This is a genomic window from Streptomyces sp. NBC_00045, from assembly GCF_045041095.1.
GTDB lineage: Bacteria > Actinomycetota > Actinomycetes > Streptomycetales > Streptomycetaceae > Streptomyces.
Genome location: NZ_CP108271.1, coordinates 2,918,032 through 2,974,183 on the forward strand (window position 1 = coordinate 2,918,032; position 56,152 = coordinate 2,974,183).

At 70.5% G+C, this 56,152-nt stretch carries 49 protein-coding genes, 2 tRNA genes and 3 pseudogenes (2 of these 54 running past the window's edge); 19 read left to right on the forward strand and 35 right to left on the reverse strand.

The features are described from left to right. From OHA65_RS13705 to OHA65_RS13745, 9 genes are all read right to left on the reverse strand, one after another. Positions 1-612 carry the 5' portion of a CYTH and CHAD domain-containing protein gene (locus OHA65_RS13705; protein ID WP_327283407.1) on the reverse strand. The gene continues 912 nt to the left of window position 1, outside the view, so only the first 612 of its 1,524 coding nucleotides appear in the window; its start codon is at positions 610-612; the stop codon falls past the left edge of the window. Between the two features lie 82 nt (positions 613-694). Next, a complete protein-coding gene (gene rodA / locus OHA65_RS13710) occupies positions 695-1,894 on the reverse strand; it encodes a rod shape-determining protein RodA (RefSeq protein WP_327283408.1) in 1,200 nt (399 codons plus the stop codon). 7 nt (positions 1,895-1,901) lie between these two features. Continuing rightward, entirely contained in the window at positions 1,902-4,079 is a 2,178-nt protein-coding gene (mrdA, locus tag OHA65_RS13715) for a penicillin-binding protein 2 (RefSeq protein ID WP_327283409.1), read from the reverse strand. A 13-nt stretch (positions 4,080-4,092) separates the two neighbouring features. Next, positions 4,093-4,797 carry a rod shape-determining protein MreD gene (mreD, locus tag OHA65_RS13720; protein WP_327283410.1) on the reverse strand — a complete coding sequence of 235 codons (705 nt, stop codon included), beginning with the start codon at positions 4,795-4,797 and terminating at the stop codon, positions 4,093-4,095. Positions 4,798-4,808: 11 nt separating this feature from the next. Further along, on the reverse strand, positions 4,809-5,753 hold the full coding sequence (gene mreC / locus OHA65_RS13725; RefSeq protein ID WP_327283411.1) for a rod shape-determining protein MreC: 945 nt from the start codon (positions 5,751-5,753) through the stop codon (positions 4,809-4,811). 127 nt (positions 5,754-5,880) lie between these two features. Continuing rightward, entirely contained in the window at positions 5,881-6,900 is a 1,020-nt protein-coding gene (locus OHA65_RS13730) for a rod shape-determining protein (protein ID WP_008738981.1), read from the reverse strand. 293 nt (positions 6,901-7,193) lie between these two features. Beyond that, positions 7,194-7,607, reverse strand: coding sequence for a nucleoside-diphosphate kinase (gene ndk, locus OHA65_RS13735; protein ID WP_327283412.1), 414 nt, complete (start codon positions 7,605-7,607; stop codon positions 7,194-7,196). 78 nt (positions 7,608-7,685) lie between these two features. Then, complete coding sequence (locus OHA65_RS13740; RefSeq protein ID WP_327283413.1) at positions 7,686-8,030, reverse strand: DUF4233 domain-containing protein; 345 nt, start codon at positions 8,028-8,030, stop codon at positions 7,686-7,688. Between the two features lie 3 nt (positions 8,031-8,033). Beyond that, on the reverse strand, positions 8,034-9,563 hold the full coding sequence (locus tag OHA65_RS13745; RefSeq protein ID WP_327283414.1) for a folylpolyglutamate synthase/dihydrofolate synthase family protein: 1,530 nt from the start codon (positions 9,561-9,563) through the stop codon (positions 8,034-8,036). A gap of 117 nt (positions 9,564-9,680) precedes the next feature. Here OHA65_RS13745 and OHA65_RS13750 point away from each other — a divergent pair, with 117 nt between their 5' ends. Then, positions 9,681-10,730, forward strand: coding sequence for a rod shape-determining protein (locus tag OHA65_RS13750; protein WP_327283415.1), 1,050 nt, complete (start codon positions 9,681-9,683; stop codon positions 10,728-10,730). 7 nt (positions 10,731-10,737) lie between these two features. Here OHA65_RS13750 and OHA65_RS13755 read toward each other — a convergent pair whose 3' ends face one another. From OHA65_RS13755 to OHA65_RS13780, 6 genes are all read right to left on the reverse strand, one after another. After that, positions 10,738-11,886: a sensor histidine kinase gene (locus tag OHA65_RS13755; RefSeq protein WP_405761930.1), complete on the reverse strand. Its 1,149-nt coding sequence runs from the start codon at positions 11,884-11,886 to the stop codon at positions 10,738-10,740. A 94-nt stretch (positions 11,887-11,980) separates the two neighbouring features. Then, on the reverse strand, positions 11,981-13,318 hold the full coding sequence (locus tag OHA65_RS13760; RefSeq protein ID WP_327283417.1) for a glycoside hydrolase family 113: 1,338 nt from the start codon (positions 13,316-13,318) through the stop codon (positions 11,981-11,983). Positions 13,319-13,326: 8 nt separating this feature from the next. Then, positions 13,327-14,775: a glycosyltransferase family 2 protein gene (locus OHA65_RS13765; RefSeq protein WP_327283418.1), complete on the reverse strand. Its 1,449-nt coding sequence runs from the start codon at positions 14,773-14,775 to the stop codon at positions 13,327-13,329. 21 nt (positions 14,776-14,796) lie between these two features. Beyond that, positions 14,797-15,624, reverse strand: coding sequence for a hypothetical protein (locus OHA65_RS13770; RefSeq protein ID WP_327283419.1), 828 nt, complete (start codon positions 15,622-15,624; stop codon positions 14,797-14,799). A gap of 2 nt (positions 15,625-15,626) precedes the next feature. Further along, positions 15,627-17,072 (reverse strand): glycosyl hydrolase, encoded by a 1,446-nt coding sequence (locus OHA65_RS13775; RefSeq protein WP_328762746.1) that lies wholly within the window; start codon positions 17,070-17,072, stop codon positions 15,627-15,629. A gap of 151 nt (positions 17,073-17,223) precedes the next feature. After that, entirely contained in the window at positions 17,224-19,845 is a 2,622-nt protein-coding gene (locus OHA65_RS13780; protein WP_327283421.1) for a valine--tRNA ligase, read from the reverse strand. Positions 19,846-19,974: 129 nt separating this feature from the next. Between OHA65_RS13780 and OHA65_RS13785 the strand changes: the two genes are divergently transcribed. Then, the gene (locus tag OHA65_RS13785) at positions 19,975-20,919 is read left to right on the forward strand and encodes a hypothetical protein (protein ID WP_327283422.1); all 945 of its coding nucleotides are present in this window, start codon (positions 19,975-19,977) and stop codon (positions 20,917-20,919) included. A 112-nt stretch (positions 20,920-21,031) separates the two neighbouring features. Here OHA65_RS13785 and clpX read toward each other — a convergent pair whose 3' ends face one another. From clpX to OHA65_RS13810, 5 genes are all read right to left on the reverse strand, one after another. Next, positions 21,032-22,318: an ATP-dependent Clp protease ATP-binding subunit ClpX gene (gene clpX, locus OHA65_RS13790; protein WP_030297265.1), complete on the reverse strand. Its 1,287-nt coding sequence runs from the start codon at positions 22,316-22,318 to the stop codon at positions 21,032-21,034. A gap of 153 nt (positions 22,319-22,471) precedes the next feature. Next, complete coding sequence (locus OHA65_RS13795; protein WP_323179072.1) at positions 22,472-23,143, reverse strand: ATP-dependent Clp protease proteolytic subunit; 672 nt, start codon at positions 23,141-23,143, stop codon at positions 22,472-22,474. 86 nt (positions 23,144-23,229) lie between these two features. Then, positions 23,230-23,847, reverse strand: coding sequence for an ATP-dependent Clp protease proteolytic subunit (locus OHA65_RS13800; protein ID WP_327283423.1), 618 nt, complete (start codon positions 23,845-23,847; stop codon positions 23,230-23,232). Between the two features lie 332 nt (positions 23,848-24,179). After that, positions 24,180-25,562: a trigger factor gene (tig, locus tag OHA65_RS13805; protein ID WP_327283424.1), complete on the reverse strand. Its 1,383-nt coding sequence runs from the start codon at positions 25,560-25,562 to the stop codon at positions 24,180-24,182. Between the two features lie 163 nt (positions 25,563-25,725). Beyond that, positions 25,726-25,802 (reverse strand) — tRNA-Pro (locus OHA65_RS13810). Between the two features lie 168 nt (positions 25,803-25,970). Between OHA65_RS13810 and OHA65_RS13815 the strand changes: the two genes are divergently transcribed. The 5 genes and pseudogenes from OHA65_RS13815 to OHA65_RS13835 all read left to right on the forward strand — a co-directional run. Continuing rightward, positions 25,971-26,041, forward strand: a tRNA-Gly gene (locus OHA65_RS13815). Between the two features lie 114 nt (positions 26,042-26,155). Beyond that, positions 26,156-26,655 (forward strand): annotated as a pseudogene (locus OHA65_RS13820) (replication initiator); the annotation flags it as partial. Next, entirely contained in the window at positions 26,648-26,848 is a 201-nt protein-coding gene (locus OHA65_RS13825; protein ID WP_327283425.1) for an excisionase family DNA-binding protein, read from the forward strand. The pseudogene OHA65_RS13820 and the gene OHA65_RS13825, both read left to right, overlap by 8 nt. A 240-nt stretch (positions 26,849-27,088) precedes the next feature. Continuing rightward, entirely contained in the window at positions 27,089-27,418 is a 330-nt protein-coding gene (locus OHA65_RS13830; RefSeq protein WP_328762749.1) for a tyrosine-type recombinase/integrase, read from the forward strand. Between the two features lie 87 nt (positions 27,419-27,505). Next, positions 27,506-27,866, forward strand: a pseudogene (locus OHA65_RS13835) (NUDIX hydrolase); the annotation flags it as partial. A gap of 161 nt (positions 27,867-28,027) precedes the next feature. On the opposite strand, the gene OHA65_RS13840 reads toward OHA65_RS13835, so the two are convergent. Beyond that, the gene (locus tag OHA65_RS13840) at positions 28,028-28,252 is read right to left on the reverse strand and encodes an e9imm peptide (protein WP_328762750.1); all 225 of its coding nucleotides are present in this window, start codon (positions 28,250-28,252) and stop codon (positions 28,028-28,030) included. A gap of 9 nt (positions 28,253-28,261) precedes the next feature. Next, complete coding sequence (locus tag OHA65_RS13845) at positions 28,262-28,768, reverse strand: hypothetical protein (protein WP_328762751.1); 507 nt, start codon at positions 28,766-28,768, stop codon at positions 28,262-28,264. A 480-nt stretch (positions 28,769-29,248) separates the two neighbouring features. On the opposite strand from OHA65_RS13845, the gene OHA65_RS13850 reads away from it, so the two are divergent. From OHA65_RS13850 to OHA65_RS13860, 3 genes and pseudogenes are all read left to right on the forward strand, one after another. Beyond that, positions 29,249-30,076, forward strand: a complete 828-nt coding sequence (locus OHA65_RS13850) for a hypothetical protein (protein ID WP_327283427.1) — start codon at positions 29,249-29,251, stop codon at positions 30,074-30,076. Positions 30,077-30,312: 236 nt separating this feature from the next. After that, a pseudogene (locus OHA65_RS13855) lies at positions 30,313-30,866 on the forward strand (UTRA domain-containing protein); the annotation flags it as partial. 73 nt (positions 30,867-30,939) lie between these two features. Then, entirely contained in the window at positions 30,940-31,497 is a 558-nt protein-coding gene (locus OHA65_RS13860) for a hypothetical protein (protein ID WP_327283428.1), read from the forward strand. A 222-nt stretch (positions 31,498-31,719) separates the two neighbouring features. Here the strand turns inward: OHA65_RS13860 and OHA65_RS13865 are convergent, their stop codons facing one another. Further along, positions 31,720-31,989: a hypothetical protein gene (locus OHA65_RS13865; protein ID WP_405761932.1), complete on the reverse strand. Its 270-nt coding sequence runs from the start codon at positions 31,987-31,989 to the stop codon at positions 31,720-31,722. Positions 31,990-32,254: 265 nt separating this feature from the next. Here OHA65_RS13865 and OHA65_RS13870 point away from each other — a divergent pair, with 265 nt between their 5' ends. After that, positions 32,255-32,728 (forward strand): DUF4231 domain-containing protein, encoded by a 474-nt coding sequence (locus tag OHA65_RS13870; protein ID WP_327283430.1) that lies wholly within the window; start codon positions 32,255-32,257, stop codon positions 32,726-32,728. Between the two features lie 37 nt (positions 32,729-32,765). On the opposite strand, the gene OHA65_RS13875 is transcribed toward OHA65_RS13870, so the two are convergent. The 3 genes from OHA65_RS13875 to OHA65_RS13885 all read right to left on the reverse strand — a co-directional run bounded on the left by OHA65_RS13875 (position 32,766) and on the right by OHA65_RS13885 (position 35,037). Beyond that, a complete protein-coding gene (locus tag OHA65_RS13875; protein ID WP_030297273.1) occupies positions 32,766-32,960 on the reverse strand; it encodes a hypothetical protein in 195 nt (64 codons plus the stop codon). 176 nt (positions 32,961-33,136) lie between these two features. Further along, the gene (locus OHA65_RS13880; RefSeq protein WP_327283431.1) at positions 33,137-33,595 is read right to left on the reverse strand and encodes an HD domain-containing protein; all 459 of its coding nucleotides are present in this window, start codon (positions 33,593-33,595) and stop codon (positions 33,137-33,139) included. After that, on the reverse strand, positions 33,592-35,037 hold the full coding sequence (locus OHA65_RS13885) for a pyridoxal-dependent decarboxylase (RefSeq protein WP_327283432.1): 1,446 nt from the start codon (positions 35,035-35,037) through the stop codon (positions 33,592-33,594). Before OHA65_RS13885 ends, OHA65_RS13880 begins: the two co-directional genes overlap by 4 nt. Before the next feature lie 193 nt (positions 35,038-35,230). On the opposite strand from OHA65_RS13885, the gene OHA65_RS13890 reads away from it, so the two are divergent. Further along, the gene (locus tag OHA65_RS13890) at positions 35,231-35,848 is read left to right on the forward strand and encodes a DUF4232 domain-containing protein (protein WP_405761935.1); all 618 of its coding nucleotides are present in this window, start codon (positions 35,231-35,233) and stop codon (positions 35,846-35,848) included. Positions 35,849-36,050: 202 nt separating this feature from the next. On the opposite strand, the gene OHA65_RS13895 is transcribed toward OHA65_RS13890, so the two are convergent. The 3 genes from OHA65_RS13895 to OHA65_RS13905 form a co-directional block, all read right to left on the reverse strand. Further along, entirely contained in the window at positions 36,051-38,495 is a 2,445-nt protein-coding gene (locus tag OHA65_RS13895) for an FtsX-like permease family protein (RefSeq protein ID WP_405761936.1), read from the reverse strand. Continuing rightward, entirely contained in the window at positions 38,495-39,298 is an 804-nt protein-coding gene (locus tag OHA65_RS13900; protein ID WP_328762755.1) for an ABC transporter ATP-binding protein, read from the reverse strand. The genes OHA65_RS13895 and OHA65_RS13900 overlap by 1 nt, the downstream gene beginning before the upstream one ends. Positions 39,299-39,455: 157 nt before the next feature. Beyond that, on the reverse strand, positions 39,456-40,571 hold the full coding sequence (locus tag OHA65_RS13905) for a PP2C family protein-serine/threonine phosphatase (RefSeq protein ID WP_371643545.1): 1,116 nt from the start codon (positions 40,569-40,571) through the stop codon (positions 39,456-39,458). A gap of 144 nt (positions 40,572-40,715) precedes the next feature. Between OHA65_RS13905 and OHA65_RS13910 the strand changes: the two genes are divergently transcribed. Next, positions 40,716-41,951, forward strand: a complete 1,236-nt coding sequence (locus OHA65_RS13910; protein ID WP_328762756.1) for a GNAT family N-acetyltransferase — start codon at positions 40,716-40,718, stop codon at positions 41,949-41,951. Positions 41,952-42,092: 141 nt separating this feature from the next. Here the strand turns inward: OHA65_RS13910 and OHA65_RS13915 are convergent, their stop codons facing one another. Both OHA65_RS13915 and OHA65_RS13920 read right to left on the reverse strand, forming a co-directional pair. After that, positions 42,093-42,899, reverse strand: coding sequence for a DNA-formamidopyrimidine glycosylase family protein (locus OHA65_RS13915; protein WP_327283439.1), 807 nt, complete (start codon positions 42,897-42,899; stop codon positions 42,093-42,095). Positions 42,900-42,966: 67 nt separating this feature from the next. Further along, positions 42,967-43,452: a ribose-5-phosphate isomerase gene (locus OHA65_RS13920; protein WP_327283440.1), complete on the reverse strand. Its 486-nt coding sequence runs from the start codon at positions 43,450-43,452 to the stop codon at positions 42,967-42,969. Positions 43,453-43,672: 220 nt separating this feature from the next. Between OHA65_RS13920 and OHA65_RS13925 the strand changes: the two genes are divergently transcribed. Next, positions 43,673-45,106: an amino acid permease gene (locus OHA65_RS13925; RefSeq protein WP_327283441.1), complete on the forward strand. Its 1,434-nt coding sequence runs from the start codon at positions 43,673-43,675 to the stop codon at positions 45,104-45,106. An 81-nt stretch (positions 45,107-45,187) separates the two neighbouring features. Here the strand turns inward: OHA65_RS13925 and OHA65_RS13930 are convergent, their stop codons facing one another. After that, positions 45,188-45,769, reverse strand: coding sequence for a biotin transporter BioY (locus OHA65_RS13930; RefSeq protein WP_327283442.1), 582 nt, complete (start codon positions 45,767-45,769; stop codon positions 45,188-45,190). A 285-nt stretch (positions 45,770-46,054) separates the two neighbouring features. Between OHA65_RS13930 and OHA65_RS13935 the strand changes: the two genes are divergently transcribed. Further along, a complete protein-coding gene (locus OHA65_RS13935; RefSeq protein ID WP_327283443.1) occupies positions 46,055-47,461 on the forward strand; it encodes an amino acid permease in 1,407 nt (468 codons plus the stop codon). 71 nt (positions 47,462-47,532) lie between these two features. Here OHA65_RS13935 and OHA65_RS13940 read toward each other — a convergent pair whose 3' ends face one another. Continuing rightward, a complete protein-coding gene (locus OHA65_RS13940; protein ID WP_405761937.1) occupies positions 47,533-48,315 on the reverse strand; it encodes an SDR family NAD(P)-dependent oxidoreductase in 783 nt (260 codons plus the stop codon). 166 nt (positions 48,316-48,481) lie between these two features. Between OHA65_RS13940 and OHA65_RS13945 the strand changes: the two genes are divergently transcribed. Then, positions 48,482-49,903: an amino acid permease gene (locus OHA65_RS13945; protein WP_405761939.1), complete on the forward strand. Its 1,422-nt coding sequence runs from the start codon at positions 48,482-48,484 to the stop codon at positions 49,901-49,903. A gap of 171 nt (positions 49,904-50,074) precedes the next feature. Then, the gene (locus OHA65_RS13950) at positions 50,075-50,731 is read left to right on the forward strand and encodes a superoxide dismutase (protein ID WP_327283446.1); all 657 of its coding nucleotides are present in this window, start codon (positions 50,075-50,077) and stop codon (positions 50,729-50,731) included. Between the two features lie 140 nt (positions 50,732-50,871). Here OHA65_RS13950 and OHA65_RS13955 read toward each other — a convergent pair whose 3' ends face one another. Next, positions 50,872-51,519 (reverse strand): DsbA family protein, encoded by a 648-nt coding sequence (locus tag OHA65_RS13955; RefSeq protein WP_327283447.1) that lies wholly within the window; start codon positions 51,517-51,519, stop codon positions 50,872-50,874. 125 nt (positions 51,520-51,644) lie between these two features. Between OHA65_RS13955 and pepN the strand changes: the two genes are divergently transcribed. Beyond that, positions 51,645-54,215 (forward strand): aminopeptidase N, encoded by a 2,571-nt coding sequence (gene pepN, locus OHA65_RS13960; RefSeq protein WP_371643552.1) that lies wholly within the window; start codon positions 51,645-51,647, stop codon positions 54,213-54,215. 158 nt (positions 54,216-54,373) lie between these two features. Continuing rightward, positions 54,374-55,336, forward strand: a complete 963-nt coding sequence (locus tag OHA65_RS13965; RefSeq protein ID WP_328762760.1) for a hypothetical protein — start codon at positions 54,374-54,376, stop codon at positions 55,334-55,336. Here OHA65_RS13965 and OHA65_RS13970 read toward each other — a convergent pair. Next, positions 55,312-56,152, reverse strand: the 3' portion of a protein-coding gene (locus OHA65_RS13970) for a pyridoxamine 5'-phosphate oxidase family protein (RefSeq protein ID WP_328762761.1). The gene runs 62 nt beyond the window's last position; only the last 841 of its 903 coding nucleotides appear in the window; the start codon falls outside the window, past its right edge — the gene reads right to left on this strand; its stop codon occupies positions 55,312-55,314. The two genes, OHA65_RS13965 and OHA65_RS13970, sit on opposite strands and share 25 nt — an antisense overlap.

Below are 56,152 nucleotides of genomic sequence, written 5' to 3' on the forward strand. Positions count from 1 at the left end.
CGGCGGCTCGCCACCGGTTTCGGTGAGGGCTCGGGCGAGTTTGGAGGGGGCGTCGCTGACCTGGAGCCCGGCTTTGCGGAACTTCTTCTCGACGGCGTCGAGGAGGGCGGGGTCGATGCCGTCGGCGAGTTCGACCTCGACCTCGGTCCAGGACGCGGAGGCCTCGTCGCGCTCGGCGCGGACGGCGTCGGTGGAGAGTTCCGCGAGGAGGACGCCGTCGGCGTCGAGGAGGTGGCTGATGCGGCGGGAGGACAGCAGCCGGACCTGCGGTTCCAGGGCGGCGTCGCGGACACGGGAGCGGACGAGGGCCGCGAGGGCGCGGGGGACGGTGTCGCCGAGGGGGGCGGCGATCTCGTCACGGACGCCCGGGGAGACGGGCAGTTTGAGGTGCCAGCCCGCGTCGGCGCCGCCGGTGCGGCGCCTGAGGGTGAGGCCGTCGGCGGCGAGCCGCTGGTCGGGGGTGTCGTAGTAGACGGCGTCGAGGTCGACGGTGCCCTGGTCGGCGACGACCGCGATCGCGGCCGTGCCGGTCAGGTCCGGGACTCCGCGGCGCGCGGCCTTGCTCGTCGTGAACTCGAATTTGCGCTCGATCTCGCGTTTCGTGTCCGCCATGGATCGAACTTAGTCCTGAACGGACGGCGACGTCAGGGTGAACGGGCGATCGCTGGTGGAACCGGCCGAAGATCGGCCCCCGCTAGGCCGACATCGGCCGTTGCACCCTGATCGACTGGAGCAGTCCGACCGCCACCCACACGGCGAACATCGATGATCCTCCGTAGGAGACGAACGGCAGCGGGAGCCCCGCCACCGGCATGATCCCAAGGGTCATGCCGATGTTCTCGAACGCCTGGAAGGCGAACCAGGCGATGATCCCGGCGCACACGATCGTCCCGTACAGCTCGGTGGTCTCGCGGGCGATCATGCAGGCCCGCCAGAGCACGATGCCGAGCAGGACCAGGATCAGCCCGGCGCCGACGAAGCCCAGCTCCTCCCCCGCCACCGTGAAGACGAAGTCGGTCTGCTGCTCGGGCACGAACTGACCGGTGGTCTGCGAACCCTTGAAGAGTCCGGAGCCGGTGAGGCCGCCGGAGCCGATCGCGATGCGCGCCTGGTTGGTGTTGTAGCCGACGCCGGCGGGGTCGAGGTCGGGGTTGGCGAAGGCCGCGAAGCGGTTGATCTGGTACTCGTCGAGCACGCCGAGCTGCCAGATCAGGACGGCGCCGGCCGCGCCGGAGCCGAGCAGGCCGAGCACCCAGCGGTTGGAGGCGCCGGAGGCGAGCAGCACGCCGAGCACGATGATGACCATGACCATGACGGAGCCGAGGTCGGGCATCAGCATGACGATGCCCATCGGCGCGGCGGCCAGGCACAGCGCCTTGACCACGGTCCGGTGGTCCGGATGGGTGAGGTCGCCCGCGTCCACCCGGGTGGCCAGCAGCATCGCCATGACCAGGATGATCGTGATCTTCACGAACTCGGAGGGCTGGAGCGAGAAGCCGCCGCCGATCACGATCCACGCGTGGGCGCCGTTGATGGTGGCGCCGAGCGGGGTGAGCACGGCGAGGATGAGCACCAGGGACAGCCCGTACAGGATCGGCACGGCGCCGCGCAGGGTGCGGTGGCCGAGCCAGATGGTGCCGATCATCAGCACGAGGCCGATGCCGGTGTTCATGGCGTGCCGCACCAGGAAGTAGTACGGGTCGCCCTGGTTGAGCTGGGTGCGGTTGCGGGTCGCCGACCACACCAGCAGCGCGCCGATGAAGGACAGGGCGAGCGCGGAGAGGAGTATCGGCCAGTCGAGCCGGCGCAGCACCGAGTCGCGCGAGGTCAACTTGGCCATCGCGCCGCGCTCGGGCGCGTACCGGGATACGGAGAACTTGTTCGCGGTCTGCATCGGGGTCTCAGTCCTGCCGCGCGGCGGGCGGGGCGGGGGGACCGGCGAGCGCGGGCGGCGCCAGTTCCTCCGGGGACGGGGGTACGTACGGCTTGATGTCGGGGGCGTCGATCGAGCCGTCGGGCTGGATGGCGGGCAGCTTGCTCTCCGGCTTGAGCAGGAAGGCCTTGTTGACGTCCTGCTTGCCGGCCATGTCGAGGCCGTAGATGGCGTTGTAGATGTTGCGGACGGCGGGGCCGGAGGCACCCGAACCCGTACCGCCCTGGGAGATCGTCATCACGATCGTGAAGTCCTCGGTGTACGTGGCGAACCAGGAGGTGGTCTGCTTGCCGTAGACCTCGGCGGTGCCGGTCTTGGCGTGCATGGGGATCTGCTTCTGCGGCCAGCCGCCGAAGCGCCAGGCGGCGGTGCCGCGGGTGGCGACACCCTCCAGGGCCTCGCCGATCTGGCGGCGGGTGGTCTCGGTCATCGGGAGCCGGCCGTGGGCCTGCGGCTTGATCTCCTCGATCTGCTTGCCGTCGGCGCTGACGATGGCCTTGCCGATGGTCGGGTTCCACAGGGTGCCGCCGTTGCAGATGGCAGCGTAGATGGTGGCCATCTGGATCGGGGTGACCAGGGTGTCGCCCTGGCCGATGGAGTAGTTGATGGCGTCGCCGGCGCGCATGAGGTTGCCTTCGAGGCAGTTCTCGTAGGACAGCAGCTCGACGTAGGTGCCGCCCTTCTTGCCGACCTTGCACCACATGTCCTTGTTGGCCTTCCAGAACGCCTGCTTCCAGCGGCGGTCCGGGACCCGGCCCTTCTCCTCGCCCGGCAGGTCCACGTGGGTCTCGGCGCCGAGCCCGAACTGGTGGGCGGTCTTGTAGAAGATCTCGGCCGGGGGCTTCTTCGGCTTGAGCCCGCCGTCCTTGAGCCACTCCTTGTGGCCGAGGGCGTAGAAGACGGTGTCGCAGGAGACTTCGAGGGCCCGGCCGAGGGTGATCGAGCCGTGGCCCTGGGACTCGAAGTTCTTGAAGACCTGGCCGCCGATCGAGTACGAGCTCGGGCAGGGGTACTCGCCGTCGAACTTGTACCCGGCGTTGACCGCGGCCGCGGTCGGGATGACCTTGAAGATGGAGCCCGGGGCCGCCTGGCCCTGGATCGCCCGGTTCATCAGCGGGACGTTGGACTCCTTGGCGGTGAGCTTGGCGTAGTCCTTGCCGGAGATCCCGCCGACCCAGACGTTCGGGTCGTACGTCGGGGCGGAGGCCATGGCCACGACCCGGCCCGTCTTGGATTCCAGGACGACGACGGCGCCGGCGTCGGCCTTGTACGGGACGCCTGTGTTGCGGTCGATCTGCTTGCGCGCCTCGACCATGGCCGCGTTCAGCTCGAATTCGGCGACGCCCTGGACGCGGGCGTCGATGCTGGTCACGAGGTGGGCGCCGGGGATCGCCGGGTCGTTCTTGGCCTGGCCCATGACCCGGCCGAGGTTGTCGACCTCGTAGCGGGTGACGCCGGACTTGCCGCGCAGGGTCCTGTCGTACGTTCGCTCCAGGCCGAAGCGGCCGACCTGGTCGGAGCGCAGCAGCGGCGAGTTGGTGTTCTTGGCCTTCTGGATCTCGTCGTCGGTGACCGGGGAGAGGTAGCCGAGCACCTGGCCGGTGTTGGCGCCGCCGGGCGCGGGGTAGCGGCGTACGGCGGTCGGCTCGGCGGTGATGCCGGGGAACTCCTCGGGGCGCTCGCGGATCTGCAGGGCCTGCTGGGTGGTGGCCTCGGTGGTGACCGGGATCGGCTGGTAGGGGGAGCCGTTCCAGCAGGGCTTGGGGGTCTGGGAGTCGCAGATGCGGACCTTGTTCATGACGTCCTGCGGCTTCATGTCCAGCACGTCGGAGAGCCGGCCCAGGACGTCCTTGCCCTTGTCCTTCATCTTCATCAGCGCCGTGCGGCTGGCGGAGACGACCAGACGGGTCTCGTTGTCGGCGATCGGGACACCACGGGCGTCCAGGATCGAGCCGCGGACGGCCGGTTGGACGACCTGCTGGACGTGGTTGCTCTTGGCCTCGTGGTAGTACTCCGCGCCGTTGCGGATCTGTAGGTACCACAGGCGCCCGCCGAGGGTGAACAGGAAGGAGAAGACGAGCACCTGGAGGATCACGAGCCGGATCTGCACCCGAGAGGTGCGGCCGGTCTCGGGAACGTTGGTCACGGGAACTCCCCCCTCACAGCTTCTTGACGCTCTTCACACTCTTGATTCCCTTGACGCCCTTTATCCGGACGGCCTTGTTGGCTCGGCTGCGGGCGATCCCCCGCCGCAGGCCGCCGCGCTGGCTGCCGATGCGCAGGCCGGTTCCGCCGGAGAGCCATCCGGAGGACACGTCAGCGGCCTTGGCGGGGCCGCCGTTCGCCTCGACGGCCATCGGGTCGTTCTCGGCGCGCCGGGCCAGCGCCATGATGAACGGCACGGTGAACGGGGCGAGCAGCAGGTCGTAGAGGGTCGCGGTGAACAGCAGCCCGGTGAGCCCGACGTGGCGGGCGGCGGTGTCGCCGACAAGGGCGCCCACGCCCGCGTACAGGAGGGTGGAGCCGATCGCCGCGCCGACGACGGTCAGCAACGGGCCCCAGGCGGACCGGAACCGCCCGGAGTCGGGCCGGACCAGGCCGGCGGCGTACCCGATGACGCACAGCACGAGCGCGTACCGCCCGGCGGCGTGGTCGGCGGGCGGGGCCAGGTCGGCGAGGAGTCCGGCGGCGAAGCCGATGAGCGCGCCGCTGAGGTGCCCGTACACGAGGGCGAGGGCCACGACGGTGAGCAGGACCAGGTCGGGTACGGCTCCGGGCAGTTGCAGCCGGCCCAGTACGGAGACCTGGATGACGAGGGCGACCACGACCAGCGTGGCCGAGAGCAGGATCCGGTTGAAGCGCATGGGGTCAGCTCCTACTCGTCGGCCGGCTTGCCGGGCACACTGGCGGACGGTGACGGGGTGACCGTGACGGTGACCGTCGGGGTGGGCTTCACCTCGGGCTTGGGGGGCAGAACGGCGTCGCGCGGGTCCTCGCGCGGCGGCATGACGACGACGCCGACGATGTCGAGGCGCGAGAAGCCGACGAACGGGCGGACCCAGATCGTGCGGGTCAGGTCGCCGCGCGAGGGGTCGACCTTGACCACCTCGCCGATCGGAACGCCGGGCACGAACGGCTTGTTGCCGCGGGAGCCGAAGGTGACGAGCCGGTCGCCGGGGCTGACCTTGGCCTTGCCGTTGAGCATCTGGACGGACAGCGCGCGGTCGCCCTGGCCGGTGGCGAAGCCGAGCTCGCCGGTCTTCTCCAGGCGGGTTCCCACCGTGAAGTCGGGGTCGTTGGCGAGGACGACGGTGGCGGTGTCGGGGCCGACGGTGGCGACCCGGCCGACGAGTCCGTCCCCGTTGATGACGGTCATGTCGCGCTCGATGCCGTCCTTGGTCCCGGCGTCGATCGTCACGGTCCAGGAGAAGCCCTGGGCCGCTCCTATGGCGATGACCTCGGCGCCCTTGATGCCGTACTGTCCGGCGCCGGCCCGCTTGAGCATTTCGTCGAGCTCGTGGATGCGGCTGCGGGTCTGGTCGTCACTGCCCAGCTTGGCCTTCAGGGCCGCGTTCTCGCGCTCCAGCGTGGCGATGCGGTTGTGGCGCTCGCCGGAGTCCCGTACGGCCCCTATCGCGTTGGCGACCGGGTCGACCGCGGTCGCCACGCCCTCCTCGACCGGGCCGAAGACCGCTGCGGCGGCCTGCCGGGCGCCGTCGACCGGTGACTCCTCGCCTGCCCTGATGTCCACCGTGATCAATGCGAACGCGATGGCGATCAGGAGCACCAGGAGCAGCCGGCTTTCTCGTGTGTCCCTCACGTGCGGCGGCCGTGCCTTCCTCGTCGAAATGTTCTTGGTCTGTATATCAACGATCCGCCGCACGGGCGCGGCAGCACCCGTACGGCGGATCCTTGTGTTCCGCATGGCCCCCGGACGGGGGTCTTTATCAGCGCCGGGGCTGGGCGTCCAGGACCTGCTGGAGCGCTTCGAACTCCTCCACGCACTTGCCGGAGCCGAGGGCTACGGAGTCGAGCGGGTCCTCGGCGATGTGGATCGGCATGCCCGTCTCGCGGCGCAGCCGCTCGTCGAGGCCGCGCAGCAGGGCGCCGCCGCCGGTCAGGACGATGCCGCGGTCCATGATGTCGCCGGAGAGCTCCGGCGGGCACTTGTCGAGGGTCGTCTTGACGGCGTCGACGATGGCGTTGACCGGCTCCTCGATGGCCTTGCGGACCTCGGCGGCGGAGATCACGACCGTCTTCGGGAGGCCGGAGACCAGGTCCCGGCCGCGGATCTCGGTGTGCTCGTCCTTGTCGAGGTCGTACGCCGACCCGATGGTGATCTTGATCTGCTCGGCGGTCCGCTCACCGAGGAGGAGCGAGTACTCCTTCTTGATGTGCTGGATGATCGCGTTGTCGAGCTCGTCGCCGGCCACCCGGATGGACTGCGCCGTGACGATTCCGCCGAGGGAGATGACGGCGACCTCGGTGGTGCCGCCGCCGATGTCCACGACCATGTTGCCGGTGGCCTCGTGGACGGGCAGGCCCGAGCCGATGGCGGCGGCCATGGGCTCCTCGATGATGTGCACCTGGCGCGCGCCGGCCTGCGTGGACGCCTCGATGACGGCGCGGCGCTCCACTCCGGTGATGCCCGAGGGGACGCAGACCACGACGCGCGGACGGGCCAGGTAGCGGCGCTTGTGGATCTTGAGGATGAAGTACCGGAGCATGCGCTCGGTGATCTCGAAGTCGGCGATCACGCCGTCCTTGAGGGGCCTGACGGCGACGATGTTGCCGGGCGTCCGGCCGATCATCTTCTTCGCCTCGGAGCCGACCGCCAGGATGCCGCCGGTGTTCGTGTTGATGGCGACCACGGACGGCTCGTTCAGGACGATCCCCCGGCCCCTCACGTACACCAGCGTGTTGGCGGTCCCGAGGTCGATCGCCATGTCACGGCCGATGAACGACATGTTGTTCCCCTTGTTCCCCATGAGGAGCGTCTGGCCTTCCAGTTGATAGCGGCTGCTGTCAGGTCGGCGAGGTGGGTGTGTGGGTGGAGGCCCCATCGTAGTGCCGTAAGTACGAACACCGCGCGACGGGACTCCGGCAATCCCGCCGGAACGGAAACCCGCCCCCTTAGTGGTGACGACGTGTCCTGCACATGCGTTCCCGCAAGCGCCCGGCTATACCGAAGGGCGACCGAAATTACTTCGGTCGCCCCAGGTCATGAGCGCTATTCGGCTGATGTTACGTCAGAAAGGACTCATCCCAGGGTGGGGAAGAACAGCTTCAGCTCGCGCTCGGCGGACTCCTCCGAGTCCGAGGCGTGGATCAGGTTCTCGCGGGTGACGGTGCCGAAGTCCCCCCGGATGGAGCCGGGTGCCGCGGCAATCGGGTCAGTGGGACCGGCCAGCTGGCGGACACCCTCGATCACGCGTTCCCCTTCGGCCACGAGGACGACGACGGGACCACTGGCCATGAAGCCCATGAGGGGCTCGTAGAACGGCTTGCCCTTGTGCTCGCCGTAGTGGGCCTCCAGGGTCTCCTGGTCCAGCGTGCGCAGCTCCAGAGCGGCGATGGTCCAGCCGGCCTTCCGCTCGATGCGGCCGATGATCTCGCCCACCAGGCCGCGACGGACGGCGTCCGGCTTGAGGATGACGAGAGTGCGCTGGGTCATTTTCCAACTCCTTGCGGCAAACGGGTGCGGTTCCCCGAGGCTACAGGGGCCCCGGGTAGGGCCCTCGCACGGACCCGGTCAGGCCTGGGCCTCGCTCTGCGCCGCCCAGCGGGCCTTGATCGCGTCGATCTTGGCGCCGTAGTGCACCGAGCACCACCACAGCCCAGCGAACACCGCACCGAGGAAGAACATCATCGGGACGACGAAGCCGCTCAGGATCAGCCCGATCTGCAGCGCCCAGCCGATCTGGACCGCGCCCGGGCGCGACAGCATCCCGCACAGCAGCACCGACAGCAGCATGGCGATCCCGCAGACCGTCCACACCGTGGCCTGGGTCAGGTCCGGGTTCTTCATGGCCACCAGCCCCGCGAAGCCGATCACGAAGAACTCGCCGATCAGCGTCGAAGCACACAGCGTGCGCATCCCTCAGCCCCTCTTCAGCAGCAGGCGGGCCTCGCCCACCGTGATCACGGAACCGGTCACCAGGACCCCGGCCCCTCCGTACTCGGCCTCTTCCTCCGCGAGGGTGATCGCCGCCTCCAGGGCGTCGTCCAGCCGCGGCTCCACCTGTACCCGGTCCGGTCCGAAGACCTCGACCGCGACCGCCGCCAGCTCGTCCGCGGACATCGCCCGGTGGCTGGAGTTCTCCGTGACGACGACCTCCGCGAAGATCGGCTCGAAGGCCTCCAGGACCCCCTTCACGTCCTTGCCCTCGCTCGCGGCCATGACCCCGATCAGCCGGCTGAAGCCGAAGGCCTCGGTCACCGCTTCCGCCGTGACCTGCGCGCCCGCCGGATTGTGCGCCGCGTCCAGGACCACCGTCGGGCTGCGCCGCACGACCTCCATCCGGCCCGGCGAGGTCACCGAGGCGAAGGCCCTGCGCACGGTCTCCACGTCCAGCTCGCGCGACTGCTCCGCGCCGACACCGAAGAAGGCCTCGACCGCAGCCAGCGCCACCGCCGCGTTGTGCGCCATGTGGGCCCCGTACAGCGGCAGGAAGATGCCGTCGTACTCGCCGCCCACGCCGCGCAGCGTCAGCATCTGCCCGCCGACCGCCACCTCGCGCGAGACGACGCCGAACTCCATGCCCTCGCGGGCGACCGTCGCGTCGACCTCGACGGCCTTCTTCAGCAGCACCTGCGCCGCGTCCACCGGCTGCTGCGCCAGGATCACGGTGGCGTCCTGCTTGATGACGCCGCCCTTCTCCAGGGCGATCTCGCCGGGCGTGGCGCCGAGGCGGTCCGTGTGGTCCAGGCTGATCGGAGTGATGACCGCGACCGAGCCGTCGATCACGTTCGTGGCGTCCCAGGTGCCGCCCATGCCGACCTCGATGACGGCCGCGTCGACGGGGGCGTCCGCGAACGCCGCGTACGCCATGCCGGTGAGCACCTCGAAGAAGGACAGCCGGAACTCCTCGGAGGCGTCGACCATCTCCACGTACGGCTTGATGTCGTAGTACGTCTCGACGAAGCGCTCGGCGCTGATCGGCGCCCCGTCGAGGCTGATCCGCTCGGTGACCGACTGCACGTGCGGGCTGGTGTAGCGGCCGGTGCGCAGCTCGAAGGCGCCCAGCAGGGCCTCGATCATGCGGGCGGTGCTGGTCTTGCCGTTGGTGCCGGTGACGTGGATGGAGGGGTACGCGTGCTGCGGTTCGCCCAGCACGTCCATCAGGGAGGCGATCCGCGTGACGGACGGCTCCAGCTTGGTCTCGCCCCAGCGGGTGGAGAGCTCCTGCTCCACCTCCTGGAGCGCCCGTGCCACCTCCGGGTCGAGGGGCCGCGCGGATACCGGCTCACCCCGGGGCGGGCCTGCCTGGGCGCGCAGGGTGCGGCTGCCGGCCTCGATCACCGCCAGGTCGGGGTCGCGGTCGGACTCTTCGGCCACGATCCGGTCGAAGACCTCGGTGGTCTCGTCGCGGTCGTCGGGTCCGTTGCTCTCGGGCTGCTGCTCACTCACGGGGCCAGTCTACGGACGGGGGACCCGGGGACTTTCGACCCGGCCGTTTCGGGACGTTCGGCGCCCGTTGCGACCGGATCGTTATGCAAGCCTTGCGGGCAGGAGATAGGGGAACAAATGCCGCAGGCCAGCAGTAACAAGTCCGCTTCCAGCCGCGACATAGGGATCGATCTGGGGACCGCGAACACCCTGGTCTACGCCCGGGGCCACGGGATCGTCCTCAATGAGCCGTCCGTGGTGGCCGTCAAGGCGGGCACCACCACCGCGCTGGCCGTCGGGGCCGAGGCCAAGGAGACCATCGGCCGCACCCCCGGCTCCATCACCGCGATCCGCCCCCTGAAGGACGGGGTGATCTGCGACTACGAGGCCGCCGAGGAGATGATCCGGCATTTCGTCCGCAAAGCCGTGCCCGGCCGGCGGCCCCGCACCCGGATGGTGATCTGCGTGCCCTCCGGGGTCACCCCGGTCGAACGGCGGGCCATCGTCCACGCCTCGACCCGGGCCGGAGCCAGGGCCGTCCACCTGATCGAGGAGCCGATGGCGGCGGCGATCGGCGCCGGCCTGCCGGTGGCCGAGGCGCGCGGCTCGATGGTGGTGGACATCGGCGGCGGCACCACCGAGGTCGCCGTCATCTCGCTCGGCGGAATCGTCACCGCCCGCTCGCTGCGGGTCGGCGGGGACCGGCTGGACGCCGCGATCACGGACTACGTGCGCAAGGAGCACGGGCTGCTCATCGGGGAGCGCACCGCCGAGGACGTCAAGGTCGCCGTCGGGTCGGCCTGGCCGGTGCCGGACCGGCCGGAACTGGAGGAGCGGACCTTCACGGTGCGCGGACGGGAGCGGGTCGGCGGCATGCCGAGGACGCTCCCGCTGGGCGCGGCGGACGTACGGGCCGCGCTTGACGAGCCGGTCGAGGCGATCATCGCTGCGGTGCGCGCCACCCTGGAGGAGTGCCCGCCGGAGCTGTCGGGCGATGTGATGGAGCACGGCATCACCTTGACCGGTGGCGGCGCGCTGCTGCCGGGCCTGGACCTGCGGCTGGCCTCCGCGACGGGCATCCCCGTCTTCGTCGCCGACGCCCCGCTGGACTGCGTGGCGCTGGGCTCCGGCAGGTGCGTGGAAGACCTGGACACCCTGGGCAGCCTGCTGGTGCCGGCGAAGGCCTGAGCAGCCGTCACCCGCGCGGGAGGGTGGCCACCACCGTGTACGCGTCCTGCGTGCGCGTCGCCGTCAGGGTTCCCCCCAGGCTGCGCACGCGCTCGGACATGCTCGCCGTCCCCGAGCCCGCGGAGACGGGTGCGCGGGCCGGCGCACGGGCGGCCAGGCCGTTCCTGACGGCGATCCGTAGCTGCGGGCCGTCCGCCTCGATCGACACGTCGACGGTCTCCCCGCAGGCGTGCTTGGCCGCGTTGGTTAGGCACTCCTGCACCACCCGGTAGACCGCGGCCTGGCGCAGCGGCGACAGCCCGTGCACGTGCGGGTCAAGGGTCAGCCGTACGGGAGAGCCGGCCCGACCGCTCTCCTCGGCAAGGGCCGGCAGCCCGTCCACCCCCGGGGTCGCGGCCCGTTCCCCGCGGTGCACGATGATCTCGTTGAGCACCAGATGGGCCCGGCGGGCGGTGTCGGCCAGCTCTTCGAAGTCCTTCGCGTGCGCCGTCTCGCGCGCCCGCACCGAGAGCACTTCGGAGCGCACCGTCAGCAGCGTCAGTTCCCGGCCGACGAAGTCGTGGACGTCGCGGGCGACCGAGGTGCGCTCCTGCTGGACCGCCTGCAGGACGGCCGACTCGGCGCGCCGGGCGGCCACCTCGCGCACGAGGTCGTGCCGGTAGGCGGCGACGCCGACGGCCGAGGCGAGCACCCCGATCGGCACGACCAGGCTGAGGAAGGCGCTGAGGGTCGCGGCATGCGGTTCGGGCCAGCCGGGGACGCTGAAGACGATGAGCGCGAAGGCCACGTACCCCAGGGTGGCCAGGACCGCGGGGCGTCGCCCCCGGTAGCGGCCGACCGAGTAGAGCGCGAACTGGATCAGTGTCAGTTCGTGCAGCCAGCCGATGAAGAGCAGCGCGGTGAGGTACGAGACCCAGGGCGCCCGGCGGCGCACCACGAGACCGGTGCACCCGGCGGCGAGCACGACGGCGGCCGTCGGTCCGGTGAGCGAGTTGTCCGCCGCGGCCAGGCCGGGCAGGTCCAGCGCCATCAGGGCCAGGCAGCTCAGTGCGGTGAGCACGTCAAGCGCCCGGGGTGATCCGGCCCAGCTCTCGCCGAGCCGGCGGCCGGCGGCCGCGGCCCGGTGGAGCGCCGAGGCGACGGGCGGGACGTACATGCCTTCCATCATCCGTGCTCGCCGAGGGGGATCGGATCGGCCAACCCGGCTGAAAACGTGATGTCCGACACTCCGGACAACTCGGGGCATCCGGTCAGGACGCGGGTTCGGTGCCCGGACCCGCGTAGTCGGAGCCGAAGCAGGAGCGGATCTCCCGCTCGGTGTCCGGGCGGCCGGTGAAGTTGAGCCGGGACTCCTCCTCCTTCGGAGCGGCCTTGGGGTCGGAGTCGAAGTAGACCGACCACCAGTAGACGCCCGCCATCTTGCGCTCCCGGACGACCTGGCAGACCGCCTTGTACCAGTTGGCCTGCACCGCGGGATTCAGCCCGCGCTTCGCGTAGAAGTCGCCGGGTGCGTGGTACGCCCCGTCCATGGCACTGATGCCCGCCTCGGCCAGCACGATCCGCGGCAGTGCGCCCTTGCTCTTCTTGTCGAGCCAGCCGTTCCAGCCGGCGACGAGCTGGTCCACGGGAGCGTCGTCGGCGACCTTCACGGGGAAGTAGGCGTCGACGCCGAGCCGGCTGACGGGCACGTCAATGCGGCCGCCCACGTAGTTGTCCCAGTTCGCGTCGTAGGACACCTCGCCCTTGAACCGCTTCTCGGCCGCCGCGATCAGTGACTTCCAGGCCGGGTGGCCCTCCATCGAGTTCAGTTCCGTCCCGATCACGAACGTCGCCGCCTGCTGCCGCCGCGCCACGTCGAGGTACGGGCCGAGCAGGGCTTCGTACGACTCGAACCAGGCCTCCTTGTCGGCCGGCTTGATGTTGCCGCGCCAGCCCTCCGGCGGCACGAGCGCCGCCTCGTCCAGGGTCGGTCGGACGGTGGTGCGCAGTCCCGCCTCGTGGAAGACGCGCAGGACCGTGTCGAGGTGCTCGGGCGTCGGGGTGCTCTTGCCCGCCGCGAGCTTCGTCGAGGTGCGGCCCTCCGTGTAGAACGGGAAGGAGACGGCGACGGCGTTGGCCTTCAGTGCGACGAGGTAGTCGGCCTGCTCGCGCGCCTTCTTCTCGACGTACGCGTCGCTGTGCTCCTTCTTGTCCTCCCAGAAGATCTGGACGCCCCACTCGGGCATGCCGGGCTTCCAGGGCTTGTCCACCTTCGGTGCGGGTCCGGCGGGCTCTGCGGGCTCGGCCGCGCCCCCTCCCCCGCCGGCGAGGACGGCGGCGGCGCCCTTGGCGGGAGTGGAGTCGTGCAGGACCAGGATCGGCTTGAGCGAGCCCGACCTCCAGCGCAGGGGGTGGTCGCCGATCACGAAGGGCAGTCCGAGGACCAGGGAAGTCACGGTCACCGGGAGGACCGCGAGCAGGGGGACCTTGGAGCGCTTCGTCTTCGCGCCGTTCGCGCCGTTCGCGCTGCTCTCGTTGGTCGCACTGTTCTCGTTGGTCGCGTTGGTCGCGTACTTCTCGTTCGTCACGAGGGGCTCTCGGTTTCTCATGCGGGCGCTCATGCGGGCTTGGCGATGACGACGAACTTGTTCTCCTCGCGCTTGATGAACTTGATCAGCCCGCGCAGGCCGCCGAGTCCTTCGAGTACGGAGAACAGCGGGATGAGGCCGAGCACGGCGAACGGTTCCCACCAGCGGCGCTTGCCGTTCGCGGAGACCAGGGCGTTGAGCCGCAGCCCCTCCCAGTACGTCCAGATGACGTACGCGAAGCTGAGCGACCACATGATCACGACGGACTGGGTCACGGGCGAGGTGTTGAAATCGCCGATGAACCAGGCCACCAGGAGGACGGTCGCGACGTGCTGGAGCGGGCCGAGGACCCAGCTGACCATGCAGAGCATCAGGAACCAGCGGTAGCGGAACGGCACCGTGCGGTTGAAGCAGAGCGCTACCAGCCCCCACGCCCAGCGCTCGCGCTGCTTGATGAAGTCCCTGGTGGTGGCCGGGGAAGCGCCGTAGCAGCGGCCGTTGAACCAGTCGCTGCGGCCCGGGTACTTGCGGCAGAACGTCAGCGCCAGCTGCGCGTCCTCGACGATGGCCTTGGGCCCGAAGTCCCAGCCGATCGTCGCCTCGATGGAGGCCCGGAGCAGCAGCAGTTCGCCGTGCACGCCGGCGACCGGGGTGCCGAGTCCGGTGAAGGCCCGGAACCGGGCTATGTCGTCGGCGGGGCGGACCGCGTCGGCCAGCCAGGTGAAACGGTTCACCGCGTTCTCGCGGGGGTAGGCGAGGATGCCCTGCGCCATGTGCTTGCCCGCGGCGCCCTCCCGTCGCTGGCGGTTGACGAACTGGGCCATGGACGCGGCGGTGTCGGGGCCGACCCCGGTGTCGTCGTCCATGTGCAGCACCCAGACGTCGTCGAGGGCCTCGCCCTCGTCGATCCGCAGTTCGTGGGCGTAGTGGTTCGCGCGGGCCTTGAACCGGGTCCCGTTGGCCGTCTCGTACGCCTTGGGCACGGTGACCACGCGGATCAGGTCGTTCATCGCGGCCAGGTCGTCGATCCGGGCGGCCGCCTCGCAGTCCTCCTCCGTGAGCACGTCGACCCGCATGCGCGGGAAGTACGCAGGAAGGTGGTCCACGTAGCTGAGGACCGAGCGCTCCAGCGCCGGGTAGGTGTCGTGGCGGCCGATGGTCGGCACGAGCACGATGAGGAAGTCCTCCTCCACCGGCGCCGGCGGAACCATCTCGTGCGCCTTGCGCAGCCGGCGGCGGATCAACAGGACGCCCTGGAAGCCGACCATGACACCGATGGCGGGCAGCGACCAGATGACCGACAGGGTCCAGCCGAGCGGGGTCGGGTTCGGCTCGAACACCCACAGGCCGAAGCTGACGAGGACCAGGAAGGGCAGCAGGAAGGCCAGCACGCTGGGCTTCCAATCGGCATGGCGCTGCACCAGTTTCGCATCGCGACGGGACGTCGTCGCGACCTCTTGTAAGGGGGCGAGGGTCATGGGAAGGATCCTTCGGGATTCCTACTGCTGTTGCGGCGGCGACTGCTGGGGCTGCTGGGGCCAGGCGGACTGGCCGCCGTAGGGGCCGGGCCCGTAACCGGGTTGCGGCGGCTGGGGCTGCTGAGGCTGGGGCTGCTGAGGCGGCTGCGGCTGCGGCTGCGGCTGGGCGTAGCCCGTCTGCGGCAGCTGGGGCGCGGGCTGCCCCGGGTAGGACGGAGCGGGCCCGAACCCGTGTGCGGGCTGCGCGGGTTGAGGCGCCTGCGGCATCTGCTGCTGCGGGAACTGCGGCTGCTGCTGGAGTTGCGGTTGCGCCTGCTGGGCAGCTGACGCGCGCTGGGCCTGCTCGTGGGCCTGCCGGGCCTCGTGTGCCTGCTGGGTCCAGGGGTTCACCGGTGGCTGCCAGGGCTCGTACGCGGCGAAGTCCCGCAGCAGCAGCACGATCAGGGCGCCGGTCACGAGGACCCCGACGGCGAACGTCGCCAGCTTCAGCCCGCCCTGGAGGGTCGAGGTGAAGTAGTCGGTCTGCTTCTCGTCGAACAGGGCGCCCGTCAGGCTGCGCATCCGGTTGTAGCCCTCGATGGCGGCGCCGCCGATGACGATGCCCCGGCCGAGGGTGTTCCCGCGCAGCACGAGCAGGCCGCCCGCCACGTAGACGACGCCCCAGTTGAGGTTGAACGTCTCGGCGGCTCCGGAGCCGTCGCCGATGCCGTAGTAGACGATGCCTTGCAGGAAGTCGACGACGCCGACCTGCCAGAAGCAGTTGTACAGGGCCCACAGGAGCAGGACCCCCGCCCATCCGATGGCCACGAAGGCGGCCACGCGGTGGGCGCGTGGCGTTAGCGCGCTCAACTTCACTCCTTCTCGGGTGATCCGTCGTGCAGGGTGAGCCACTGCACTCCAGCGGGGCCCGGTTCACGGCCCCCGGTGATCGTCTTGGGGTCGTTGTAGGTCTGCTGCACGTCCGCCGGGGAGTTCTTCGCGGTGAGTCCGTCGCCCCACACGGTCCACAGCACCCAGGGGGACTGGTCGAGCGTCGTGCGCTGCGCGGCGCCCAGCGGCACGTGGAAGGACTCCGCGAGGATCCGGGGCTTTCCGTAGTCCTTGAGGCCGTGGTGCCAAGTCGAGGTCCAGGCGGCCGGGTCGAAGGGCTGGTCCGGGCTTCCGCTGTAGTCGTCGACACCGACGACGTCCACGTACTCGGCGCCCGGGTAGAAGTCCCACGGATCGCTGCCGTGGACGGCGTCCCAGGCCGTGGGGGCCCAGACGAAGATCAGGTTGTGCAGGCCGCGGGAGCCGACCAGGTAGTGGTAGAGCAGTTCCCACAGGGCCGTGTACTGCCGGGGCTTCAGCCCCGCCCACCAGAAGCTCTGTTCGCCGCCGAGGGAGTTCATCTCGTGGTACGGACGCAGCAGTACGGGAACGTCGTAGGCGGCCAGGTAGCCGAGGTGGTCGGCGAGGAACGAGAGGTCGAGCAGGAGCGCGGCGTGCTCGGGGGTGCCGGGGGTGATCAGCCGGTCGATCCAGCCCGGGTCCTTCGCCGAGGGGGCGTTGCGACGCAGCGTCTGGTCGTAGCTCTTGACGGGGCTGCCCGGCCACGGCTGGTGGAACGACATCCCGACCAGGCCTGCGGGTGCTCCCCCGTTGGTCGGCAGCACGGTCTTGGTGCCGTTCCAGAGGCGTTCGGTGCCGCTCGGGTTGTAGGACCCGTCGTCTTTGCGGGGCAGTCCGTGCCAGACGCCCATGGCGAGGTCCACGACGTCGTTCGTGTAGGTCCAGAACTCGCGGCGGGCGGGCCAGGCGGCGCGCGAGTAGTCCCGCGGCTCGCCCACGCCCCAGCTGTCCTGCTGGTAGCCGGGGCCCAGGTCCAGTTCGAGGAAGGCCGGCAACTTCCCGGTGATGTCCTGGGGTTTTCGGTAGTAGTAGCCGGGTGGTTTGGGACCGCTGTGGTCGCCGTACTCCGGGTTGTACCGCTCGTTGTGCACCTCGGCGTGCTGGCCCATGAGGGTGCCGCGGCGCCGGCCGGCACGGGCATCCGCCTCCAGGCCTGCCAGTAACTTGTACACGGCCCGGGCCGCCTCGGAGGCCTTGGGATCGCGTGACACCAGGTCCTGTTGGAGGCCGGTGGCGGGGGCTCGCGAGGTGCCTAACGCGGCGACTCCGGCGAGGGCGCCGCCCGTGGCCGCGGTGGCCGCCGCCCCGAGGAGGAGGTTGCGGCGCTTCAGCTCGCGGCCCAACACCAGGCGGCCCGAAGCCTGTTGCCCCGGCGCCACCCGATCCGGCGCCACGTGACCTGGCACGTCACGACCCCACACTCCGAGACCCCCCTCGGTCGACAGCCCGCCGACTACGACCCCCTGCCGTTGGGCGAAACCCCTGGGGCCGGTGTCACCCTACGCGTCGGCCCCCGAGCAATGTGCTCGGGGGCCGAGGGTTCACCGTTCGTACGTGTTACGCGGCGGGCAGAGTGTCCAGCTGGGCCTGGATGCGGGCGATGTCCGCCTCCGCCTTGGCCAGCCGGCCCTTGATCTTGTCCACGACGTTGTCGGGGGCCTTGGCCAGGAAGGCCTCGTTCCCGAGCTTCGCCTCGGCCTGCTGCTTCTCCTTCTCGGCGGCGCCGAGGTCCTTGGTGAGGCGCTTGCGCTCGGCGGCCACGTCGATGGTGCCTGAGAGGTCGAGCGCGACGGTGGCGCCGGCGACCGGGAGGGTCGCGGTGGCGCTGAAGTCGTCGCCCTCGGGCTGCAGGCGCAGCACCTGGCGGATGGCCGCCTCGTGCGCGGCCAGCGCGGTGCCGGCCAGGTCCAGGCGGGCCGGGACCTTCTGCTTGTCGTCGAGGCCCTGCTCCTTGCGGAACCGGCGGACCTCACGGACCAGGCTCTGGACGCCCTCGATCTCGGCCTCGGCGGCTGCGTCGCGGAAGCCGCTGTCCTTCGGCCAGTCGGCGATCACGAGCGACTCGCCGCCGGTCAGCGTGGTCCACAGGGTCTCGGTGACGAACGGGACCACCGGGTGCAGCAGCCGCAGCATGACGTCGATGACCTCGCCGAGGACCCGGCTGGAGACCTTGGCCTGCTCGCCGCCCGCGAAGAACGTCGTCTTCGACAGCTCGACGTACCAGTCGAAGACCTCGTCCCACGCGAAGTGGTAGAGCGCCTCGCTGAGCTTGGAGAACTGGAAGTCGTCGTAGTACGCGTCGACCTGCGCGACCGTCTTGTTGAGGCGGGACAGGATCCAGCGGTCGGTGGCGGACAGCTGCTCGACCGGGGGCAGCTCGCCCTCGATCGTGGCGCCGTTCATCAGCGCGAAGCGCGTGGCGTTCCAGATCTTGTTGGCGAACTTGCTGGAGGCCTGGACCCAGTCCTCGCCGATCGGCACGTCGGTGCCCGGGTTGGCACCCTTGGCCAGGGTGAAACGGACGGCGTCGGAGCCGTACTTGTCCATCCAGTCCAGCGGGTCGACGACGTTGCCGAAAGACTTCGACATCTTCTTGCCGCGCTCGTCGCGGACCAGGCCGGTCAGCGCGATCGTCTTGAACGGCGCCTCGCCGTCCATGGCGTACAGGCCGAACATCATCATCCGGGCGACCCAGAAGAAGATGATGTCGTGGCCGGTGACCAGGACGTCGGTGGAGTAGAACTTCGCCAGGTCCGGGGTCTTCTCCGGCCAGCCGAGCGTGGAGAACGGCCACAGGCCGGAGGAGAACCACGTGTCGAGGACGTCGGTGTCCTGGTGCCAGCCCTCGCCGGTGGGCGCCTCGTCGTCCGGGCCGACGCAGACGATCTCGCCGTCCGGGCCGTACCAGACCGGGATCCGGTGGCCCCACCACAGCTGGCGCGAGATGCACCAGTCGTTGAGGTTGTCGACCCAGTCGAAGTAGCGCTTCTCCATCTCCTTCGGGTGGATCGTGACCCGGTCGTCGCGGACCGCGTCACCGGCGGCCTTGGCGAGGGTCTCGACCTTGACCCACCACTGCAGCGACAGGCGCGGCTCGACGGTGGTGGAGCAGCGGGAGCAGTGCCCGACGGAGTGCAGGTAGGGGCGCTTCTCGGAGACGATCCGGCCCTGCTCGCGCAGCGCTCCGACGACCGCGGACCGGGCCTCGAAGCGGTCCAGGCCGAGGAAGGGGCCGTGGACGGTGATGTTGCCGTGCTCGTCCATGATCGTCATGTTGGGCAGGCCGTGGCGCTGCCCGATGGCGAAGTCGTTCGGGTCGTGCGCCGGGGTCACCTTGACGCAGCCGGTGCCGAACTCCGGGTCGACGTGCGTGTCCGCGACGACCGGGATGGAGCGGTCGGTGAGCGGCAGCTTGATGAGCTTGCCGACGAGGTGCTTGTAGCGCTCGTCGTCCGGGTGGACGGCGACGGCCGTGTCACCGAGCATCGTCTCGGCGCGGGTCGTGGCGACGACCAGGGTGTCCTCACCCTCGCCGTACTTGATCGAGACGAGCTCGCCCGCGTCCTCCTGGTACTCCACCTCGATGTCGGAGATGGCCGTCAGACAGCGGGGGCACCAGTTGATGATGCGCTCGGCGCGGTAGATCAGCTCGTCGTCGTAGAGCTTCTTGAAGATCGTCTGGACGGCCTTGGACAGGCCCTCGTCCATGGTGAAGCGCTCACGAGACCAGTCGACGCCGTCACCGAGGCGACGCATCTGGCCGAGGATCTTGCCGCCGTACTCTTCCTTCCACTGCCAGACCCGCTCGACGAACTCCTCGCGGCCCAGGTCGTGGCGGGACTTGCCCTCCTCGGCGAGCTGCTGCTCGACCTTGTTCTGGGTGGCGATGCCGGCGTGGTCCATGCCGGGCAGCCACAGCGACTCGAAGCCCTGCATCCGCTTGCGGCGGGTCAGGGCGTCCATGAGCGTGTGCTGGAAGGCGTGCCCCAGGTGCAGGGAGCCGGTGACGTTCGGCGGCGGGATGACGATGGTGTACGCGGGCTTCTCACTCGCGGGATCGGCCGTGAAGTAGCCACGCTCTACCCAGCGCTCGTAGAGCTTCCCCTCTACCTCGGCCGGAGCGTACGCGGTCGGCAGTTCGGAGTTGGGGCTGCTGGGTGTCTGCGTGTTCTCGGTCACGAGGCACAGTTTAGAGCCGTAACAGTCCAGTCATGAAACCGGTAATCGGGGGGCCCGGCGCCTTGCGCAGCTCCGGCTTCCGTCAGGATGTCTGAAACACATAAAGGATTCCTGAAGGGGGACGCGGGCATGAGTTACAACCAGCCTGGGCCGTACGGCCAGCAGCCGCAGCAGCCGGGACCGTACGGAGGCCCGCAGCCGGGGCCCTACGGGCAGCCCGCTCCGCAGCCCGGCTACGGCTACCCGCAGCAGCCCCCGCCGGGCGTCCCCCCGCAGGGCTACCCCCAGCAGCAGCCCCAGCAGCAGCCCCAGCCGGGCTACGGCTACCAGCAGCCGGGCATGCCGCCGCAGCAGCCCCCGTACGGCGGGCAGCCGCCGAAGAAGTCGAAGGCGGGCGTGGTGATCGCGGTTATCGTCGCGGTCGCGGCGATCGGCGGCGCCGGCTGGTACTTCACGAAGGGCGGCGGCGCCTCGGGCTCGGTGGCCGCGGACACCAAGGGCTACAAGCTGACCTACCCGGCCTCGGTCGACAGCTACGCGAAGAACGACCAGGCGGTCGGCACCGCGAAGGGTGACACGCCCCTGACGGGCGAGCAGAAGGCCAAGGCCGAGGCCATCGGCGTCAAGGACGCGCACCAGTCGAGCCAGCAGTACTTGAGCGGCACCCCGGGCAAGGCCAAGCAGATGACCGCGAGCGGCTTCTGGGGGCAGATCGATGACCCGGAGAAGGCTCTCGACGGCTATTTCAACTCGATCGGCGCGCCCAACCCGGACACCGACAAGCTCGGCCTGAAGTACGAAAAGGTCGGCTCCCCCAAGGCGTTCACGCCGGACGGATTCAAGGGCGCGGTCATGAAGTGCGTCGAGATCAAGATGACCACGACGAAGACGACCAAGCCCGGCGAGCCCAACTCGATCGTGCTCCCCACCTGCGCCTGGAGCGACTACTCCACCCTGGGCGCGGTCAACCACATGGACCAGACCACGCTCCTGACCGGCGGCAGCCAGGGCACCCTGGAGGACGTCGCCAAGCTGGCGGCGAAGCTTTACAACACCTCGCGGACCAAGGTCTGACCGGACGGGCGGCCGGCGCGGGCCCTCGCCCAGCGCCGGACTCGCTCCTGAAAACGAGGAGGGGCGCCCCGGATGTCCGGGGCGCCCCTCCTCGTGTTGCGTCAGGTGACGGCTACGCCGACTTCTCCTGCGGGCCCTGGTCCTTCGGGACGATGCGCGGGACCAGCGTCGGGTTGACGTTCGAGCGGACGACGTCCGCCGTGATGACCACGCGGGCCACGTCCTTGCGGGACGGGACCTCGTACATCACCGACATCAGGACCTCTTCCATGATGGCGCGCAGGCCGCGCGCGCCCGTCTGGCGGAGGATCGCCTGGTCCGCGATGGCCTCCAGCGCCTCGCGCTCGAAGTCCAGCTCGACGCCGTCGAGTTCGAACAGCCGCTGGTACTGCTTCACCAGCGCGTTCCGCGGCTCCACCAGGATCTGCAGCAGCGCCTCGCGGTCCAGGTTGTGCACCGAAGTGATGACGGGCAGACGGCCGATGAACTCCGGGATCATCCCGAACTTCACCAGGTCCTCCGGCATGACCTCCTGGAACTGGTCGCTCGCCTCGATCTCGCGCTTCGAGCGGATCGTCGCCCCGAAGCCGATGCCCTTGGCGCCCGCACGCGACTCGATGATCTTCTCCAGGCCGGCGAAGGCGCCGCCCACGATGAAGAGCACGTTCGTCGTGTCGATCTGGATGAACTCCTGGTGCGGGTGCTTGCGGCCGCCCTGCGGCGGGACCGAAGCCGTCGTGCCCTCCAGGATCTTCAGCAGGGCCTGCTGCACGCCCTCACCGCTCACGTCGCGCGTGATCGACGGGTTCTCGCTCTTGCGGGCGACCTTGTCGATCTCGTCGATGTAGATGATCCCGGTCTCGGCCTTCTTGACGTCGTAGTCGGCCGCCTGGATCAGCTTGAGCAGGATGTTCTCGACGTCCTCGCCCACGTACCCGGCCTCCGTCAGCGCCGTCGCGTCAGCGATGGCGAACGGGACGTTGAGCATGCGCGCGAGCGTTTGGGCGAGCAGCGTCTTGCCGGAGCCCGTCGGGCCCAGCAGCAGGATGTTGGACTTCGCGAGCTCGATCGCGTCGTCACGGCCCTGCGCGCCGCCGTTCTCGCCGGCCTGGACGCGCTTGTAGTGGTTGTAGACCGCCACCGAGAGCGCCTTCTTCGCCGGCTCCTGGCCGACGACGTAGCTCTCCAGGAACTCGTAGATCTCGCGAGGCTTGGGGAGTTCCTCCCACCGGACCTCGGAGGTCTCCGCGAGCTCCTCCTCGATGATCTCGTTGCAGAGGTCGATGCACTCGTCGCAGATGTACACACCGGGTCCTGCGATGAGCTTCTTCACCTGCTTCTGGCTCTTTCCGCAGAACGAGCACTTGAGCAGGTCGCCGCCGTCACCGATGCGTGCCACGAGGTGCTTCCCCTTCGCCTGGGAGACGCTTGGTTCAGCGCTCCTGGTGCCTCATATCCGACGGTACCTTGCCGGGGGCCCCCTACGGGGCCCCCTTGACGTGGTTCACATCGCCGAATGTGACGACGTGCCCACGCCAACTGGCGGCAAGGGTCAGTGGGAGTTCTTGCGGGTCGAGACGATCTGGTCGATCAGGCCGTACGCGAGCGCGTCCTCGGCCGTCAGGATCTTGTCGCGCTCGATGTCCTCGCGGATCTTCTCGATCGGCGTGGTCGAGTGCTTGGCCAGCATGGTCTCCAGCTGGTCACGCATGCGCAGGATCTCCCTGGCCGCGATCTCCAGGTCGGAGAGCTGCTCGCGGCCGGTGCCGCCGGACGGCTGGTGGATCAGCACACGGGCGTTCGGCAGCGCCATGCGCTTGCCGGGGGTGCCTGCGGCCAGCAGGACGGCGGCGGCGGAGGCCGCCTGGCCCATGCAGACCGTCTGGATGTCCGGCTTCACGAACTGCATCGTGTCGTAGATGGCCGTCAGCGCGGTGAACGAGCCGCCGGGGCTGTTGATGTAGATCGAGATGTCGCGGTCCGGGTCCATCGACTCCAGGCACAGCAGCTGCGCCATGACGTCGTTGGCGGAGGCGTCGTCGATCTGCACGCCGAGGAAGATCACGCGCTCCTCGAAGAGCTTCGCGTACGGGTCGTACTCGCGCACGCCCTGCGAGGTGCGCTCGACGAAGCGCGGGACGACGTAGCGGTTGTCCACCGGCGCGCCGGTGTAGAGGCCGCTCGCGGGAGAGAGGTTGTTCATGTGCATCTGGGTGTTCACCATCCTGGTGGCGTTCTGCGGGCTGGGGCTTGCCGGGTGCGGGCGGGCGTACGGGGCCTCGTACGAGGCCCCGCGCGCCGGGGCCGGGATCAGGCCCCGGTGCCGCCGCCGCCCGGGACCAGCGACGCGGCGGAGATGATCTCGTCGATGAGGCCGTACTCCTTGGCCTCCTCCGCGGTGAACCAGCGGTCGCGGTCGCCGTCGCGGATGATCGCCTCCACGGTCTGGCCGGAGTGGTGGGCGGTGATCTCGGCCATGCGCTGCTTCGTGCGCAGCAGGTACTCGGCCTGGATCTTGATGTCCGAGGCGGTGCCGCCGATGCCGGCGGAGCCCTGGTGCATCAGGATGTCCGTGTTCGGGAGCGCGAAGCGCTTGCCCGGGGCGCCGCCGGTGAGCAGGAACTGGCCCATGGAGGCCGCCATGCCCATGCCGATGGTGACGACGTCGTTCGGGATGTACTGCATGGTGTCGTAGACCGCCATGCCCGCCGTCACCGAGCCGCCCGGGCTGTTGATGTACAGGTAGACGTCCTTCTCCGGCTCCGCGGCCAGGAGGAGGAGCTGCGCCGTGATCTTGTTCGCGATGTCGTCGTCGACCTGCTGGCCGAGGAAGATGATGCGCTCGCCGAGCAGCCGGTTGTAGACATGGTCGCCGAGGCCGCCACCGATGGACGGCTCACCCGCGGCGTAAGGCTTCAGATTCGTCACGTATCCACCTGCTCGTCTCCGACGGCCACATGCCGTCTCAGCGTCTCGTTCTGGGGCGCGGACCGGTCGGCGGCCGTGGCCGTCGGCGTCCGGGTACTCCCGTGCCCTCGTATTCATGGACCCTAACGCGCAGGTCGGACAACGCCATCCCGCTTCCCGAACTGTTCGCTCGGAGCGCAAGGTCCGCGGGCTCTGCGCGGGCCGGCTGCGGGCCCTGTGCGGGCCACCGGGAGGGGCCCTCGCGACGGTACGCCGAAGGGCCCGTACACGGCTGCGTACGGGCCCTTCGGGATGCTGCTCAGCGGGTGCCGCGCGGGGCGGCACCCAGGGTGTTACTTGGCCTCTTCGGCGTCACCCTCGACAGCGGCCTCGACGGTCTCCGTGGCCGTCTCGACCTCGTCCTCGTCGTCGGACAGGTCGACGACCTCACCGTTGGTGTCGACGACCTTGGCGGCCTCGACGACGACCGCGAGGGCCTTGCCGCGGGCGACCTCGCCGACGAGCATCGGCACCTGGCCACCCTCGACGACGGCCTGCGCGAACTGGTCGGGGGACATGCCGGAGGAAGCGGCACGGCGCATGAGGTGCTCGGTGAGCTCCTCCTGGTCGACGCCCAGCTTCTCCTTGTTGACCAGCGCGTCCAGGACGAACTGGGTCTTGATGCCCTTGATCGCCTGGTCCTTGGTCTCGGCGTCGAACTCCTCGACCGTCTTGCCCTGGAACTCCAGGTACTTCTCGATGGTCAGGCCCATCTGGCCGAGCTGGTGGTGCTCCAGGTTGTGCTTGCGGGTGTTGACCTCGTCCTCAAGCAGCTTCTCGGGGATCGGCACCTCGACGAGCTCCAGCAGCTTCTCCAGGACGCGCTCCTGGGCCTGCGTGGCCTGGTCGTACTGCTTCATGTTCTCAAGGCGCTTGCGGCTGTCCGCCTTGAGGTCCTCAAGGGTGTCGAACTCGCTCGCCATCTGCGCGAACTCGTCGTCCAGCTCCGGCAGCTCGCGGGCGGAGACCTTGGAGACCTTGACGGTGACCTCGGCGTCCTTGCCCTCGGCGGAGCCGCCCTTCAGCTGGGAGGTGAAGGTGGCCTCGCCACCGGCCTCCAGGCCCTTGACGGCCTCGTCGATGCCGTCGAGGAGCTCGCCCGAGCCGATGGTGTACGAGACGTCGGAGGCGACGCCGTCGGGCAGCACCTCGCCGTCGACCTTGGCCTCCAGGTCGAGGGTGACGACGTCACCCTCGGCGGCGGCGCGCTCGACGTCGTTCGTGGACGCGAAGCGGCCGCGCAGCTGCTCGACCGACTTCTCGATGTCCTCGTCGGAGACCTCGACCGCGTCGACCTCGACCTCGATGCCGGAGTAGTCCGGGATCTCGATCTCGGGGCGGACGTCGACCTCGGCGGTGAAGGCCAGCAGTTCGCCGTCCTTCAGCTCCGTGATGTCGACCTCGGGCTGGCCCAGCGGGTTCAGGTCGGCCTCGTTGACGGCCTCGGTGTAGAACTTCGGGAGCGCGTCGTTGACGGCCTCCTCCAGCACCGCACCACGGCCGAAGCGCTGGTCGATGACCCGGGCGGGGATCTTGCCCTTACGGAAGCCCTTCACCGTGACCTGCTGGTTGATCTTCTTGTACGCCGCGTCGAGGCTGTCCTTGAGCTCCTCGAAGGGCACCTCAACAGTGAGCCGAACCCGAGTCGGGTTCAGGGTCTCCACGGCGCTCTTCACGGTTCGGTCTCCTTGTGGCTGACTGCTTGGGGTTCTGCGTCCACGCTGCGATTCAGCGGTTCGGCGGATTCGGCCCGGTACATCAGACACACGGGCACGCAGCTTGCATAGTAACCGCAAGCGGCAATCAGCCCACAACGCGATCTTGCGATGGCGATGCTGGTGGTCGGGGTGGCCGGATTCGAACCGACGACCTTCCGCTCCCAAAGCGGACGCGCTACCAAGCTGCGCCACACCCCGTCGGTGCGACACGTAGGGTACATGCCTGGAGACCCTCTGATGCGCGGGGTTTTGAACGAACGTTTCAGGACGCCGCACCGCGGGCGCGCAATGGAGTGTGCACTCCCCCGGCCCGACCCGCTAGGATGCTGTCCGTGCCGCGGTCCCCGGACCTGCGGCGCACGTGTTGCGGGCGTAGCTCAATGGTAGAGCCCTAGTCTTCCAAACTAGCTACGCGGGTTCGATTCCCGTCGCCCGCTCTGAAGCACGAAGGGCCAGGTCAGAGGATTTTTCCTCCGCCTGGCCCTTAGTCATTCCCGGGGTCAGCGATCAGTCCTACATGCCCCTTGCCCTTGCGCGTGTCCTTCCGCGTGGCGGTCAAAGTCCCGGCGGCTGGAGACCAGCCCGCCCGAACCTTCCGTTGGGTACGCGACCAAGGCGGCCGAGAACACCGGCACGCTCAACTGGCGCGTCGGGAATCGCGAGGCGCTGGTGCTCCTCCACGTGCCGGACCACACCGCACGCCTGATCGGGGCCCGCTTCGACCTCGACCCGCTCTATCCGGACCGGCGCCTCGCCGCCTGGTCGCACATGCTCGGCTTCCGCGGTCACTTCTCCACGAAGTCGCGCTCCTACTCGACCACCCTCGGGGCCTTACGCCAGACCCGCGCCGACTACCGCGCCGCCCAGGAACGCGAAGCCCGTGGCCTGGACGACATCGAGCCGGACAGCGTGCTCGTCCTCGTCTCCTGGCAGTACGCCGGCCACGGGCGCAGCCCGGGGGAGTCGGTCCTCGCCGCCACCCGTCGCCCGCGACATCCAGCTCAACCGAGAGACCGCCCGCGAAGCCCTGAAGGGGGAGCAGCATGGCTGATCGATACCTGTCCGTCGTCCAGGTCGCCGAGCTGCTCGGGACCACCGTGAGATTTCCTCGGCGGCTGGTCGAGGAGCGTCGGATCACCTACGTGAAGGTCGGGCGGCGCGTGCGGATCCCCGAGAGCGCCGTGTACGCGTACACCGCCGCCAACACCGTCGAGCCTCGTCGGTGTGGGCTGGTGGCTGCCTGATGGCTGGAAAGCGACGGCGTAAAGGCCATTTGAAGCCCGTCTTCGGCGCCGTCAACATGGCGGAGATTTCAGCGCCACTCGTACGGCGTTGGCGGGCCGACAAGCTGGCCAGCGGGACCGGGCAGACCGCCGTGGCCAAGGCATACGCCCTGCTCAGGGCCATTCTGGGGACGGCGTTGTCCGATCAAATGATCAGGCGGAACCCGTGCCAGATCAAAGGGGCTCCGGGTCCTCGTCCTGATGGCCGGCTTCCTCGGGCTGCGGTGGGGCGAGCTGATCGGACTGCACCGGCGGGACACCGACCTTGAACAGGGGACCCTGCGGGTCCGGCGCGCCGTCGCCGAGCTCGGGGCCGACGGGCGCGTGTTCATCGGGGCAAAGGGGGCGACTCCTCGCCAGAACCACTTCAACCCGCTGTGGCACAAGGCCTGTCGGAAGGCCGGGATCAAGGGGCTGCACTTCCATGATCTGCGGCACACCGGGAACTCCCTGGCCGCTTCAACCGGGGCGAGCACGCGGGAGTTGATGGCCCGGATGGGGCACAGCACCGCCCGTGCCGCACTGATCTAGCAACACGCCAGCGCCGACCGGGACCGGTTGATCGCCGACGCGCTGAGCAAGCTCGTGCTGCATTCCGTGTCCGTGGCCGGGGCCGTGCTGCGCGAGGACGGCCGACTCCTGGCGATCCGCCGAGCGGACAAAAGCATTGGGGAGCTCCCGGGCGGAGTCCTCGAACTCACCGAGTCCCCGGAGGCCGGCGTCCGCCGTGAGGTCCTGGAGGAAACGGGCATAGAGGTCGAGATCGACACGCTCACCGGGGTTTACGAGAACACCCACCCGCGGCATCGTCGCCCTGGTCTTCCGCTGCGAGCCCTCCGGCGGCACAGAACGTACGTCCGATGAGTCGACCGCGGTGACCTGGCTGACCCCGGGAAGGGGTAGCAGCCGCATGTCCGAGGTCTACGCGATCCGCCTCCTGGACGCCCTGGACGAAGAGGGCCCCCACATCCGCAGCCACCAGCTCCCGCCTCAACCCTTACCGGCCGGCAGCCGCGACGCCCCCGCCATCCTGGAGCCTGAGGCCCCCGCCGGGGGCATGTTGGTGAGTGACGGCACCGCCGGCCTGTGGGGCTCGACTCATGCCCTTGGCCTGTCCCGTCTTACCGCGCAGGCCTGGGGTCAGAGCGCGATCGGCTTGTACGCCATGGCGCGGTCTACGACCTTCTCGGCGCTCAGTGCGGGGTCAAAGTCCCAGTACATGTAGTTGCTGATGTGAGGGCAGGCCAGGCCGCGTTGGAGAGTTGCGATGATCTTGTCTGCCTCTGGCTCGGTGGCATCGCCGTCCAGAAGGCGTTGGACCAAGAGGACGGCCTCGTCGCGGGTCAGGCTTCGCTGTGTGGTCATGCCGCCGACCTATGCGTCGAGCTCGTCGCCGGGCTGCGACCACCGTTTGATGATCTTTGCTGGAAATTCCGGGGCTGGCCACACCTGGATACGGATCTTCTCAGTGGTTTCGGGGCTCTCGTCAGAGTCGATGTCGGCCTGAGCTGCCCGAGCCAAGTTGCTTCGGGACACGCGAACACGGTTCCAGCCTGGCGGGACCTCGAACGTAGCCGCATCGGGGCCGTAATCCGTGCAACCCAGAACCATCATGCGGCCCAACGACACATCGAGGCTGGCCTCAACCACGTGATCAAATTCCGTGCTGTCATCACTCGGCTCCTGAGGCAGGACGACAACAGTGACAGATACGTTGACATTGACAGCCGTGCCGATGCCCAGTGCATCCCGTGCAACCGCGAGATGATCGGCAACGGCCTGGGCCGTCCACGCATCGCCTAGATCACCGTCCGAATCCGCATCGGTTAGGTGTATCTGGAAGTAGTCGGCGAAGAGGGTGAGCTCTGCATTGGTCGTCATGGCGGCACAGTGCCATGCAGCACTGACAGGAGATGCGGTACAGCAGACAAGCACAGCAACCGTGCTGACCGTGCATTTCGGCAGAGAGATCGTCCGCAAAGACCGAACGTTCCTGGGCGTGCCGAAGATCAGTTCCCGTTGGATCCTCTGAAGGTTCCTCAAGCCCGAACAGTCCGCGTAGTCCGATCAGGCAGGTTTGTCGGACTATTCGAGGGACAGGCCGATCGCCCCCGATGCCGCGCTGCCCGGCCGGGGCACCACATGTTCGTTCGCGGGGCGCTCGCGCCGCACTGAGAGAACGACGTCAGGGCGTACCCCTTTCCCGCATATGCGTACTGAAAGGCCGGGAGAAGCCAGATGCTCATCGAAGTAAGCAGGTTCCTACGGCGCCGCTGGCTGCCACAGGCGACAGTTGCGGTAGTGGCAGGGGCAGCCTGCCTGGCGGGAGTGGTACCAGCCGCGGCTGCCCAGGTGACCTGGGTGAGCTGCAGCGCCAACCCCAACGCCCTGCAGCCCGCCATTACCGCCGCTTCGCCCGGCGACACCCTGCTGGTGAGAGGGACCTGTACCGGCCCCTTCACCATCGACAAGGACCTGACCCTGTGGGGCGTCGGTGGGGCGGTGCTCGACGGTAACCAGGCGGGCTCCACCGTCACGGTCGGCAGCGGAGCCCGGGTTCTCCTGGACCACGTGATCCTCACCCATGGCAGCGCTGCGTCCTCCGGCGGCGGCGTCAACAACCAGGGCACGTTGACGGTGAGCCACTCCACGGTGAGAGACAACACGGCGCCCTCAGGCGCGGGTGGAGGCATCCACAACCTGGGCACGCTGACGGTGGTCAGCTCCACGGTGAGGGACAACTACTCAATCGGCGCCGGCGGCGGAATCAACAACAACGGGTCCCTCACGGTGCGTGACTCCAGTGTGTTCGGCAATTCCGGAGACAATGGCGGGGGCATCTTCAATTACCTCGCCGGCCAAACGGTCACGCTGATCCGCTCGTCGGTGCACCACAACACCGCGAGAGTGAGTGACGGCGGCGGCATCCTCAACTACCTGGGCGAGATGACGGTCTCCAGCTCCACGGTGTACAGCAACACTGCCCCCTTCGGCGGCGGCATCTGGAACCAAGGAACGCTGACGGTGACCCGCTCCACGGTGCAACGCAATACCGCGACGGGCGGCCCCGGCAGTGGCGGCGGCATCTACAAGGCCGGCGGCTCCTTGACCCTCGACCGGTCCGTGGTTCGTAACAACACCCCGGACAACTGCGCTCCGCCCGGAAGTGTCCTGGGCTGCACAGGCTGAAACACCGCCGTGCAGCCCTGGAGGCACCGCCACCCACCCGCTCCGCCGACCTTCGGACACTGTCCACGGGGCACGCATCCGGGGTGAACGCGCGTACGGATCAGATGCTGCCCGTGCCCTAGCCGTGCCAGGTAGGACGGACAACGGCGGTCAAAGGCGGGTGCCATGGCGAGCCCTAGCGTTCTCCGTGGCACCCGTTCGCGCCGGTCAAGGCGGTAATGGACGCGTGAAGATCGGTGATTCCCAAGCTCAGAGCACGGTGCCACCTTCACCACTGCGTAGGTCTCCGGCGGGCGCAGGAGTTGCTGATCTCCCAAGGCGTGTTGGAGGGGCGGGCGGGGTCCGGGACGTACGTGGCCGCGCCGCCGCAGCGTGTGCGCGTGGAGGCGGCTCGTTCCTCGGCCAGGGGGCAGCCGGGCGGCTCACCGTTCCGGGCCGACGTGCGGGCGCTGGGCAAGCAGGGGAACGGGGAGAGCCGGACCGAAGCGAAGGTGCCGGCCCCGGCCGAGATCGCGGCGCGGCTCGGGATCGCCGAAGGCGACCTGTGCGTGCGGACTGTCTACGAGTTCCTTGCTGATGCTCGACCGGTGCAGCCGTCGACCAGTTGGGAGGCGTACGAACTCACCGCCGGCACGCTCGTCGTCCTGCCGGAGGTGGGCCGCACGCGGGCGGGGGCGTCGTGAACCGGATGGCCGCGATCGGGATTGCGGTCAACCATGCCGTTGAGCAGCCGAAGCCGCGGCAGGCGACTGCCGAGGAAGCGTCGCTCCTCGGGATCCAGAAGGCCGCGTGTCGCCGGTGGGATCTGCGCTGATCTCACCCTTTGCCCGACAGACGCAGCTCTCGCCTGCTAAGAAGCGGCCATGGACGCGGCTCTGACGGGACTTGCAGGCACGACCGTAGGTGCGCTGGCGGGATTCGCGGGCGCCTGGCTGGCTCAGCGTGGGCAGCTGCGCCAGCAACGAGAGCAGCGAGCGTACGCGGAACGCGTGCGTTGGCTGGATGACAAGAAGGGCCTGTACCGCGACCTCCTGATCGCGATGTACGGCTGGCATGATTCGCTGGTTTCGATCTGGCTCGACGAGGACGACGGCCGGCTCTCCGAGACGCGGGGAACGGCCTATAAGTGGGGCGTCGAGGCTTCCCTCATCGCGTCAGAGCCCGTCCAGACCGCCATTGAGGATCTGCGAGGCAGGTTCCTGTCAGCACAGTCCGTGATCCTCAGCCGGACGCGTACGACGGAGCGGGCGCCTCTTGAAGCCGTGCAGGAAGGGCTTGCGCTACTGGAGAGTGCCCTGAGGGCGGAACTCTCCGACCCGCACCGTCCGGAGGTTCGCAGACGCTCCGGCCGCCCCTGGGGTGTACAACGTGGCCCGTCCACGGAGGGGACACGCGCAATCGAGCCACAACGTTCCAACTAGACGTGCCCCGCGTGCCTGATGGGATGGCTCCGCATGGGGAGTCTCGGGGAACTGCGGGGAGGCTGGTGGGAACGTGCAGGTCAGTGGGGTGGCTGCTCGGGCAGGAGGTGCGTACGCGATCTTCCGAACCAGCTACGCGGGTTCGATTCCCGTCGCCCGCTCTGAAGCACGAAGGGCCAGGTCAGAGGACGTTTCCTCCGCCTGGCCCTTCGTCGTTTCGTCTCAGTAGTGGACCGCCGTGCACGTGACCGTGGTCTTGCCGTCGGCCGTCTTGACTTGGTACTTGCCCCCGCTGAGGCCTCCGAGGTCGAACCTTCCCGACTTGTCGATGGGGACCGAGCCCGAGGTGGAGCCGGAGTAGGTCACCGTCGTGCCGGCGGGGAATCCCTGACCCCATACGTGGTACTTGCCGGCTGAATCCAACTCGACGTTGCATTTCGCGGCCGCGGGGGCCGTGGTGGTCGAGGCGTGGGCGGCTACGGCGGGGCCCACAGCGAGGGCGGGAGCCAGCAAGAGCGTGAGTGCTGCAAGACGACGTGTCCGGTTCATCATTCGACCTGCCTTGGACGCTGACGGTGCGGCCGGTGGGGCGTGACGGCTCCGATACCCGCGGCAGCGGTCGCACGGGGGCGCCGGGGGGGAAATTCTCGCTCCGTTACGCCGTGCTCATGGCGATCTTCATCTTATCGTCCGGTTCGTCCTGCGGCATCTCGCGGACGGTCTTGACGGCGGTGGGGGGAGGTTGTGTACTCCCCGCATGTCGGGGGCGGGCGGGGCACGGGAGTACGTAGAGACGCGGCTGAGTCAGTACCAGCAGTGGTACGACCGCAAGGCCGTGCGGAGCAAGGCCGTCTATTTACGGATGCGGACCCTGTCGGTCGTCGGCGGGGCGCTCGTGCCCGTGCTGGTCAATCTCGACGTGCGGTTCGCCCGGATCAGCGCCACCGTCCTGAGCCTGCTCGTCGTCGTCTCCGTGTCACTGGAAAGCGTGTACCGGTACCGGGAGCAGTGGAAGAACTACCGGTCGACCGAGCAGCTGCTGGGGCACGAGCGCGTCTACTTCGAGACCGGGGTCGGGCCGTACGCCGGGTTGTCCGAGCGCGATGCGTACACGACGCTCGTGTCCCGGGTGGAGCAGGCGATCGCCAACGAGAATTCGGCCACCCTCAACGTCATGACGCTGGGCGGCCAGGTGAACTCCGACCTGGAATGCCGGCGATCGGCAGGGTAGGCCGGCCCCCGTACGGGTGGGACCGGCGGCTGCCGGACTAGAGCTTGATCCCCGCGATGGTGTCGGCGAGGGAGTTGAGGAAGCGGTTGACGTCGGGCGCGATGGAGCTGGACGCCAGGAAGAAGCCGAAGAGGACCGCGACGATCGCGGGGCCGGCCTTGATGTGGTTGCCGCGGACGAGCACCACCAGGATGACCGCCAACAGAACCACCACTGACAGCGAAATGGCCACTACTGATCACACCTTCGGTCGTCCCCTGGTCGGCCCGGGGCGCACGGCCGCGCACGCACCCACATGGACCATCCTCCCACCAACGGGCCCCGGCTATCCGCCCCGTGGCGAATCGACACCGGCGCGTTCCCGCCAACCGCTGCTGCACCGGACATGTTTCGGCTGTGGGGTCGGTGTCACGGCCCGGTGAGACCGAGGAGGGAGCGGACATATGCGTACTTCGCGGACAATCGTTCCCGGGTGGGGCCGTCCAGCACGGAGAGCCGCGCGGGGTCCGCGTTGTGCTCCAGGTCGGCCTCCTTGACCAGGAGGGCGCCCGGGGTGGCGAGGATCCGGGCCGCGTACTCCTCCGGCGGTTCGCCGGCGCGCTTGGTGACCGCCAGCACCATGTCCTTGACGGGCTGGGGAAGCGCGGCGGAATCCAGCCACTCCCGGCTGAGCGCATCGTCCTCGACCGCGTCGTGGAGCCAGGCCGCCGCCTGCTGTTCGGCGCTGCCGCCGCGGGCGCGGACTCCCTCGGCGACGGCCGCGAGGTGCTCCGCGTACGGCCGGCCGGCCTTGTCGGTCTGGCCCTCGTGCGCGGAGCGCGCCAGCGCCTCGACCTCGATCAGGGTCAGCGGTTGCTGCTGCGTCATGTGGTCCCCTTCGCTGCCGTCCGTGCCGTCCGTGTCGCGTGTGCCCCCTGTGCCGCCGCCTTACGCAGGGCCCGCGCGGCCCGGCGCACGTCGGCCTGCGTGGTACGCCAATTGGAGAACGCCGCACGCAGGGCGGGGGTTCCCGCGTAGACCGTGGGGGTGACGAAGACCTCCTCCTGAGCCGCCTCCCGCAGGGCCGTCAGGCGGGCCTGCGTGGGGTTTTCGGCGAGGGTGAAGCAGACGACGTTCAGGTGGACCGGGGCCAGCAGACGGAAGGCGGGGTCCTGCTCCAGTTCGGCGCCGAGGGCCCGGGCGCAGGCGATGTCGCGCTCGACGATCTCGCGGTGGCCTTCGCGGCCGTACGCGCGCAGCGTGAACCAGGCGGCGAGGGCGCGCAGTCGGTGCGAGTTCTCGGGGGTGAGGTGGACCAGGTCGGGGTGGTCGCCGAGGGGGCCGAGGTAGGCGGCGGCGTTCTGGAAGACCCGGGCCTGGAGGTCCTGGCGGCGGGTGAACTGGACCGCGCTGTCGTAGGGGACGTTCAACCACTTGTGCAGGTCGATGCAGACGGAGTCGGAGTCGTCGAGGCCGTCGACGAGGTGGGCGTGCTCCGGGGAGAGGGCGGCGAAGGCGCCGAACGCGGCGTCTGTGTGGAGCCAGAACGCGTGGCGTTCGCGGAGAGCGGAGATCGCTCGGAGGTCGTCGAAGTCCACCGTGTTGACGGTGCCGGCGTTGGCGACGACGACGGCCGGGCCGGAGGTGTCGGCGAGGGCGCGGTCCAGGGCGGCGGGATCGACGGCCTCGCGGCCGGGGAGGGTGGGGACGGGGACGAGGGAGCCGCGGCCGAGGCCGAGGACGGACAGGGCCTTCGCGATGGAGGAGTGCGGGGCTCCGGACAGGACGCGCACCGGGCCGAGGGCTGCCGCGCCGTCCTCGGAGGGCGAGACGCCGAGGCGTTCGCCGAGCCACTCGCGGGCGATGGCGACGCCGGTGGTGTTGGACATGGTGGCGCCGCTGACGAAGGTCCCGGTGTGCGCGTCGGTGAGGCCGAAGAGCTCGCGGAGCCAGGTGGTGGTTTCGCGTTCGAGGTCCTGGCCGGCGCCGTCCAGGGCGGAGTTGGAGTTCTGGTCGTGGACGGAGGTCAACCAGTCCCCGACGAGGGCGGCGGGGGTGGCTCCGCCGGTGACGAAACCGAGGTAGCGGGGGCCGGCGGAGGCGGAGAGGCGCGGCGCCCAGCGCTGCGCGAACTCGTCGAGGGCGGATTCCGTGCCGGTGGCGTGGACGGGGAGGGGCGGCTCCGCTTGCGGCGGGGTCAGGGATACGTGGGGTACGAGCGGTACGACGGGACGGGCGTCCAGGGCTTCTAGGGCGTCGGCGGCGGTGCGGCGGGTGGCCTCCAGGAGGTCGGGGAGGCGGGCGAGGTCGGAGGCGAGCGTGCGGTCCATGGGGGCACGGTAGGGACCCGGCGGGCGCGGCGGACCGGCCAATCGGGGGTTATTGGCCGGTCCGGCGGTCCGCCGGCTCCCGTGCCGCGCCGCTGCGCGAGCGGCCCCGGGCCGCGCCCGGGCCTTCGGGGCTCCGCCCCGGACCCCGCGCCTCAAACGCCGGCGGGGCTGGAGGGCGGCGTAGGGTCGGGGGATGGTGGGGACTCGGTGGGTCGTGGGGGTTGTCGGAGTCTTCTGCTTGGCGGGGCTGGTGGTGGGGTGCGATACGCCGCCCCCGCCCGCGGCGGCGCCGGGGCCCGATCCGGTGGGGGCCGCGCCCGCCCCCCGTTCCCCGCAGCCCGGACCCTCGGCCGGCTCCCCGCAGCCGGAGGACTGTCCCGAGGGGGGCGTGCGGTTGCGGGAGGGGAGCGGGGATTCCGCGATGGGGCTCCGGGTCGCCGACATCCAGCTGGTCAACTGCGGTGCGCAGCCGTACGTGCTCCAGGGCTATCCGGAGGTCCGGCTGCTGGACAGGAAACGGGCCCCCGTGGAGGTGACGGTCGTGCACGGCGGTGAGGGGATCACCGGTGCACCGACCGGCGTGGACGGTGATCCGCAGCAGGTGGAGCTCCGGCCCGGTCAGGCGGCCGCGGTCGGGATGGTGTGGCGGAACCTGGTGACCGATACGACGGTGCCCGCCGCAGAGGGATGGGTGGTGGAGGTGACGCCGCGGGCCGGTGCGCCCCGGGTGGAACTGGAGCTGGGCCATTCCGTCGACCTCGGGAACACCGGGAAGCTCGGGATCGGCCCCTGGAAGGCCATGGCCCGCTGACCGCCCCGTCCGTCCCGTCCGGCTCGGTGGGCCCGGCAGACGGCGTACCGCGTACGGGCTGCACCGTGCCGGAGCCGCCGTAGCCGGACGGGCGGCGGGCGGGCGTACGCCGGCGGTTCGGGCCGGAGCGCCGGCTACGCGGTGGCGCGGACCCGAGTGCGCCGGCCGGCCCTGCTGCCCAGCCCCGGCGCATCCGGTTCGGCTACGCCGGCACGGTCGTCCCGCCCCGGCGCAGGGCCCAGCGGGCCGGGAGGAGGGTGGCGGCCAGGCCCAGGGCCAGGGCAGTGGCTGCGAAGGAGGCGTACAGCACGGGTGGGATGTGCGGGGGCGCCCCGGTGAGGGCCTTGGTCAGCGGGAACAGGGTGGCCAGGGCGATCGCGCTGCCGAGGGCGACGCCCGTGCCGCCGATCAGGAGGGCCTCCCAACGGAGCATGCGGAGCACTTGGCGGCGGGTGGAGCCGACGAGGCGCAGCATCCGCAGTTCGCGGCGGCGGTCGAGGACGGTCATCACGAGGGTGTTCGCGGCGGTGACGGCGGCGAAGCCGCCGAGGACGGCCGCCATGGTGGTGTTGGCCCAGGCGTTGACCTCGCGGTCCAGGTTCTGGGCGGTGGTCCAGGCCGAGGCGGTCACTGCCGGGCCGAGGCCTGACGGGACCGGGCCGCGGATCAGGAGTTCGGTGGGGTGCCCGGCCGTGGTGTGGCCGGTGAGGTCCGCCGCCGGGAGGGTGATCTGGCCGAGGCCGAGGCCGCGGGTGTAGACGGCCACGATTTCGGGGGTGACCGGGGCCCCGTCGGGGAGGCGGAGTTCGATGTGGTCGCCGACGGTGGCGTGTGCGGAGTCGGCGAGGCTGCGGTCCACGGCCACGGTGCCGGGCCGGAGCGCGGCGAGGCTGCCTTCGCGTACGCCCGGGTCCTGGACGGTGGTGAGGTCGCCGGCGACGCCCTGTGCTGAGGCGGGGCGCAGCGAGCGTTCGGCGCCGGTGCCGGACATCGCGAGGACGGAGGTGCGGGTGATCGCGACGCCCGCGCGGGTGGCGTCGGAGGGCGGGTCGGCGATCACGTGGTCGGCGAGCAGTCCGGCTTCCTGTTGCTGGCGGACGGCCCGTTCCTCGCTGGTGTGCAGGAAGACCAGGGTCGAGGAGAAGGCCATGGCGAGCACGATGGGGGTGATGGCGGAGGCGAACCGGCGGGCGTTGGTCCGGGAGTTGGCGGCTGCGAGCGAGCCGGACGGGCCGCCGGCGCGCAGCGGGAGGCCGAGTACGGCGGCGCAGGCGCGGGCGATCAGGGGGCCGAGCAGGGCCACGGCCAGCATGAAGAGCATGACGACGCCGAGCGCGGCGTTGGCGGCGTCCTCGCCGCGGCCGGTGGTGGCCAGGGCCGCGCAGGCGATGCCGCCGGCGAGGGCGGCGATGCCCAGGGGCGTACGGATCCACCCCGGGCGCAGGCGTTCCACGGCGGCTTCGGCGAGGGCGCGGCCGGGCCGGATCCGGGCGGGTCGGCGGGCGGCGGCCCAGCCGGCGAGCAGGGCGGTGACGAGGCCGGTGCCGACGGCTGCGACGAGGGGGATCCAGGAGACGGTGAGTTCGACGCCGGCCGGGATGGCGCCCTTGGCCCGGAGCTGTCCGAACCACCAGGCGGCGAGGCCGATGCCGGGTATGCAGCCCAGTAGGCCTGCGGCCGGTGCGACGAGCAGGGCTTCGGTGGCGACGGTGCGGCGGATCTGCCGCGGGGTGGCGCCGACGGCGCGCAGCAGAGCGAACTCGCGGGAGCGCTGACCGACGGACAGGGCCACGGTCGCGGCGGCGGTGAAGACGGCGACGAGGGTGGCGGTGCCGCCGAAGGATCCGCCGAGCGCCATCAGGAGTTCCCTGGCGCCCGCGAGCTGCGGGTCCACGGCGCGGGCGGAGCCGGTCAGCACCTGGGCGCGGCCGTCGACGGCGGCGCGGACCCGGGCCGGGTCGGCGTCGAGGAGGACGACGGCGTCGAGGGCTCCGGGGTGTCCGGAGAGGGTGCGGGCTTCGGCGTCGGAGAACCAGACTCCGGTGCCGCCGGCGTGTCCCACCACGAGGAACTGCCGCTTGCCGACCGGGGTGTCGAGCGTGATCCGGTCTCCCGGGGCGCCTGCGCCGGCGCCTGCGCTCGTGCCCGCACCGCCACCCGCGCCGGCACCGGCACGGGCACCCGCACCCGCACCGGTGCCCAGTACGACCTCGCCCGGGGCGGCAGCCGCCCGGCCCCTGGTGAGCTGCGCACGGGTGAAGGCGGCGGAGCCCCAGCCCGAGGCCTCCACGGCGGCGCCCGCGTCGCCGCGTACGGGGAAGACCACGTCGGGCACGGTCCGCCCGAGCGGGGCCAGCCGTTCCAGTAGGGCGGCGTCGACCCTGGCCCGCTCCGGGACCCGTACCACTTCCTCGTACGCGCCGTCGCCGCTGCCCACCTGCTGGCGGATCTGTTGGTCGGCGGCGACCACGACGGGGGCGTGGGCGTACCGGGTCGGCGGGACGTCCGCCCGGACTCCGCTCTCCAGCAGGATGCCGCAGGCGGAGACGATGGTGACGGTCATGAGCAGGGCGATGAAGGTGCCGGCGAAGGCGGCGGGGCGAAAGCGCACCGCCGCCCGGGCCAGGCCGTTCGGGCGGAGCAGCATCAGGCGGCCGCTCCCGCGTACGCCGGGGCGGTGAGGACGGTCATCCGGGCGGCGATGGTCGCGGCGGAGCTGTGCGGCAGCCGGTCCGCGATCAGCCCGTCGGCGAGGAAGAGCACCTGGTCGGCGTGGGCGGCGGCGGCCGGGTCGTGGGTGACCATGACGATGGTGGCGCCGAGGGAGTCCACGGCGGCCCGGAGGAGTCCGAGGACTTCGGTGGCGGTGGTGGTGTCGAGGGCGCCGGTGGGTTCGTCGGCGAAGACGACGTCGGGCCGGGTGACCAGGGCGCGCGCGATGGCGACGCGCTGCTGCTGCCCGCCGGAGAGCTCGGCGGGGCGGCGCCGGCCCTTGCCTTCGAGGCCGACGCGGGCGAGCAGGTCGGCGGCCCGGTCCCGGTCCTGGCGTCCGCCGGCGAGCCGCATCGGGAGCAGTACGTTCTGCTCCACGGTGAGGGAGGGCAGCAGGTTGAAGGCCTGGAAGACGAAGCCGAGGCGGCTGCGGCGCAGTTCGGTGAGTTCGTTCTCGTTCATGCCGGTGATCTCGGTGCCGCCGAGGCGGACGGAGCCTGCGGTGGGCAGGTCGAGTCCGGCCGCGCACTGTAGGAAGGTGGACTTGCCGGAGCCTGAGGGGCCCATCACGGCGGTGAAGCTGCCGCGGGGCAGGCTGAGGTCGATCCCGCGCAGGGCGTGCACGGTGGCGGCGCCGCGTCCGTATGTGCGTCGTACGCCGCGCAGTTCGACGGCGGCCGCGCTGTCGTACGCCGCCTGCTCGCTCTCGCGCTGCCGCCTGCTCCGCCGGAGCCCCATGGTGTGCCGCCTTCCGTGTTCACCGCCCGGACCGGGCCGGTGTGCCGTTCGTGGTGTCGACGCTACGGACGGGGGTGCGGGGGCGGACATGGCGGAGCCAGGCGGATCGGTGGTGGGGAAAACCCCCGTAAGGAGGTCGAAGACTCCCGTAGGGGGGTCAGGGCGAGCGGCGGATCAGCAGCAGGGCGCGGTCGTCGTTGACGTCCTTGGCGACCTTTTCGATCAGGTGCCAGGCGGCGCCCTCCCAGCCTGCGGCGACGTAGCGGTCGGCTTCGCCGGTGAGCCGGTCGATGCCCTCGCTGATGTCGCGGTCGGCGGTCTCGACCAGGCCGTCCGTGAAGAGCATGAGGACGTCGCCGCGGCGCAGGTTGCCGCGGGCGGGTTCGAACTCGGCGCCGTCGTAGACGCCGAGCAGCGGGCCCTCGCCGGACTTCTCCTGCCAGCGGCCGGTGCCCGCGGAGAGCTGGAGGGCGGGCAGGTGGCCGGCGGAGAGGAGTTCGTAGTCGCCGGTCTGCAGGTCCAGGACGAGGTGGATGGAGGTGGCGAAGCCCTCGTCCCAGTCCTGGCGGAGCAGGTAGCCGTTGGCGGCGGGCAGGAAGCCGTGCGGGGGCAGGGCGCCGAGCAGGCCGCCGAACGCGCCGGACAGCAGCAGGGCGCGGGAGCCGGCCTCCATGCCCTTGCCGGAGACGTCGGTCAGGACGACCTCCAGGGTCCGGCCGCCGTTCGTGCGGGCGGCTACGACGAAGTCGCCGGAGAACGACTGGCCGCCGGCCGGGCGCAGGGCCATCTCGCGGTGCCAGCCGCGCGGCAGGGCGGGCAGCTTGCTCTGGACCCGGATGCGTTCGCGCAGGTCGAAGAGCATGGTGCCGCCGCGCCGCCACGGCACGCCGACGCGGCTGCGGAACTGCGCGATGACCAGTCCGAAGAATCCGCAGGCGGCCACGACCAGGACCGTCCCGGGAGTGACCCGGGCGGGGCCCAGGGTGTACGGCCCGAGGACCAGGGCTTCGACGATGAGGGCCGCCGCGGAGGCCGCGTACAGGGCGAGCAGGCTCGCGGGGCGCAGCAGCAGGCCGCCCGCGACGATCGGCAGGACGAGGGCGGACGGCGAGAACCAGACGGGCAGCATGAGTGTGCCGCAGGCGATCGCGGGCACGGTCAAGAGCAGTCCGGCGAAGGCAAGCCAGTCGGAGGCGTCGCCGCGGAAGTAGTCGACGGCGGATTTGCGCAGGGCTGTGCGGGCCCGGTGCGACAGCATGCGCGTCCGGGCCATGAGCGTCTCCGTGCGTGCTCCGGCCATTGCTTCGGGACCCTATCCATCCTGGCTGCGCGCGCGCAGGGGGACCCCCGGACCGGGGGGTCCCGGCTCGTCGAAAACCCTTCGACTGTGCCGGAATGTCCTGGTAAGGATGGCCGTATGGCTCTTGAGATGCGCGTATTGCAAGCCGATGAGTGGGATGTCTGGTACGACCACCTGGAACTGGCTTTCGGCGGGGTGCCGGAGTCTGCCCAGGAGCGGGAACTCTACAAGTCCCTGACGGAGTTCGGGCGCTCGCTGGGCGTCTGGGACGGCGAGGCCTGCGTCGGCTCGGCTGGCGCCTTTTCCTTCCGCCTGTCGGTGCCGGGCGGGGCGCTGGTGCCGGCGGCCGGGGTCACGATGGTGGGGGTCGCGCCCACGCACCGCCGCCGCGGGGTGCTCACGTCGATGATGCGGCGCCAGCTGGACGACGTCCGGGCGGGTGGCGAGCCGCTCGCCGTGCTGACCGCCTCGGAGCCGGCGATCTACGGGCGTTTCGGCTACGGCACCGCGACGTACGAGCTGTCCGTGAGCGTCGATACCGCACGCGTACGGCTGTCGGTGCCGCCGGGGACGGACGAGGTGCGGCTGCGGCTCGTCGATCCGCTGAAGGCGCTGCCGGACTGCGAGCAGGTGTACGCGGCACTGGTCGCCCGGAGGCCCGGCATGCCGGCGCGGCAGCCCGGCTGGGAGCGGGTGGTGGTGCTGGACCCCGAGTCGGGGCGCGGGGGCGCTTCGCCTCTGAAGTGCGTGGTGGCGGAGCGGGCGGACGGCGAGGTGGCCGGGTACGCGCGCTACCGGGTCAGGGCCGACTGGGAGGCGCACGGTCCGGAGGGCAAGGTCGAGGTGGCCGATCTCGATGCGCTGGACCCTGCGGCGACGGCCGCGCTGTGGCGCTACCTCTTCGAGATCGACCTGACCTCCACGGTACGGGCCCGCAAGCGGCCGGCGGACGATCCGCTGCTCCACCTGGTCAGCGACGTGCGGCGGGCGCAGCCGAGCCTGCGCGACTCGCTGCACCTGCGGCTGGTGGACCTGCCGGCGGCCCTGGAGGCACGAACGTACGGCGCCCCCCTGGACGTGGTGCTGGACGTCGAGGACGCGTTCTGCCCGTGGAACGAGGGGCGCTGGCGGCTCGTCGCCGGTACGGACGGCTCGGTGGGCTGCACCCGGACCGCGGACCCGGCGGACCTGGAGCTGTCGATACGGGAGCTGGGCTCGGCGTACCTCGGCGGGATCACCCTGGCCTCCATGGCGGCGGCCGGCCGGGTGCGCGAGCTGCGCCCGGGCGCCCTGACGGCGGCCTCGCGGGCGTTCACGTCCGACGTGTCCCCCTGGCTCCCCCACGGCTTCTGACCGAAACCGCGACCGGGGGCCGGCACCGCCGCGGTCGGCCCGCCGCGGACCACCTGGCCGCGGGGCCCGTGCGGACGGCTCCCCCGGCCACCCCGTCCCGGGGCGGCCGGGGCCGGTCGGCGGGACCGGTGTTCCGCGCGGCTAGCGCTGCTGGCAGTCCGGACACCAGAACAGGTTGCGGGCCGCGAGGTCGGCGGTGCGGACCCCGGCACCGCAGATGTGGCACGGCATGTTCGCCCTGCGGTAGACGTACACCTCGCCGCCGTGGTCGTCCACGCGCGGCGGGCGGCCCATCGCCTCGGGCAGGTGTTCGTCGCGGACGGTGTCGATCCGGTTGTTCCGTACGCCCTCGCGCATCAGCACCACCAGGTCGGCCCACATGGCGTCCCATTCGCCGCGCGTGAGGTCCTTGCCCAGGCGGTACGGGTCGATGCCGTGCCGGAAGAGGACCTCGGCGCGGTAGACGTTGCCTACGCCGGCGATCACCTTCTGGTCCATCAGCAGGGCGGCGACGGTGGTGCGGGAGCGGGAGATCCGCTTCCAGGCGCGGTCCGGGTCGTCGGCCGGGCGCAGCGGGTCGGGGCCGAGCCGTTCGTGTATCGCCTTCTTCTCGGCTTCGCCGATCAGGGCGCAGGCGGTGGGGCCGCGCAGGTCGGCCCAGTGCTCCGGGTTGAGCAGCCGCAGCCGGACCGTATCCGTGGCCGGGGGCGCCGGGGCGGGGCCGAAGCCGAGCTTTCCGAACAGGCCGAGGTGGATGTGGATCCACGTGTCGCCGAGTTCCAGGAAGAGGTGCTTGCCGTGCGCCTCGGCGCCCTCCAGGTCCCGTCCGTCGAGCAGGGCCGCACTCTCGGCGAACCGGCCCTGGGGGCTGCTCACCCGGACCGGCCGCCCGGCGAACCGCTCGGTGTGGTCCTGGGCGAGGCGGTGGATCGTATGCCCCTCGGGCACGGCAGTGCTCCTACGTCTGGAAACGGCCGTGCCGCCGGAGGCTCCGGCGGCACGGCGAAGCGGAAGATCAGCCCTGCGGGTGGTGGGCCGGGATCGGGGGGAGCTCGCCGGTCTGCTCGTAGGCGGAGAGCATCTCGATGCGGCGGGTGTGGCGCTCCTCGTCGGAGTACGGGGTCGCCAGGAAGGCCTCGATGAAGCTGACGGCCTCGTCCTGCGTGTGCATCCGGCCGCCGACGGAGATCACGTTGGCGTTGTTGTGCTCACGGCCGAGCTTCGCGGTCTCGACGCTCCAGGCCAGGATGGCGCGGACGCCCTTGACCTTGTTCGCGGCGATCTGCTCGCCGTTGCCGGAGCCGCCGATGACGATGCCGAGGCCGTCGGCGTCCGCGGCGGTCTTCTCCGCGGCGCGCAGGCAGAACGGCGGGTAGTCGTCCACCGCGTCGTAGATGTGGGGCCCGCAGTCGACGGGCTCGTGGCCGTTGTTCTTGAGCCAGTCCACCAGGTGGTTCTTGAGCTCAAAGCCGGCATGGTCGGATCCGAGGTACACGCGCATGTCACGAGTGTGGCACGGGCACCCCCCACAGACCGCAGCAGGGTGTCGCGTAAGTCACTTCTAAAGCTCAAGTAAACCCAAAGAACGCAGATGGGACAGGGCGGGACCAGGGTCTTGGACGTTCGCCCCAACGCAACGATCCGGACTGAGGTCTTCCGTCCTGCGTTCATCTCAGGTTTGAATGCCCGGGCTCGCAACCCGAGAACCTAAGGATCCGTCCATGAGCTCCACGACGACCCTTCAGAAGGCAGGCGACCCGTCCGGTAACTCCGGCGACACGCAGCCCTCAGACGGTCTGAAGGCCGGTCTCAAGAACCGCCACCTGTCCATGATCGCCATTGGCGGCGTCATCGGCGCCGGCCTGTTCGTCGGCTCCGGCGGCGGTATCGCCAAGGCCGGCCCCGCCATCCTGATCTCGTACCTCCTCGTCGGCGCGATGGTCGTCTTCGTGATGCGGATGCTCGGCGAGATGGCCGCCGCCAGCCCGAACTCGGGCTCCTTCTCCGCGTACGCCGACCGCGCGCTCGGCCGCTGGGCCGGCTTCTCCATCGGCTGGCTGTACTGGTTCTTCTGGGTCGTCGTGCTCGCCGTGGAGGCGACCGCCGGTGCGAAGATCCTCGAAGGCTGGGTCCCGGCCGTCCCGCAGTGGGGCTGGGCCCTGATCGTGATGGTGGTCCTGACGATCACCAACCTCGGCTCCGTCTCCTCCTACGGCGAGTTCGAGTTCTGGTTCGCCGGCATCAAGGTCGTCGCCATCGGCGCCTTCGTGATCGTCGGCATGCTCGCCGTCTTCGGCGTGCTGCCGGGCTCGGACAACCCTGGCGCGGGCTTCGCCCACCTCACCGACGCCGGCGGCTTCATGCCGAACGGCTGGGGCTCCATCCTCACCGGTGTGCTGATGGTCGTCTTCTCCTTCATGGGCAGCGAGATCGTCACCCTGGCGGCCGGCGAGTCCGAGGACCCGCGCCGCGCGGTCACCAAGGCCACCAACTCGGTGATCTGGCGCATCGGCGTCTTCTACTTGGGCTCGATCTTCATCGTCCTCACCCTGCTGCCGTGGAACGACAAGTCGATCGTCGACAAGGGCTCGTACGTCGCCGCCCTGGACTCCATCGGCATCGCGCACGCCGGCCAGATCATGAACGTGATCGTCCTGACCGCCGTGCTGTCCTGCCTGAACTCGGGCATGTACACGGCCTCCCGCATGGCGTTCTCGCTGGGCGAGCGCGGTGACGCGCCCAAGGTCTTCTCCAAGGTCAACAAGCGGGGCGTGCCCACGGCCGCGATCCTGGGCTCGGTGGTCTTCGGCTTCGCCGCCGTCTACTTCAACTACAGCTCCCCGGACACCGTCTTCAGCTTCCTGCTGAACTCCTCGGGTGCGATCGCGCTCTTCGTGTGGCTGGTCATCTGCCTGACGCAGCTGCGGATGCGCAAGATCCTGGTGCGCGAGGCGCCGGACAAGCTCACGGTCAAGATGTGGCTCTTCCCGTACCTGACGTGGGCCACCGCCGGCATGATCACCTTCGTCCTGGCCTACATGGTCTACGACAAGGACAACCGCGAGACGGTCATGCTGTCGCTGCTGGTCGCCGCCGTCGTGCTGGCCATCGGCGTCGTGCGCGACATGCGCCGCAAGGCCGCCGAGCGCGCCTAGTCGAACATGCACGGCAGCCCCGGACCACACAGTGGTCCGGGGCTGCCGTGCTTGCCGCCTGTCACCGCGGCCGTGCGGGCGCTACTTGCGGCCGACGAGCTTCCACGTGGCGGGCAGCAGGCCCATCGCCAGCGCGGCCTTGAGCGCGTCGCCGATCAGGAACGGGGTCAGGCCCGCCGCGACGGCCGCGCCGAAGGACATCCCGGTGGACAGCGCCAGGTACGGCACGCCCACCGCGTAGATCAGCGCGGAGCCCAGCACCATCGTGCCCGCCGTGCGCAGGACGGAGCGGTCGGCGCCACGACGGGCCAGGGCGCCCACGACGGTGGCGGCGAGCAGCATGCCGAGCACGTAGCCGAAGGAGGCGCCGCCCGCGCCGGAGGTGCCGCCCGCGAACCACGGCATGCCCGCCATGCCGGCGAGCGCGTAGAGGGCGAGCGAGAGGAAGCCGCGGCGGGCACCGAAGGCGGTGCCGACCAGCAGGGCCGCGAAGGTCTGGCCGGTGACCGGGACCGGGGAGCCGGGGACGGGCACCGAGATCTGCGCGGCGAGGCCGGTCAGCGCGGCTCCGCCGACGACGAGCGCGATGTCGCGGACGCGGCTCGCGGGCAGCAGGTCGGCGAGGACGGCGCCGGGGCGGAAGGAGACGGAAGCAGTGCTCATCGGAGGCTCCGCGGAGTGAGGGTGACGGGACGATCACCGACGCTAGTGCGCGGCCGGGCGCCGCCCCACCTCCGGCCGGGACAAAGCCCTACTCACCGGTTTGGTGGGGAGTGCACAAAGGGGCGGGTCCACACCCGAGGGGGAGTGATCCGCGTCACGAGCCAGATTCAGACAACACGTCCGTTTTGCGCGGATGGGCGCCGTACGGCGAGACTGTAGGGTCCCGCCAATCCAATGCGGAGCCCCCACCGCCGCTGCCGAGCACGAGAGTACGAGCATCCACTCATGCGCGACCGCTTGCCCACCACTCCTCCAACCGGACCTACCGGGCCCGACCTGCCGGTGGAACCCCTCAGCCACAGCCTCAAGCAGCGCCACCTGACCATGCTGGGCCTCGGCGGCGTGATCGGCGCCGGGCTGTTCGTCGGCTCCGGCGCCGGCATCGGTATCGCCGGGCCCGCGATCATCTGCTCCTACCTGCTCGCGGGGGCCCTCGCCATGCTGGTGATGCGCGCACTCGGCGAGATGTCGGCGGCGATGCCGGCCTCCGGCTCGTTCTCGGTGTACGCGGAGCGGGCGCTGGGCCGCTGGGCCGGCTTCTCGGCGGGCTGGCTCTACTGGTTCCTGCTGGTCGTGGTGCTGGCGGTGGAGGCCACCGGCGCGGCGAAGATCGCGAACGGCTGGCTACCCTCGGTCGACCAGTGGGTCTGGGTGCTGATCTTCATGGTGGTCTTCACCGTGAGCAACCTGGCCGCCGTGAAGAACTTCGGCGAGTTCGAGTTCTGGTTCGCGGCCCTCAAGGTCGGCGCGATCGTCCTGTTCCTGATCCTCGGCACCCTCGCGATCTTCGGCCTGCTCCCCGACACCGACCCGGTCGGCATGGCCAACCTCACCGGTCACGGCGGCTTCTCCCCCGCGGGCTTCGGCGGGGTGGTCGCCGGCATGCTCGCCGTCATCTTCGCCTTCGGCGGCCTGGAGGTCGTCACCATCGCGGCCGCCGAGTCCGACGACCCGGCCAAGTCCGTGGCCCGCGCGGTGCGCAGCGCCGTGTGGCGCATCCTCTTCTTCTACGTCGGCTCGATGCTGGTCATCGTGACCCTGCTGCCGTGGCACTCGCTGGAGCCGGGGCAGAGCCCGTACGTCGCGGTCCTGGACTCGATCGGCATCCCGGCGGCCGGCCAGATCATGAACATCGTGGTGTTCGTGGCGCTGCTCTCCGCGCTCAACGCCAACCTGTACGGCTCCTCGCGCATGGTGTTCTCGCTGGCCGAGCGCGGCGAGGCGCCCGGGGCACTGCTGAACGTGTCGGGCGGCGGCGTGCCGCGCCGGGCCGTCTTCGCGTCGGTGGCCTTCGGTTTCGTGTCGGTGGTGCTGAACCTGCTGTGGCCGGACACGGTCTTCCTCTACATGCTCAACGCGGTCGGCGCGGTACTGCTGTTCGTGTGGGCGCTGATCGCGGTCTCCCAGCTGAGGCTGCGCCGCACGCTGGAGCGGGACATGCCGGAGCGGCTGACGCTGCGAATGTGGTGCTTCCCGTACCTGACGTGGGCGGCGCTGCTCGGCATGGCGGCGGTGCTGGTTCTGATGCTGTTCGACGACTCGGCGCGGCCCCAGCTGCTGTGGTCCGCGGGTGCGGCGGCCGCCGTGCTGGTGGTGGCGTGGGTGCGGGAGGTCCGGGCACCGAAGGCGTGATCGCGCGGATGCGATGACGGAGCAGGCCCCCGCGCCGGACGCGCGGGGGCCTGCGGTGTGTTCGGGGGCCCTCAGGTCCGCAGGTACGAGGCGCCGTTGACGTCGAGGACGGTGCCCGAGCTCCAGGCCGCCGCGGGCGAGGCGAGGTGGAGGACCGCGGCGGCGACCTCTTCGGGGGTGCCGACCCGGCCGAAGGGGCTCTGGGCGCGGATGCGTTCGCCCTCCTGGCCGTCGAGCCGGCCGGCGACCCGTTCGGTGGCCACGAAGCCGGGTGCGACGGCCGCGACCGCGATGCCGTGCGGGGCCAGGGAGACGGCGAGGGACTGGCCGAGGGCGTGCAGGGCCGCCTTGGTGGCGCCGTACGCCGGGTGGTCGGGCTCACCACGGAAGGCGCCGCGGGAGCCGATGTTGACGACGCGGCCCGCACGGCCGCCGTCGATCATGCGGCGGGCGACGCAGTGCATGAGGTTGGCGGCGCCGAACAGGTTGACCTCGGCGGTGTGCTGCCAGGCCGCCTGCCAGTCGGCGTACGAGGTGGTGGGCAGCGGGTGCGCGACCATGACGGCGGCGTTGTTGACCAACACGTCCACACCGTCCAGCGCGTCCTCGGCCGCGGCGGCCAGGTCAGCCACCTGTGCGGGGTCGGCGAGGTCCCCGGTGAGCAGGACGTGCCCGTCCCCGGGCAGCTCGGCGAGGGTCCGTTCGGCGTCGGCCCGGCGGGCGGTGCAGTGCACGGCGACCCTGTCGCCCTGGCGGGCGAAGGCGGTGGCGACGGCCCGGCCGATGCCCCGGGAGGCTCCGGTGACCAGTACGCCCCGGCCCGTCGCCGCCAATTCCCGTATGCCGTGGTCCATTCGGCCCCCTGCCGCGTCTTGGGTGTCTTGTCGCGAGCGTACGGGGGCGATCACCGATGGTCATCCCGTTGTCCGAATAACGGACGCTTGGCGTCCGATGATCGGACAAAGGTGAGACTGGGGCACTTCCTCCCGTCCACCCGCACACCGGACAGGCAACACCTCCATGAGCCAGACCTCCACCGCGCCCCGCACCCAGGACGCGCCGCCCCCGGGCGGCGCCGGATCCGGAACCGGATCCCCCCTCGGCAACGGCCTCAAGCAGCGCCACCTCTCGATGATCGCCCTCGGCGGGGTCATCGGCGCCGGGCTCTTCGTGGGTTCCGGCGCCGGCATCGCCGCCGCCGGCCCCTCGATCGTGATCGCGTACGCCGCGTCCGGGCTGCTCGTGATGTTCGTGATGCGGATGCTCGGCGAGATGTCCGCCGCGAACCCCGCTTCCGGCTCCTTCTCCGTGCACGCGGACCGGGCGATCGGCCCCTGGGCCGGGTTCACCGCCGGCTGGATGTTCTGGACGCTGCTGTGCGTGGGCGTGGCCATCGAAGCGATCGGCGCGGCGCACATCATGACCGGCTGGTTCCCCGGCACGGCGTCCTGGATGTGGGTGCTGGTCTTCATGGCGCTGTTCTGCGGCACCAACCTGGCCGCCGTCTCCCACTTCGGCGAGTTCGAGTTCTGGTTCGCCGCGCTCAAGATCGGTGCGATCGCGCTGTTCCTGGGCTTGGGCGTACTGGCCGTCATGGGGCTGTTGCCCGGCACCTCCTCCCCCGGCGCCGCCAATCTGGTGCACGACGGCGGGTTCCTGCCCAACGGCACGCAGGGCCTCCTGGTCGGACTGCTCGCCTCGGTCGTCGCGTACGGCGGCCTGGAGACGGTGACCATCGCGGCCGCCGAGTCGGACAACCCCGTCAAGGGCGTGGCCCGGGCCGTGAAGACCACCATGTGGCGGATCGCGATCGTCTACGTCGGCTCCATGCTGGTCATCGTCACGCTGCTGCCGTGGAACGACCCGGCGGTGGCCGAGGAGGGCCCGTACGCGGCCGCCCTGGACCACCTGGGCATCCCGGCCGCCGGCGAGATCATGAACGTGGTCATCCTGATCGCCCTGCTGTCGGCGATGAACGCCAACGTCTACGGCTCCTCGCGCATGGCCTACTCGCTCGTCTCGCGAGGCCAGGGCCCGAAGGCGCTCGGCAAGGTCAGCGGCCGGGTGCCGCGGCGCGCGGTGCTCGCCTCCTGCGGGTTCGGCTTCGTCACCGTGCTGCTGTCCTACTGGTACCCGGACACCCTGTTCGCCTGGCTGCTGAACATGGTCGGCGGGGTCATCCTCGTCGTCTGGGGCTTCATCGCCGTCTCGCAGTTCGTCCTGCGGCGCCGGATGGAGCGGGAGGCTCCCGAGAAGCTCGTCGTGAAGATGTGGGGCTTCCCGTACCTGACCTGGGTGGCGCTGGCCGGGGTGGCCGGGGTGCTGGTCCTGATGGTGCTGGGTGAGGACACCCGGGTCCAGGTGGTCTTCACCGGCGGCCTCACCCTCACCCTCGCGGCGACCGGCTACGTGATGCAGCGTCGGGCGGCGGCCCGCGCCTGACCGGCACGCTCACGACGAAGGCGCTCCCCGTGCACGGCGCGGGGGGCGCCTTCGTCGTGCACGGACGCGTCAGGTGACCCTTGCGTGATCACAGGAATAGATACTGCTAGCGTGCAGTTGCGCATTAATTGCAATAAGCAGTTGGCACGCTGAGGGGACCGGATAACACGCATGGCCATCTACACGCTTCCTGAGCTTCCGTACGACTACGCGGCGCTGGAGCCGGTGATCAACCCGCAGATCATCGAGCTGCACCACGACAAGCACCACGCGGCCTACGTCGCGGGCGCCAACACCACGCTGGAGCAGCTGGAAGAGGCGCGCGACAAGGAGAACTGGGGCGCGCTGAACGGCCTGGAGAAGAACCTGGCCTTCCACCTCTCCGGCCACATCCTGCACAGCATCTACTGGCACAACATGGCCAGCCCGAAGACCGGCGAGGGCGGCGGCGAGCCCGCCGCCGCGGACGGCATCGGCGAACTCGCGGACGCCATCGCCGAGTCCTTCGGCTCCTTCGCCAAGTTCAAGAAGCAGCTGACCTTCGCGTCCTCCGCGACGCAGGGCTCCGGCTGGGGCGTGCTCGCGTACGAGCCGGTCAGCGGTCGCCTGATCGTCGAGCAGATCTACGACCACCAGGGCAACGTGGGCGCCGCGAGCACCCCGATCCTGGTCTTCGACGCCTGGGAGCACGCCTTCTACCTGCAGTACAAGAACCAGAAGGTGGACTTCATCGAGGCCATGTGGAACGTCGTCAACTGGCAGGACGTGGCCAAGCGCTACGCGGACGCCAAGGCGAACACCCCGCTGCTGATCCCCGCCAAGGGCTGATCGCCGCCCCCGAGCCGTCCGCCTCGTGATCGTCTTCTCAGCCTTCGCGTGCGGACGTGTCCAACGGAAGACCCCCGCAAGGACGTGACTTGCGGGGGTCTTCTGCGTCCCAGGAGCCGGCGGCGGACCGGCCGGGAGGCCTACTCGAAGCTCGGGCCCTTGGTGCGGGTGCGCTTGATCTCGTAGAAGCCGGGGGTGGCGGCGACCAGCAGGGTGCCGTCCCACAGCCGGGCGGCGGCCTCGCCGCGCGGGGTGGGCGTGACGACGGGCCCGAAGAAGGCCACGTCATCGCCCTCGGCGCCGGGTACGGAGATCACCGGGGTGCCGACCTCCTGGCCGACGCGGTCGATCCCGTCGTTGTGGGAGTCGCGCAGCACCTGGTCGTACTCGTCGGAGTCGGCGTAGGCGAGCAGCTCGGCGGGCAGGCCGACCTCGGCCAGCGCCTCGGCGATGACCTCGCGCGTCGCACCCTTGTCCTCGTTGTGGATCCGGGTGCCGAGCGCGGTGTAGAGCTTGCCGGTGATCTCGTCACCGTGCTTCTGCTGGGCCGCGATGACCACGCGGACCGGGGCCCAGCCCTTGGGGCCGAGGATTTCGCGGTAGCGCTCGGGCAGCTCTTCGAGCTTGTTCTCGTTGAGGACGGCGAGGCTCATCACGTGCCAGCGCACCTCGACGTCGCGGACCTTCTCGACCTCCAGCATCCAGCGGGACGTCATCCAGGCCCAGGGGCAGAGCGGGTCGAACCAGAAATCGACCGGGGTCTTCTCGCGCACCTGGGTGTCGGCCATGTCTCTCCTCGGAGTCGCGCGGGTATCGGTGGTCCTGTTCCTCCTCGCCAACCAGGCCAGGACCTCCCGCATTCCCCCGTGCGAGGATTCGATCAGGTATCGCGATCACGCACGAAGGAGTGCACGTGCCCGGAGAGAATCTGTCCCGTGACGAGGCCCGCGAGCGGGCGGAGCTGCTGTCCGTCGACGGGTACGAGGTCGTCCTCGACCTGAGGTCCGCCGTGGACACGGCGGAACCGGCCGAGGGCCCCCGGACCTTCCGCTCGGTGACCACGATCCGCTTCCGGGCCGCGGCCCCCGGCTCGGCCACCTTCGCCGACCTCGTCGCCCCGTCGGTGAACTCCGTCACCCTCAACGGGCGCGCACTGGACCCGGCAGCCGTCTTCGACGGGGCGCGGATCGCGCTGACCGGGCTGGACTCCGAGAACGTCCTCGTGGTGGACGCGAACTGCGCGTACAGCCGGACGGGCGAGGGCATGCACCGCTTCGTCGACCCGGAGGACGGCGAGGTCTACCTCTACACGCAGTACGAGCCGGCCGACGCCCGCCGGGTGTACGCGAACTTCGAGCAGCCCGACCTGAAGGCGCCCTACCGCTTCGAGGTGACGGCGCCGGAGGGCTGGCACGTCTGGAGCAACGGGGCGGAGGAGTCCCGCGAGGGCCAGACCCGGCGCTTCGCCGAGACCGCGCCGATCTCCACGTACATCACCTGCGTGGTGGCCGGCCCGTACCACTACGTGACGGACACCTACACGCGCGGGGACCTGACGATCCCGCTGGGTGCGATGTGCCGCAAGGGGCTGGCCAAGCACTTCGACGCGGACGACGTCTTCCTCGTCACCAAGCAGGGCTTCGACTTCTTCCACGAGCACTTCGACTACCCGTACCCCTTCGGGAAGTACGACCAGGCCTTCGTGCCGGAGTACAACCTGGGCGCGATGGAGAACCCGGGGATGGTCACCTTCCGCGAGGAGTACATCTTCCGCGGGAAGGTGACGCGGGCCGCGTACGAGCGCCGCTGCAACACGATCCTGCACGAGATGGCCCACATGTGGTTCGGCGACCTCGTCACCATGAAGTGGTGGGACGACCTGTGGCTGAAGGAGTCCTTCGCGGACTTCATGGGCTCCTTCTCGCAGGTGGAGGCGACCCGCTTCGACCAGGCGTGGGTGACGTTCGCCAACAACCGCAAGGCGTGGGCATACCGGGCCGACCAGCTGCCCTCCACGCACCCGATCACGGCCGACATCCGTGACCTTGAGGACGCGAAGCTCAACTTCGACGGCATCACGTACGCCAAGGGCGCGGCGGTGCTCAAGCAGCTGGTCGCGTACGTCGGCCGGGACGCGTTCCTGGAAGGCGCGCGGCGCTACTTCAAGGCCAACGCGTACGGGAACACCACGCTGGACGACCTGCTGTCGGTCCTCGCGGAGGTCTCCGGACGGGACATGGCCGAGTGGTCGCGGGCATGGCTCCAGACGGCGGGCGTGAACGTGCTGACGCCGGTGGTGACGTACGACGCGGGCGGCCGGGTGACCGAGCTGGCGGTGGTCCAGGAGGGCAAGGAGCTCCGCCCGCACCGGGTCGCGGTCGGCCTGTACCGGCTGGAGGACGGCTCGCCGGTGCGCTACGCGCGGGCCGAGGCGGACGTGGCGGGCGTGCGGACGGTCGTGGCGGAGCTGGCCGGGCAGGAGCGTCCCGATCTGGTGCTGGTCAACGACGACGACCTCACCTACTGCAAGATGCGCTTCGACGAGGGCTCGCTGGAGACGCTGCGGCAGCGGCTCGGGAACGTGGCCGATCCGCTGGCGCGGGCGCTGTGCTGGTCGGCGCTGTGGAACCTGACGCGGGACGGCCTGATGCCGGCGAGGGACTTCGTGGCCCTGGTGCTGGCCCACGCCGGCCGCGAGACGGACGTCGGCGTGCTCCAGATGCTGCACTCGCAGGCGCTGACCGCGGTCACGCACTACGCGGCGGCCGACTGGCGCGAGCAGGGCGGCCGGGTGCTGTCGGCGGTCGCGCTCCAGGAGCTGCGGCGGGCGGAGCCGGGGTCCGAGCACCAGCTGACCTGGGCCCGCTTCTTCGCGGCGGGCGCGGCGACGGAGGGCGACTTCCAGCTGCTGCTGGGGCTGCTGGACGGGTCGGCGCGGATCGACGGGCTGGAGGTGGACCAGGAGCTGCGGTGGGACTTCCTGCTGCCGCTGGCCGCGCACGGCGCGGTGGACGAGGCCGTGCTGACGGCCGAACTGGTGCGGGACGACACGGCGTCGGGCAAGCGGCACCAGGTACGGTGCTTGGCGGCGCGGCCGTCCGAGGCGGTCAAGGACCAGGCGTGGGCGGCGGTGGTCGAGTCGGACGCGCTGTCGAACGCGTTGGTGGAGGCGACGATCGCCGGTATGCAGCAGTCTTCGCAGCGGGCGCTTCTGGCGCCTTACGCGGAGCGCTACTTCACGGTGATCGAGCGGATCTGGTCGGAGCGCTCCATCCAGATCGGCATGCACGTGGTGAAGGGGCTGTACCCGTCCCTGGAGGACTCCGAGGCGACGCTCGCCGCCACGGACGCCTGGCTCTCCGCGCACGACGGCGCCGCCCCGGCACTGCGCCGCCTGGTGCTGGAGGCCCGTGACGACCTGGCCCGCGCGCTGCGTGCGCAGGCCTGCGACGCGGCCGCAGCCGAGGCCTCCACAGCGGTCTAGGACGCGCCCCGGCGGGGCTGGTCCGCCAGCCCCGCCGGAGGAGGCGAACGACGGTATCGGCTTTCGAACGGCCGTACTTTAGTGCGGTCTTGTCCGGATTTGTCGACAGGAACGTAACAGGGGTTAGCGGGGCCGGGGCGAGCGGGAATCTCCGCCGCATGAACCACAACGCGCCCCTCCCCCTCGCCCACCTCACCGGCAGCCGCCCCCGCGTCATGAGCCTCGCCCAGCTCCGCGAGCACGGCGTCAGCACCTCCGACGTCGCCGAACGGCCCTGGCAGGAGATCCTGCCGGGGGTGTTCCTGCTCCACCCCGGCGCCGCGACCAGCGAGGAGCGCCTGCACGCCGCCCTGCTGTACGCGTGCCGCCGCGGCGGCGGCGAGGCCATGGTCACCGGGCTCGCGGCCCTCGCCCTGTACCGGTTCGCCTCCGCGCCCGCGCTGCCCGCCCTCACGCAGATCGACGTGCTGGTGCCGCACACCCGCCGGCTCCGCTCCGTCGGCACCGTGCGGATCGTGCGCACGCACACCCCGCCCCACCCGCAGGAGGTGACCGGGCTGCCCGTCGCCCCCGTGGCCCGGGCCCTGGCCGACGCGGTCGGGCAGCTCGACGACGCCGGCACCGTACGCCGTCTGCTCAGCGAGGCCGTGCGCGGCGGGCACTGCGAACCCGCCGCCGTCGTACGGGAGCTGACGGTGGCCCGGCTGCTGAACCGCCCCCACGTCGTGGACGCCGTCGAGTCCCTGCTCGCGGAGGGCCGGGCCATCGCCGAGGACCGGCTGTACCAGCTCGTACGGGGCCACGAGCTCCCCGAGCCCGTCTGGAACGTGGACCTGCGGCTGCCCGGCGGCCCGCACCTGGGCGGGGTCGACGCGTTCTGGCCGGAGCAGAGCGTCGCCCTGGAGATCGACACCCGCGCGCCGCGGCAGGGCGAGGACGAGGAGTTCTCGGAGGCCGTCCGCAAGCGGGAGAGCCTGGAGCGGCTCGGGGTGACCGTCCTGCACATCACCCCGCGCAAGCTCCGCGACTGGCCCGAGCAGCAGGCCGCGGTCGTGCGGACCGCCCTGACGGCCTCCGCGGACGGCGAGCCCGCCGCCTACCTGGTCGTACTGCCGCGGTGAGGCGCCAGCGCCGGGTTGGCCGGCGAGTACTCCGGGGTGCTCCAGCGCAGCCGCCCGGGGTGCAGGCTCTCCACCACCGAGTCGATGCGGAAGCGGATGCTGCGGCTGCCGTCCGGGCCGAAGCCGGTCCGGGCCCGCCCGCTGAGCTGGAGCACCGCCCCGCTCTCCCAGTCGGGGAACAGCAATGCGGCCCGCGGATCCGCGGCGAGGTTGCCCAGGGTGAGGAACATGGCGTTGCCCGGATAGTCCGGCCAGGACAGCTCGATCGGCGAGAGCACCTCGACGAAGCCCGGCATCCCGCCCCGGTGGCTGGCGTCGGCCCCGCCCTCGGCGGTGGTGGCGACGAAGAAGGTGTCGGCGGCCCGGACGGTCCGCTCCTGGTCGGGGGTGAGCGCACCCCCGAGCCGCACGACACCGGCCCCTTCGGCGACCAGTTCCAGCGGCTGCCGCTTCTGCAGGTACTTGGGGCAGTTGGCGAAGACCCGTTCGGCCGCGACCGCGAACCCGCCCGCCGTCACCTCCAGGGTCCCGCCCAGCCGCATCCGGCGCCGGGTGCGCGGGTCGACGGCGATGGTCCCGACCCGGGTGCCCTCCGTGGCCAGGGCCTCGGCGAGGGGGTCCCCGGCGGGCAGTCCGCCGTCGACCGCCATCCGGTGCGGACCGGCGGCCCGTACGAAACCGGGCGCGGCGGTGAGCAGCGAGGCCCACAACCGGCCCGTCGCGTCGACGGCGCCGACGACCAGGTGCGGCTGCCGCTCCAGGAAGGCCGCGGCGCCTTCCCCGATGTCCGTGCCGATCGAGCGGCCGACGTGCTCG

Excerpts from the sequence above, each read along its gene's own strand:
- OHA65_RS13750 (WP_327283415.1), top strand. The coding sequence starts at position 9,681 with ATGCCGCAGGCCAGCAGTAACAAGTCCGCTTCCAGCCGCGACATAGGG.
- OHA65_RS13755 (WP_405761930.1), bottom strand. The coding sequence starts at position 11,886 with ATGTACGTCCCGCCCGTCGCCTCGGCGCTCCACCGGGCCGCGGCCGCC.
- OHA65_RS13760 (WP_327283417.1), bottom strand. The coding sequence starts at position 13,318 with ATGAGAAACCGAGAGCCCCTCGTGACGAACGAGAAGTACGCGACCAAC.
- OHA65_RS13765 (WP_327283418.1), bottom strand. The coding sequence starts at position 14,775 with ATGACCCTCGCCCCCTTACAAGAGGTCGCGACGACGTCCCGTCGCGAT.
- OHA65_RS13885 (WP_327283432.1), bottom strand. The coding sequence starts at position 35,037 with ATGGACCGCACGCTCGCCTCCGACCTCGCCCGCCTCCCCGACCTCCTG.
- OHA65_RS13945 (WP_405761939.1), top strand. The coding sequence starts at position 48,482 with ATGAGCCAGACCTCCACCGCGCCCCGCACCCAGGACGCGCCGCCCCCG.
- OHA65_RS13890 (WP_405761935.1), top strand. The coding sequence starts at position 35,231 with ATGGTGGGGACTCGGTGGGTCGTGGGGGTTGTCGGAGTCTTCTGCTTG.
- OHA65_RS13845 (WP_328762751.1), bottom strand. The coding sequence starts at position 28,768 with ATGACGACCAATGCAGAGCTCACCCTCTTCGCCGACTACTTCCAGATA.
- OHA65_RS13920 (WP_327283440.1), bottom strand. The coding sequence starts at position 43,452 with ATGCGCGTGTACCTCGGATCCGACCATGCCGGCTTTGAGCTCAAGAAC.
- OHA65_RS13730 (WP_008738981.1), bottom strand. The coding sequence starts at position 6,900 with ATGTCGTTCATCGGCCGTGACATGGCGATCGACCTCGGGACCGCCAAC.
- OHA65_RS13905 (WP_371643545.1), bottom strand. The coding sequence starts at position 40,571 with ATGGCCCGGACGCGCATGCTGTCGCACCGGGCCCGCACAGCCCTGCGC.
- mreD (WP_327283410.1), bottom strand. The coding sequence starts at position 4,797 with ATGCGCTTCAACCGGATCCTGCTCTCGGCCACGCTGGTCGTGGTCGCC.
- OHA65_RS13895 (WP_405761936.1), bottom strand. The coding sequence starts at position 38,495 with ATGCTGCTCCGCCCGAACGGCCTGGCCCGGGCGGCGGTGCGCTTTCGC.
- OHA65_RS13935 (WP_327283443.1), top strand. The coding sequence starts at position 46,055 with ATGCGCGACCGCTTGCCCACCACTCCTCCAACCGGACCTACCGGGCCC.
- OHA65_RS13950 (WP_327283446.1), top strand. The coding sequence starts at position 50,075 with ATGGCCATCTACACGCTTCCTGAGCTTCCGTACGACTACGCGGCGCTG.
- OHA65_RS13925 (WP_327283441.1), top strand. The coding sequence starts at position 43,673 with ATGAGCTCCACGACGACCCTTCAGAAGGCAGGCGACCCGTCCGGTAAC.
- OHA65_RS13930 (WP_327283442.1), bottom strand. The coding sequence starts at position 45,769 with ATGAGCACTGCTTCCGTCTCCTTCCGCCCCGGCGCCGTCCTCGCCGAC.
- OHA65_RS13825 (WP_327283425.1), top strand. The coding sequence starts at position 26,648 with ATGGCTGATCGATACCTGTCCGTCGTCCAGGTCGCCGAGCTGCTCGGG.
- OHA65_RS13830 (WP_328762749.1), top strand. The coding sequence starts at position 27,089 with ATGGCCGGCTTCCTCGGGCTGCGGTGGGGCGAGCTGATCGGACTGCAC.
- OHA65_RS13740 (WP_327283413.1), bottom strand. The coding sequence starts at position 8,030 with ATGCGCACGCTGTGTGCTTCGACGCTGATCGGCGAGTTCTTCGTGATC.
- OHA65_RS13880 (WP_327283431.1), bottom strand. The coding sequence starts at position 33,595 with ATGACGCAGCAGCAACCGCTGACCCTGATCGAGGTCGAGGCGCTGGCG.
- OHA65_RS13870 (WP_327283430.1), top strand. The coding sequence starts at position 32,255 with ATGTCGGGGGCGGGCGGGGCACGGGAGTACGTAGAGACGCGGCTGAGT.
- OHA65_RS13840 (WP_328762750.1), bottom strand. The coding sequence starts at position 28,252 with ATGACCACACAGCGAAGCCTGACCCGCGACGAGGCCGTCCTCTTGGTC.
- OHA65_RS13785 (WP_327283422.1), top strand. The coding sequence starts at position 19,975 with ATGAGTTACAACCAGCCTGGGCCGTACGGCCAGCAGCCGCAGCAGCCG.
- OHA65_RS13910 (WP_328762756.1), top strand. The coding sequence starts at position 40,716 with ATGGCTCTTGAGATGCGCGTATTGCAAGCCGATGAGTGGGATGTCTGG.
- OHA65_RS13795 (WP_323179072.1), bottom strand. The coding sequence starts at position 23,143 with ATGGTGAACACCCAGATGCACATGAACAACCTCTCTCCCGCGAGCGGC.
- OHA65_RS13955 (WP_327283447.1), bottom strand. The coding sequence starts at position 51,519 with ATGGCCGACACCCAGGTGCGCGAGAAGACCCCGGTCGATTTCTGGTTC.
- OHA65_RS13965 (WP_328762760.1), top strand. The coding sequence starts at position 54,374 with ATGAACCACAACGCGCCCCTCCCCCTCGCCCACCTCACCGGCAGCCGC.
- OHA65_RS13940 (WP_405761937.1), bottom strand. The coding sequence starts at position 48,315 with ATGGACCACGGCATACGGGAATTGGCGGCGACGGGCCGGGGCGTACTG.
- OHA65_RS13900 (WP_328762755.1), bottom strand. The coding sequence starts at position 39,298 with ATGGGGCTCCGGCGGAGCAGGCGGCAGCGCGAGAGCGAGCAGGCGGCG.
- ndk (WP_327283412.1), bottom strand. The coding sequence starts at position 7,607 with ATGACCCAGCGCACTCTCGTCATCCTCAAGCCGGACGCCGTCCGTCGC.
- OHA65_RS13860 (WP_327283428.1), top strand. The coding sequence starts at position 30,940 with ATGGACGCGGCTCTGACGGGACTTGCAGGCACGACCGTAGGTGCGCTG.
- rodA (WP_327283408.1), bottom strand. The coding sequence starts at position 1,894 with ATGCAGACCGCGAACAAGTTCTCCGTATCCCGGTACGCGCCCGAGCGC.